We start from the raw sequence: 55843 nt of genomic DNA, 5'->3' as shown, positions 1-55843 counted from the left end.
CGGCCGTGCACTCGTACACCGAATCGCTGCGCGCGCACCTCACCGGCACTGGCATCGGCGTGACCGAGCTGATCCCACCGGCCGTCGCCAACGCCGGCCAGGAGAAGCTCAACCCGAATGCCCTGCCCATGGGCGACTTCCTCGACGAGGTCATCGGGCTGCTCACCCAGAACCCGACTCCGAAGGAGATCGTTGTCGAGCGTGCCAAGCCCCTTCGCTGGGCTGAGCACGACGATACCTACCAGGAACTCCTCGCCGCTCGATCCCAGGCGCTCAGTAACCTCCCCGGACGCTGAGCTGGAGCAGCAGCGTCCCGGATCATCCGGGGCCGTCGCTTGTGGCGGCAAGGAGCGCAGTGATGGCGTCGCTGATCGGTGTGGGGATGTCGTGTCTGCGCGCGAGACGCGAGATGACGCCGTTGCGGATATCCCATTCAAGTGGTCTGCCCGCTTCCCGGTCGGTGAGGATCGAGGTGCTCATATCGGCGGGGAATGCTTGGAAGCGGGCCAGGATCGCGGCGGGCGTATCCTCACCGAGGACTGCTCCTTCGGCACGCGAGACGGCCAGGCACTCTGCCAGGTAGGCAAGCGTCAAGTACGCGAAGTCAGGGCGGTTGAACACGCCGGCGCGCCGGCCGGTGAGTGCCATGAGCCCGGCGGCGGCGTTCTGGAGGAGTTTGCGCCAGGCGAGGGTGGTGAAGTCGCCCGCGAGTTCGACCTGGCAGCGCGTGTCGCGCAGGACGTCCGCGATGCGCTCCGCTTCCGGTGATGCGGGAAGCGTCAGCCGGGGCTCGCCCCGCAGGAGGATGGTGCCGTCTTCCTGCGACTGCGCCGGGAACCAGACGACCGCGGGGACGACCTCTACTCCCTCAGGAACGTGGGGTCGAACGGCAGCGATTTGCTCGACGCCGTTCTGCAACACGCAAACCACAGTCCCGGGGCCGCACAGGGCACGCAGCCAGGGGGCTGCCGCAGCGGTCTGGGTTGCCTTGACCGCCAGGAAGAGCACATCCGCCTTCTCGGGCTGCGCAGCGGGATCGGTGCGCACGGGGCCGGGGACGACGATCCGGCGGTCGCCGTCGATCAGGGTGAGTTCCGTTCGCGGCGTACGACCATAGAGCGCCGGCGTGCTGCCCGCCTCATGCAGAAGCGCTGACACCGTCGTACCGATAGCCCCCGGACCCACCACACCAACCCGTATGCGCTCTCCGGAGGAGCCGCGCCGTTGCTCTGTCACCATGCTGCAATGTTACGTTATTACCCGTGACAAGATCCTCAAGTAATGCAGTTTCGGCAGCAGAGGACCCACTGCGCCGCTGGCTCGGAACGGTTCAGGCGCGGAGCGCGGGCCTGGTGGCAAGCGAGGCGAAAGTTGTCGGCCTCGTACTGAAGGACCCGTTGTTCGTGGGGAGGAGCACGACGGCGCAAGTCGCCGAGCGAGCAGGAGTCTCGGCACCAAGCGTGATCCGTGCCGCCCGCGCAATCGGATTCTCGGGCTTCGCCGAACTGAAGCTGGAAATCGCCCGCGCTCGCGGAACAGCGGAGTTCTTCGCCCCGCCACACACGCTCACGAGCACCGATTCGACGCGCACGATCATCGACACGACAGCGCGCACAGGGATCGACGCGCTCACCGCCCTGGGCGGCGCGATCGACCCGGACGCTCTCGACCAAGCGGTCTCCGCGATCCGTGGCGCTGGGCAGCTCCTCGCCTATGGCGCGGGCCCTTCGGCGACGGTCGCGGCTGATGTCGTGTTCCGGCTGCGTTCGCTGGGCGTGCGGACATCGGGGGTCGCCGATCACGAGTCCGCGATGATCGCGGCACGCCTGCTCGACCCCGGCGACGTCGTCGTCGCCGTCAGCTCCACCGGCCGCACCGACATGACGGTCGCGATTGCGGACGCCGCCGCGTCCGCCGACGCGACGGTCATCGCCATCACCAACCAGTACGGCACGCCACTCACCGATGTGTCCACCGTCGCACTCGTCGTGGGCGGCGCGCCGCTCACGACGCAGATGGCCGCTGCCGGGAGCCGCCTGGCGCAGCTCGTCGTCGTCGACGCTCTCGCAGCCGCACTGGCACTGCGCGATCCCGACCGCGTCTCGCGCGCGGAACGGGCCGGGATCGACCTGCCCGACATCACCTGATGCCGCCAGCCACCGTCGCGATCGTCCTCGTCGCCGCAGTCGCCCACGCCGGCTGGAACCTCGTATCGAAGTACAAGAAGGGCGACACGCTGCTGTTCGTGGGCGCCTACACGACCGCTTCCGCACTCCTGTGCCTTCCCCTCGCGATCGGTGCCGCCATCACCGGTTCGCAGCCGATCACCTGGACCCTGGCCGCCGCCGCGGCCGTGTCCGCCGCCCTGCACCTGACGTACTCGCTCACCCTGCAGGCAGGCTACGACCGAGCCGACCTCGGAGTCGTCTACCCGATCGCCCGCGGCGTGGGGCCGCTGCTCACCATCGTGATCGCTATCCTCCTGCTCGGAGAACGCCCCACGGCACTGGCGATCATCGGAGCGCTCGCCATCCTCGCAGGCATCGTCGTCGTCACCGGCAACCCCTTTCAGAGAACGGGCACCCGCCCCCTCCGCGGCATCGCATGGGGCACTGCCACCGGGGCAACGATCGCCGCCTACACGCTGTGGGACTCGTTCGCGATCGGCTCCATCGGACTCGCCCCAGTCAGCTACTACACCGGCACGCTCGTCGTCCAGGTCGTGTTCATGGCTCCGGCCATCATCAGACGCCGCACAGCGTTCGCGAACACCCTCCGCGTCAATCGCGCGTCTATCGCCGCGGTCGCAGTGCTGTCCCCGCTCGCGTACATCCTGGTGCTGACAGCAATGCAAACCTCGCCCGTGGCGCTCGTCGCGCCACTGCGGGAGGCATCCATCATGATCGGCGCACTTCTGGCCTGGCGTCTCTTCGGCGAAGGGCACCTTGTCCGCCGGCTGATCGGCGCCGTGATCGTACTTGCCGGCATTGCCGCTATCAGCCTGTAGTACGCACTGCCAGGCTAGGTACGACTCAGCGACTTTCTCCGCGTTTGATCGCCTTTTCGCCGCTCTCAGCGCCCGGCGCTGTGGCCTGAGTTCCAACGTGGCGCTTCCAGCCTATGAGCGTGATGCGCGCGCGCTGCCGGATATCGCCGCTCTGGTTCAGAGTTTGGTAGCCCACGGTGATCGATCCACGATCGGGGCGGCTCTTCGACGGCGTGATCGTGTCGATTTGGGCAACGACCCTGAGTTCGTCATTCGGTCGTGTCGGGCTCGGCCATTCGATCTCCACGCCTTTGCCGATGATTCCTGTAGCCAAGGGCAAAGCCTGCGCGAGCAGCTTCATCGACAACGCAGCAGTATGCCATCCGCTCGCAGCGAGTCCTTCGAAGAAGCTGTCTCGGGCCGCCGTGGCAGAGAGATGGAATGCCTGCGGGTCAAACTGTTCGGCGAAGGCAATGATGTCCTCCTCGCGCAGGAGTACAACGGGCGAATGGAACTGCATTCCGACGGCGAGGTCGTCAAGCCAGAGGCCGTCTGGATTCGCAACATGCGAGCCGGGTGACGTCATCTTCCCGGTTCCTTGATCGAGCGATCTTCCGTCACGTCAACGTTGGTGGTGCGCTCTCGCGGTTGGCGTGAACGTGCGCGGTGCGCGGCGGCTTTCGCGCGGTTACCGCACTGACTCATCGAGCACCAGCGACGCTCTCGCGAACCAGACGGGAGCAGGTAGATCATGCGGCACTCCTCGCTCGCGCACTCCCGGAGTCGATGACGCACGTCAGGGCTTGCGAGGATCTCCAGCAGATCCCGAGCCGCGCGGGCGCACACCGCGCTGTGGCTGAGTGCCACCATCTGAGCTTGCGGTCCATGCGAAGTGTTCGCCAAGCGGGGCGGGGGAACATCGGCGCTGGCCCACCGCTCTATCCGCTGCACGGTGAACGATGACACGGGTCGCTCGTGTACGACCCCAGACAGCACTTCCCAGGCATGCTCGCGAAGCTCACGCAACTCCGTCAGCAGCGCTCCCCGATCCACGCTCGCGTCGACCTCGATACCTACGCCGACGAGCCACTGTTCCAGGGCCTCCTCGCCGTCGAGGCGCTCGACGCGATGCTCTTCGCCAGCGCCCCGCCGCCCGACGGTTGCGGTGAGGTTGAGAACGAGGGAGCCACCGTCGAAACGAAGCTTCCGCAGTGCCGTGCTGGTTCGAAGGTCGGTAGCCATGCAACTATAGTAACCGATAGAACGGTTACTTAGGAGAGTGCATGGGAACTCGATTGCCTGGTTGGGCACGCGTCGCGACCGCTATCACCGTCGTGGGGTGGGGAGCGAACCAGTTCGCTGCTCTGCTACCGGTGTATCGGGAGACCGCCGGCCTGCCGGACTCGTTCATCGCCCTCGCGTTCGCTACCTACATCGTGGGTCTCATCCCGGTGCTCTTTGTCGCCGCCGAGGTCGCAGACCGAGTTGACCGACGTTGGCCGGTCCGAGTTGCGGTCATCCTTTCCGCTGTCGCCTCTGTCGTGCTGTGCCTCGGCTCGCAGGAGGCCTGGCTTCTCCTTCTGGGCAGGTTCTTCTCCGGTGCAGCGGCTGGTGCAGTTCTCGGTCCAGGCACGGCATGGGTGACGGACTTGTCTGCGGATGACCGCTCCGCTGCTCCGAAGCGAGTGGCGGTCGCGCTCTCCGTCGGGTTTGGTGGCGGCCCGCTCGCAGCAGGGCTCGTCGCGCAATGGGCACCACTGCCGGAAGTCCTGCCCTACGCCCTCCACCTGCTCATCTCGGCCATCGCGGCTGCGCTGCTATGGCGGGCCCCAGATACCTCCCTCGACCACGAAGAGCTCGTCGAGCAGGCTGAAGTCTCCGCCACAGAACCCGTATCGAGCCGCCGAGCGAGTTTCTGGAGCGCGATCATGACACGGCCATTCCTCTGGGCCATTCCGCTCACGGCTCCGTGGGTCTTTGGCGCTGCGACGATGAGCTTCGCCGTGATCCCTTCGGTCATCCAGGTCCGAGGATTCGAGGCCGCCACGGCGGGGATCATCACGGGACTCACCATGGGCACCGGGGCACTCATCCAGCCTTTGGCGCAACGCATCGAGCGCGGCAGGGCCGGACGAGCCTTCCCTCTAGGAATGGGAATCGCCGCGCTAGGGATGCTCCTGGCCGCGGGAACCTTCGCGGCGCGGCTCACCATCCTGATGCTCCCCAGCGCTATCGCCCTCGGCGCCGCGTACGGCTTGGTGCTCGTCGCAGGTCTTCGTCGCATGGAGGAGATTGGTCATCCGAAAGATCGCGCACGGCTCAACGCCGCGTTCTACTCGCTCTCCTATATCGGCTTCGCCCAGCCACTCGTCTTTGCACTCGTCGCAGTGACGCCGAACGCCCAAACTCTCTATGCGGTACTCGCCGCCATCGTGGCCACTGTGACCATGGTCGGCATCGCGATCAGATCCAGAGAGTCCCATGCATAGTGGCGACAACACCATATCTGTTCGACGTCGAGTAGGCCGGTATCACCTTTGCTCGCGCATCGACCTGCTCTTTGAACCGGCAGCCTCTCGGTCGTCGAATCATGGACATACGCGCAGTCTCCTTCTTGCTGTTACAACGAGTCCGGCCAGCCCACGCCACCAATTGGGCTGAGGAAGCGGATGGGACGTGTCCGCCGAACCGGCCGGCGAGAGCAGACTTCGTGAGGCGGGCGACCGTGCGATAGACGCGTCGCCCGGAGAACAGTTCGGGCTCATGTCAGCGATCGAGATACTGCGCTGCGTCCCGACGCAGGAGTTGACGTTTCCGGTCGTCACGCTCATCCACGTACTGTCCGGAAACATCGATCTTTGTACGGATATGGCGATACAGCGCTTGGCACCCGGGTCAGCGGTAGCGCTCGGCTCACACAGGCGGCACCAACTGTTGCCGCTATCGCCATCACGGCTGTGGGTGATCTATGCGGACGAACCCTTCATTAGGGCGCAGATGCGCTGGCTCTTGCGGCCGCGGCAGCACGTTCGTCGAGGCGTGCATCCTGATGACTGGGACGGTAACTCCCTGGTGCTTACCCCAGGAATCGAGTCCTTTCGGCGGCTGGAACCGATCTGGCGACAGCTAAGTGTGCTTCCAGATACGTGTTCATCGCCCGAAGAGATATCGATTCGCACAGTCGAGCTTCTCGCGAGGTGGGTTGGCACAGTCGCACCGGTCTTCCTTACTGAAGACAGTCGCTCTCTCCACGTGCCCACCCGGAATCAAGTGCCGTCTTCGGGGCGGCAGACAGATCCGGCAATGATTGGGCACGTCGGGCGGGCTGCGCGGCTGCTGCGGGAGCGCATGGGCGAGCCGTGGACTGTTGCTTCGCTGGCCCAAGAACTCGCGCTGTCTCGCACGCACTTAACACGGCTGTTCTCGACGCACATGGGGGCCAGCCCAATGCGATTTCTTACCGAAGTTCGCTTGACCGAGTTCAGCCGCCTAATTGATGAGACTGATCTATCAGTCCATCAAGCGGCACAAGCGGTCGGCTGGGCCGATCCGCGCGTCGCCTCAGCATGGTTCTCACGACGATTCGGCGTAACGCCGACCCGCTACCGGCATTGCCTACCCACGACCGGCAGCGAAACTGCGTAGCGACGAGTTCCCGCGCGCTCGTCGGCGGGTGGCGCCCTCTCGAACTCGTCGTATGAATCGCGTTACTCGTCAAGCGACCCGGACAGCCCTCAAAGGCTCGACATCGCTGCGAGCCAGGAGATAGACCGGATCGGACTCGTCGGGTCTGGGCAGATCCCTGGCGGTCTCGTACTCACTCGTTCCTCTCGGGCCTCCTGAACACCCCGGCGCGTACCTCATGGTCGCAAGGGCTCGCGGCTGTCATGTCGTGGGCCTCGCCGGGAGGAGGTCCGATGATGGCGACGAAAGAGGAAGCCCGAGCCGCGCGGGATGCGAAGCTCGACGAACTTCACGAGCGCTTGACCGGCGCGGTCGAGACGCTGGTTTCTGGTGACGACTGGGCGCGGGCGTTGTCGTTCGCGGCGCGGTTCCGGTCGCGTTCGTTCAACAACACGTTGCTGATCTGGGTACAGCACGAGGCCAACTACTCGGCGGGCCGAGTGTCTGAGCCGTTCCCATCGTTCGTGGCGGGGTATCGGGAGTGGCAGCAACTCGGCCGACAGGTCCAGAAGGGTCAGCCGGGGCTGCAGATCTTCGCCCCCGTCACCGGACGCTTCGCCTCCTCGAACCCGACCGATAGCGATTCGTGGCGGCGGCTGGAACGCGGCGAAAAGCCAAGGCCCGGTGAGGTGCTGCGGTCGCGGATGATCGCCGCCCGCCCCGCCTATGTGTGGGATGCCTCGCAGACCGACGGTGACCCGATCCCCGAACCACCCTCCCCGAAGCTCCTCGAAGGCGAAGCCCCCGCCGGGCTGTGGGACGGACTCACCGCACAGGTCGGGGCTGCGGGATTCACGGTTCTCCGTGTGCCGCATGAGGGCATGATCCACGGCGCCAATGGGATGACGGATTGGTCGGCGCGGACGGTGGCGGTGCGGGAGAACATGGACCACGCAGCCCAGGTCAAGACCCTCGCGCACGAGCTCGGTCATGTGCTGCTGCATGACCCGGACAACGAGGATGCGCAGCATCATCGCGGGATCGGCGAGGTCGAGGCCGAATCCGTCGCTCTCATGGTCGGTGCCGCCCATGGGATGGACACCTCCGATTACACGATCCCGTACGTCTCAACGTGGGCTGCGCGCGTGGATGGGAAGGAGCCGGTCGAGGCCGTCAAGGCGACCGGTGAGCGAGTGCGGAAAGCGGCGCTGGGGATTCTCGAACAGCTCGACACCGTAATGGTCGCCGACGGCACCCCACCGGGTCTGGAGCGTGAGGCCCCGAAGCAAGAGCAACCGCAGCGCACGGTCGCATCGTCGCCGGTTCCTACGACGGCATCGGCGTCTCGGCCTTCTGGGGTCGTGAGGGGGCTGTGAGATGCCGTCGATCAGCGATCTCCTCGCCCACACCAGCCGCCTCACCCTGCCGGATGCCGCCGTCGCATTCGTCACGGCTGGGGTGCCGATCTTCCCGTGCGTGCCGGGTGAGAAACGGCCACTGACCGCGCATGGCTTCCGCGATGCTTCGACCGACCCCGATCAGATCAGCGCCTGGTGGGGGCGGTGGCCTGCAGCGAACATTGGCATCCCGACAGGTCCGGCCTCGGGGGTTGATGTCGTTGATGTGGATATCCACGGCGAGGAGTCGGGGTTCCCGGCATTGCAGCGTGCTCGTCGTGCGGGGCTTATTGCCCCTGCCTGGGCGGGGCTCGTGCGGTCCCCGTCGGGTGGCTTGCACATCTACTTCCCGGCCGCCCCGGAGGATGGGCAGTCGTCGTGGCAGGTTCCGCGTGCTCATATCGACTTCCGGGGTGCTGGTGGCTACATCATCGCTTCACCCTCGCGCATCACACGGCCGGATGGCAGTACCGGGGTCTACGAACTGCGCGCTACTGGTGTTGTCGATGCGCGGCCGGTGGATGCTGCTCGGTTGCGGGAGTTCCTGGACCCGCGCCCGCCGATACCGTCTCGGCCGGTGCCGGTGCGGGGTTTGGATGCGGATCGGCTCGGCCGTTGGGTCGCAGGTCTGGGTGAGGGTGAGCGGAACCGGGGCCTGTTCTGGGCCGCCTGCCGGTTGGCGGAAGCAGGCACCGGACCCGCTGAAACCTTCGCCGCGCTCGGGCCGGCGGCCGAGCACATCGGCCTCAGTACACGGGAGGTGTCAGCAACGATCCGCTCCGCCTACCGCACCACCAACCCGGCACCTGCGAGTAGTGCACGCCCTTTCACTGACTCCCCAAGAACACGCGCCCCAGCCGCCACGGGACGGGGGCTGTGATGAACGGGCAGACGCGGAGTGTGCGGCTCGCTGTCGTCACGGCGATTGCCGGAACGGTGCTGATCGCGTTGGGTGCGTTCTGGCTCTCCTTCACGGCGCTGGCTGATCTGGCTCGGCGGTCTGGGATCAGCGCGAGGCAGGCGTGGGCGTGGCCATTGATCGTGGACGGCATCATCGTCGTCGCCACCGTCGCGGTCGTTGCTCTGGCTGGGCAGCGTGCCGCGTGGTATCCGTGGGTGCTGCTCATGAGTGGGGCTGCGGTCTCGGTGACCGCGAACGCGATCCACGCCGTCCTCACCGCCGACACCGACGTACCCGCGGTGTTGGCGGCAGCGGTTGCTGCGGTGCCGCCCGTGGTGTTGCTGGCGATTACGCATCTCACAGTGATCCTCACCCGCAGCACCACCAACACGGAGCCGCCAGTCCCGGAGAGCCCTGTGCCACTCGATCTCGTCGCACCCGTCGCCTCCACGCCCATCAAAAAGTTGCCCACTGTCGAGTCCGCTGCGCCCGATGACGGCGGCGACCGGCGGGAGCAGGCGGCTGAGCTACGCGCTGAGGGCTGGTCGAACAAGAAGATCGCCCGCGAACTCGGCGTGCATCCCTCAACGGTGGGCCGATGGCTCCCTACCCCAGAACCAAAACAAGAAACCGATGATCCGCCCGCTGAGGTGGAGGAAGAGAGAACCCCATGAACAAGCAGAACGAACTCGACAAGAAGCCTGTCGAGGACATGACGCCGGATGCGATCGAGGCCGAGAAGACCCGACAGCAGACCGCCGAACTCGCCACCGACAAGACAAGGGCGCGCGGCGTGGATTGGGTGCGCCCCACCGATCTCATGGCCCGGCACTCCGCTGTGGTGGCGGGGCGCGGGATCGACTTCCAAGCCGAACTGTCCCGCCGCACCCGCACCGGCATCGCAACGGGTGCGAAGGCGCTGGCGGACCGGGCGAAGCAGTTGCCGCCCCTGTCGGCGTTCGGTCGCCGCACTGGTTCGCGTGAGCCGGTGACTCGTGGTGCGGTCGGGAAAAGCTAGGCCGGTGAGATGTCATGAACACGCAACTCACGACGGCAGCCCTGCCGTGGGCGGGTAGTGCACCTGGTTTTGGTCGAGGAGGTGTCCGACCATGACGAACAGGACGATGACCGCAACCCCGGACGGCCCGGAGGACTACCAAAGCAGCGAAGGCCTACGCGCTCTGCTGCACCGCCTCCACGACGGCGGCCCCGGCGCCTGGAAACATGATCCGGTCGCCGCGGACCTCATGGCGTATGCCTGCGAGAAATACGCGCCCCTCGCCGTCAAGCATGGCCTCGATCCGTGGGAGGCAGCATCTGCCGCGTTCGATGTCATGCGCACCAAGTCAGCACGGTCGGCGGTTGATCCGTGGGCGGTGGTGACGCATGCGGTGCGGATTACCTGCATCTTCGAGGAACGCGCCCAAGGCCTCCTCTGCTCCGTCCACCAAGCCCGCCGCCCCCACATCTCCGCCTTCCACGACCCCGAACGCTTCAGCGACAGGGAGAACCCGCTGGCCGACTACCACCCGGCGTTCCGCATCACCGACAACCCCAACACGGAGCAGGGCGTTGCTGAGCAGGATGGTGGGCTCGGGTCTGCGCATTCGACGGTGGAGGATGCGATTGGGGTGCTCGTGTTCGCGAAGTGGCCGGCCGACGTCGCCCGCGCCGGTGTCGAACACGTCTGCGGCGCAGTCATGCGCGCAGGCACCCGCCAGTCGGCCTATGAGGGGCTGCGACGCGATAAGGTCGCCCGCTCCCTCCTCGACATCCCCGCACCCTGCTGGCACACCCTCATTCGCGCGTTGCTCGGTCACCCTGACCCGGCGCTTGCGACGACGAGTGCGGGGCGCGGGATTCTGTTGCGGTTGGCGATGGAGGAGCCCATGCGGCTCCTGCTGCGGGATGACGACCTCATGCTCGCCCTCTCCCTGGCTGCCGCCAGGATCGAGGAGGACCGATGAGCGGCGACATCGAAACCGGGGTGCAGGTCGAGTGGTCTGTGCCCGCCATCACCGTCGGCGCCCGGCACCGCAAAGAACTCGGCGACATCGACACCCTCGCCGCCTCCATCAAGAGGGTCGGTCTACTTCAGCCGATCACGATTGCCCCCGACGGCTCCCTGGTCTGCGGGGCGCGGCGGCTCGCGGCGGTGAAGTTGTTGGGAAAGAAGACGATCAACGTGTGGGTGCGGTCGGGGATCTCCGACCGACTCGGAAAGCTCCTCGCGGAGCAGGACGACAACGTGCTCCACAAGCCCCTGAACTCTGTCGAGGCCGCTGCGTTGTATCGGGAGTTGAAGGTCTTGATGGCGGAGGATGCGGCGCGTCGTGAGGCGGCGAACCAGTTCACGGCCGAGCATCAGCCCCGGTGGAACGGCTCCGCCGATTCGGCGGAGCCGTTGACCACCCCGACCGGAGATGCCCGCCGACAGGCCGCACAGATGGTCACCGGCACTGCTTCCTACTCCAAGCTCGAACAGGTCAGCTACCTCGAAAAGATCGCCGCCGATCCTGCCCGGCCCGATGATCTCCGTGCCCAGGCGCAGCAGGAACTGGATGCGGTGAAGGCTGGAGCCCCGGTCAACCCCGCCTACGCCCGCATCCGCGACCTGGCCGAAGGGCAGCCGGTGGAGGATCTGCATCAGATCGCGGCCGAGACCTTGGCGCGTGTCCACGCCGAGAACAAGGCCGCCAAGAAGAAGAACAAGCCGCGCAAGCCGTCGCCCGCGCCTGTCGGGGAGATCGTGCGGTTCCCGGTGCGGGCGTTCGTGTTGACCTGGGGCGAGTTGATCGACTGGTGGGAACGCTACGACCTCCACCAGATCGCCATCGAACTCACCGCCGAGCAGGCAGACTCTTTCTACGCGACTGTCGAGGGCACCGTCGCCTTCGCTGCCAGGCTCCGCACCGCCCGCGCCCAGAGCGACGCGAGCGCTGATGCCGATGACGTGGAAGCCCCGCTGCTTCGCGCTCTCTGACCGCTCAGCTCGTGGCTGCGGTGCCGGGCGCACCTGTGGGGCATGACTTTCTTCGATAGCAGCCGTCCAGGATTCAAGCGCCGCCTCGTCGCCACCATCGCCGCCGGAGTAGTGTTCCTGATCCTCGCCGGAGTCGGGATCTACGGCCTCATCACCGGCCCCCGCGACACCACGACCAGCGAACCATCTGCGTCGGAACCGGCAACGACATCACCGTCTACGCCGAAGCCGACAGCAATGCCACGACTCCCGGCCGTGCCTCGGTCGGCGGACCCGGAGACCTTCGCCCGCAACGTCGCCGAAGCACTGTTCACTTGGGATACCGGCAGCGGATTCATGCCGCTGGACTACACGAGCGTGATCCTCGATGTTGGCGATCCGTCTGGTGAGGAGCAGGCGGGTCTTGCGTCGGATGTGGCGGCGTATCTGCCGACGCGGGATTCGTGGATCGAGCTGCGCAAGTACGTCACCGCCCAGACCCTCACCATCGACAGCATCTACGTCCCGGAGTCGTGGGAGACGGCGGTGGCGCAGGCGCAGCCGGGGCAGCTCGCAGACGGCACCATCGCCTACACGATCGAGGGCACCCGTCACCGGTCGGGTGAATGGAACGGAGCACCGGCCACGTCGGAGCATGCGGTGGCGTTCACGGTGTTCATCGTCTGCGCACCCACCTACGACACCTGCCACCTGTTGCGGCTCTCGCAGCTCGACAACCCCCTCAAGTAAGCAGCGGGTGCGTCGTGTTCAAGAAGCTCGCTCTCGCAGGGATCGCTCTGATCTTCCTCGCCCCGGCCGTCCTGCTCGTGTCCATCGGGGCGCTCATCAACCCCGCACAGACCGCGAACGCCACCTGCCTCACCACCGGGCTGACCGTTGGTGAGATCCCGGATTCCCTGGCGGTGACGACGGCGGATGGGTACTCGTTCACGCTGAATAAGCAGCAGCTCACCCATGCCGCCACGATCATCACCACCGGCTCGAGTATCGAGGGTGTGGATCGGGATGCGGTGCAGATCGCGATCATGGCCGCCCTCACCGAATCCACCCTCCGCATGCTCTCCAACACCAGCACCTACCTCGAATCCGCTGACTACCCGAACGACGGTGATGGCGGAGACCACGACTCCCTGGGGTTGTTCCAGATGCGTCCGCAGTCCGGGTGGGGCACGGTCGCTGACCTCATGGACCCGACCTACCAGGCGCGGGCGTTCTTCGGCGGACCCACCGGACCCAACTATCCGAGCCCCAGGGGCCTGCTGGATATCCCGGGGTGGGAGTCGATGGATAAGGGCGAAGTCGCCCAAGCCGTCGAAGTGTCGGCGTACCCGGACAGGTATCAGAACTACGAACCCGTCGCCGAGGCCATCCTGCAAGCCCTCACCGTGAACAGTGGCAGTAGCGCGCAACCAGCCGACTCGGGCTCGGGTGGTGCGGTTGGTGGCCCGGTGGCTGAGTCGTCGCGGATCGTGTTCCCGCTGCCGGAGGGCACCTGGGTGATGACCAGCCCGTTCGGGATGCGCGAGCACCCGATCACGGGCGAATACAAGCTCCACACCGGCACCGACTTCGCAGGCCCCGACGGGACCCCGATCCTTGCTGCCGCCGACGGCATCGTCACCGTCGCCGAATACACCGGCGGCTACGGGGGTCTCGTCGTGATCGAGCACACCGTCGACGGGCAGACGGTGGCGACGGCGTATGCGCACTCGTGGGAGAACGGCATCCACGTCTCCGTTGGTGATCGGGTGACGGCGGGGCAGCACATCGCCGATGTCGGTTCGTCGGGGTATTCGACGGGGCCGCACCTGCATTTCGAGGTCCGTATCGGCGGCACCAACGGCGACTACATCGACCCCGCGGCCTGGCTCACCGAACACGGGGCAGCGAACCTCCCCGCCGGAGACATCACCCCAACAGGATCATGCACGAGTGGAGGGAGCGGATCGTGAACGTGTTTCCCGACTTCGAGGGCATCAGCGGCATCGGAGACCTCAAAGAAGTCATCGGAGCGCTGCTGACGTTCGTGCTCATCATCGCCGTACTCATGCTCATCGTCTGCGCCATCACCTGGGCAGTAGCCTCCGCCCACGGCAACCACGCCACCGCATCGAAAGCCCGCACGGGCCTCCTCGTCGCTGTCGGCGCGGCGGCTCTCGCCGGTGGTGGGGTGGCGTGGATGAACTGGCTCATCGCCGTCGGCGACCAGCTCTAAACCTGGTCAGGATTCGAGAAGTTCGCAGGCGCGTTCCAGCTCAACATCGAGCAGGTCATCAGCGCCCTTGATCTGCGCTGCCACTGTCACCGCCTCGGTCAGCACCTCGTGTGCTGCCGGGGCATCTTGACTGCTGAGCAGATCGCCCAGCACCACCAGCGCTCGGACCCGCAACACGCCAACCGGCTCCGTGTCAAGGAGCCCGCGGAGCGTTGCGTCGGCTGCCGCGAGATCGCCGCGATCCGCCTGCATCAGCGCTTTCCGTAACGCCAGCTCCCCGTCCATAGCTCCCAGCGTAAAGAACACGCCTGGGAAATGAGGTCGGCGCCGTGCACCTGACACGCGAACCCTTCCGCCGCCCACACCGTGTGGGCCTTGTTCGTGTCAGGAGCCTTCTCGTGTTCGATCTCATCTCTTCCGTCCTCACCACCCCGGTTCTCATTCCGATGGAGGTAAACATCGACCCCAACGACTCGGGCCTGCCGGGTATCGCGCAGCTCCGCACCATCGTCGGCGCGGTCATGACCGTCGGCCTCATCCTCAGCGTGCTCGCCCTGATTATCAGCGCGATCGTGTGGGGTTTCGGTGCGAACTCCTCGAACCCGCATCTGGCGGGGCGGGGGAAGATCGGCGTCCTCGTCTCCTGCGGTGCCGCGGTCATCTGCGGGGCCTCGGTGACGCTCATCAACTTCTTCTGGAACGTCGGCCAGCAAGTCTGACCAGCCCGATCACCGCTACCTGAAGGAGGTCTGTGATGGGGGTTTGCGATGTTCCTCTCATCTCCAACGTCTGCGATATCGCAGGCGAAGCCGCCGGCGCCCTGATCTCGGCACCGTTCGATTGGCTCGCCCAGGCAATGGGCAACGCCGCCGGATGGTTGTTCGAGGCCGTCTGGAACGTCTTCGACACCACCACCCTCGTCGACGTCACCTCGGATGGCTACATCAGTGTCTACAACCTGGTGTTCGGGATCGCAGTGTTCATCATGCTGCTGTTCTTCTGCCTCCAACTCATCACCGGCCTCATCAAACGCGACCCCACCGCCCTCAGCCGCGCCGCGTTGGGATTGGCGAAATCGGTGCTCGGCAGCTTCGTGGTCATCACGCTGACGGGGTTGGCGTTGGAGATCGTGGATCAGCTCTGCACCGGCATCATCCAAGCCGCAGGCGAAACAACCACCACGATGGGCGACAAGATCACCCTCCTCGTCGCGGGCCTCGCGGGCATCAATATCGCCGCCCCAGGGGTCGGTGCGATCATCACCATCTTCCTCGCAGGCCTCGCCATCAGTGCCGCCGCCATCGTGTGGCTCTCCCTGCTGATCCGTAAAGCCTTGCTCCTGGTAGCGATCGTGTTTGCACCGTTGGCGTTCTCCGGCTCCTCCTGGGACGCCAGCCGGGGGTGGATCAGCAAGTGGGCAATGTTCGTGATCGCCCTCATCGCCTCCAAACTGGTGCTGGTCGTCATGTTCCTCGTCGCCATCACCCAGGTGTCGGCACCGATTGACATGGATCTCGCGTCGATCAGCGACCCCATCGCGGGCGTCGTGTTGATGGCGATGGCGGCGTTCGCGCCGTATCTGACGTATAAGTTCATCGCGTTCGTGGGCTTCGATATGTACCACGCCATCGGCTCCGAACAAGACGCGAAGCAGGCACTCAACCGGCCGATGCCGGTGCCGTCCAAGCCTCAGGGCGGGGACCCGCAGAAGGTTCTCGATGGAGCAGACGGTGGCGGAGCTGGCAAGCCCGGTAGCGGTGGTGGTGGTGGTGCGAAGCCAGCACCGACGCCGAAGCCCGCTCCGGCACCTGCTGCGTCTTCGTCAGCCACTGGGGCCTCTGCCACTGGAAGCAGCGCGGGAGCTGGGGCCGGTACGGCAGGTGCAGGTGCTGCGGTCGCGGCCCCGGTAGCCGCAGCGGTGATCGCGGCGAAGGTTGCCAAGGATTCCTTCGACGCGGGCGGTAAGGCAGGCAATGCCCTCGGCGGGCAGGGCGAAGCCGCAGCGGACGGCGCGAACCAGAACGCGACTCCACCGCAGGGAGGCACACCTGCTCCTCCTTCGACGCCGGTGCCGAAGTCAGCAACTCCGCCGTCCACGCCTCCGCCGTCGAGCCCGACCCCGCCACCGAGCAAGGAGTAACCCGCCATGAGCAGCAGTAAGAGTGCCAGTGAGTTGGTGCCGGTGAAGTTCTCCCGCCTCACCCGCCGCGGCGTCCTCCTCGGACTGTCGCTTCCGCAACTGGTGACGCTCGCGGTCGGCATCCTCTCCTTCGTCGGGGCCCTCTACGCAGGCGGTGGCATCCTCCTGGCTTACACCGCACCTATCTGGGCACTGTCGGTCGCCCTCACCTGGATCCCCATCGCAGGACGGCCGCTGGTGGAATGGCTGCCGGTCGGGTGCTGGTGGATCTGGCGCACGACGATCGGGCAACTCATATACCGCCGCAAAGTTGTCGCACCCCGCCCCGTCGGGACCCTCGCACTGCCTGGGGATATGGCGAGGTTGCGGGAGTTCACCGACCCGGAGACCGAGGCGGGGATGATCCACGACCCCCACGCGGGCACCCTCACTGTGGTCTGCGAAGTGACGCATCCCGCGTTCGTGCTGCTTGATCCGGGTGAGCAGGAACGCCGCGTCACCTCCTGGGGCCGCGTCCTCGCCACCGTCTGCCGATCCGGACGGATCGCGACCTTGCAGATCCTCGAACGCACCCTGCCAGACTCCGGCACCGGGCTCGCGGAGTGGTGGGCCGCGCACGGCACCCACGACGACTCCTGGGCTTCGACCACCTATGGCGAACTCATCGACCGAGCCGGGCCTGCCGGGGAACGCCACGCCACCACCCTGTCGCTCTCACTGGACATGCGCGCGGCCGGGAGGCAGATCCGTACCGCCGGTGGTGGCATGCGGGGTGCAGCCGCGGTGCTGAGGCAGGAGATGGCGACCCTGACCGCAGCGCTCCGGTCGGCGGACCTGAACCCCTCTGGGTGGCTCACGCCAGGGCAGATCGCTGTCATTCTCCGCTCCGCGTACGACCCCGCAATCGCGGCGACATTGGAACGGCACGGGGAGGTCGGCCAGTCGCTTGCCACCGCAGGCCCCGTCGCGGTCAATGAATCGTGGGGTCGTATCCGCACCGACTCCGCCCACCACGCCACGCTGTGGATCAGTGAATGGCCCCGCTCGCTTGTGTATCCGGGGTTCCTGTCGCCGGTGCTGCTCTCGACCGGGATTCAACGCTCGTTCTCGTTGATCTGCACCCCCATGCGTTCCGACCAAGCCGCACGAGACATCAGGAAGAAGAAGGTCGAGCACATCAGCGATCAGGCGCAGCGGCAACGGATCGGGCAGATCGAAGACGCCTCCCAAACCGCCGAGTATCAAGACGTGTTGCAGCAGGAAGCCGACCTCACCGCAGGACACGGCATCCTCCGCTACACCGGCCTGGTCACCATCACAGCACCCACCGTGAACGAGCTCGACGCTGCGGTTGCTGCGATTGAGCAGGCAGCGATCCAAGCCTCGTGTGAGACCCGGCTGTTGGTTGGTCAGCAGGCGGCAGCGTTTACGGCAGCGGCGCTACCGCTGTGCCGGAAGGTCTAAGCCCGAGCGAGAGGGGGTGGTGAGTGCACCTGAGGGACAGCCCGCGCACCTGCGTGGGGCTGTCCCTCAACTGCGTTATGGAGGCCCCGTCATGCCCGCTTTCTCCGATCCCACGAAAGACGCCGCGGAAGCGTCCGAAGCGCTCCGGGGTCTTGCCCACGCGACCATCCGTGTCGAGCAGCCGCGCGAGATGTATGGGGTGCTGGGTGATCTCCTCGCGGGGGCGCGGTCGTTGCGGCAGGTTTTCGACCAGCTCGCCTCCGCCCACATCACCGGCCAACCTCGCGCGTTCAACGACGACGGCGACCCCGCAGCCGGAGCGAAAGATGCGCTGGCGGTGGCAGATGAGCTGCACCAGGCCGCCACGCTGATCGACGCCGCCCACGACCGACTCGATGCGGCGATGAGCGCGGCCGGGCGGATCGCCTGGCACGAGGAACCCGCCACCAGCCGCCGGTGGGTCAGCGTCGTGTTCCTCCAAGGCGAAGAAGCCGACCAGGTACTCGACCTCATCCACCGCGACGGCACCACCGCCGGGATCGAACACCTCAAGCAGTGGGACTACGGCGACGAAACCACCGACGCGGCCCTCTCGAACGGGTACGTCTACGACACCCCACCGGTGGGCACGTTCGACCGGACCGTCACCGAGGGCGAGTACACGCTGAGCTACGAACCGGCGCTGGGCCACGTCAGCCTCTACCGCACCTACGACGTCCTGCCCGACCCCGGCCTCACAGACCCGGCACCGGCACCCGCGCGGCCGGTAGCTGCAGGCGGTCTCGGCGGTGGCCCAGGTCGAGCCGCGCCCGCAGCGGCGACCACCATAGCGACCGCGCGGGGCGTCGAGGCTGCTCCGAAGAAGGACTGGTTCGCCAGCTCAGGCCGCCCCTCCCAGGTCACCGGGCGGGGGCTCGGCCGATGAGCGCCGAACCCGAACGTCTCCACACCTCTGTCCTTGTCGCCCCGACGGCGGAGAAGCGCCGCCTGCGCAAGCAACGCCGTCAGGCTGCGGCACGAATCACCGCCGAACAGCGGAAGGCGGAGAAGGCTGCGGCTGTCGCGAAGGCCGAGGCCGAGCGCGCCGAACGGCGAGCCACCACCTATCTACCCGCCTCCGGTGAACCGGGTGCTGCGGCGTTGCGGTCGCCGGGCCGGTTCCGGGTGCCGCGTCATCAGGACACGTCGGCGACGTTGGCTGGGGCGTATCCGTTTGTCGCAGAAGGTGGCCTCGGCTCCGATGGCGTGTTCGTGGGGCAGGACCTCTACTCTGGCGGGAGCTTCGTTTATGACCCGTGGGTGCTCTACGCGCGCGGCATCATCACCGCACCCAACGTAGTCCTCGCCGGGATCGTCGGCTCGGGGAAGTCCTCGCTGGCGAAGTCCCTCTATACACGCAGCCTGCCGTTCGGCCGCAGGGTCTATGTCCCCGGTGATCCGAAAGGCGAACACACCGCAGTCGCACAGGCCGTCGGCGGGAGGGCGATCGTCCTCGGCCACGGCCTGAACACGAGGCTGAATCCGCTCGATGAAGGCATGCGAACCTCGGGCCTCTCGGATGAGCAATGGGCCGCCACCGTCGCCTCCCGCCGCCGCGACCTCATCGGAGCCCTCGCTGAAACCGTCCTCGCGCGGGGCTTGACACCACTGGAGCACACCGCGATCGACCTCGCGCTGACGCAGACGGTGCGGGAGAACACGGTGCCGATCCTGCCGATGGTCGTCGACCGCATACTCAACCCCTCCGACGACACCGACGGCCGGCTCGCGGAAGACGGGCGGCTCGTCGGGCACGCCCTCCGCCGCCTCGTAGCGGGCGATCTTGCCGGTTTGTTCGATGGGCCGTCAACGGTGCGGTTTGATCCGTCATTGCCGATGATCTCCCTCGACCTCTCACGAGTCACCGAAAACAGCACCCTCATCAGCGTTCTCATGACGTGCTCCAGCGCGTGGATGGAATCCGCACTGCTGGACCCGAATGGTGGTCAGCGGTGGGTGATCTACGACGAAGCCTGGCGACTCATGTCCCACCCAGCGCTACTGCGGCGGATGGATGCGCACTGGCGGCTCGCGCGACACTACGGGATCGCAAACATGCTGATCTTCCACAAGCTCACCGACCTCGACAACGTCGGCGACCAAGGCTCAGCCATGCGCTCCCTCGCCAACTCCTTGCTCGCAAACGCGGAGACACGGATCGTGTACCGGCAGGAATCCGACCAGCTCGGAGCCACCGCCAGCGCCCTCGGACTCACCGGCACCGAACAGAAGCTCCTCCCCGGGTTGGGCATCGGGCAAGGACTGTGGCGGATCAAGGACAGATCCTTCGTTTGCCAGCACCAGCTCCATCCCGCTGAGTTGGAGATGTTCGACACGAGCTCCCGTCTCATCTCAGGGGTGAAGTAGATGAACTTGCACCCTCACAAAAAGCACGCAGCCAACGGGGATGAGGCCTCGGTGCAGGCGGTGCTCCCGAACGTCCGCGTGATCGTCACCAACACCGGAGCGCTCGATGTCACCGTGGACGGGGCGGTGTTCCCGCCACCTCCTCGCGGGGAATGGACGCGCGGCGGCTTCGCTGACTTGCTCGATGCCGTCACGAAGGACCGCACTGTGGCGGTGCGCATCGAGGTCCGTGAGGTAGACGGCAGTGTTTTCACCGACCTCATCCATCCCCGAAAGCGCACCCGCGCACCAGAGCCCGAACCGCCCACTATCGCTGAGCAGCCGCTGCGGAGGCGGAAGACCCCGGCACTGGTGGAGGTCACCGCCGATGGATACTTGCCTGGCGAGGATGTCGCGGTCGCCGTCATCGTCGCTCACACCGACGCCACCGGCGGTACGGCGCGAGCGCTTCTCGATCTGAGCCAGCTCCCGTCCTCTCAGGGCGGGGCGCGGGATGTGCTGTTGTTCGGCCGGATCTCCGGCACCATCCACGTCAGGCCGCTGCCATGAACGAACGACAGACCGGGAGCATGGGTGACGAACTCACCAACGCCGCCCTTATCGGACTGATCGGGGTCTTCGCCCTCGGCCTCGTCCTGCGCGGAGCCGGGTCGGTAGCCGCGTTCATCACCGGCACCGCGCAGCCCACCAGCGGACCCGCAGGCGGCATGGCCGTGCTGTTCAACCCAGGCGACCCCAGCGCCGCACTCGGAGCTGATGGGCTGAACCCGGCCGTCTACTGGATCGTCACTGCCGTGCTGCTTACTGGGGTGACGGTCGGGCTCGGCTGGTGCTGGACGAAATGGCGCAGACACTCCCGCAAGGTCGAAACAGATCCACGCCGACTCGCAGGCACCGCCACCAGCCACGAAGTCACACAGACAACCTCCGCAAAAGCGCTCCTGGGCAGGGCATCAGCATTGCGGCCGTCACTCGAAAACCCGGAGCCGCAGGATGTGGGCTACTTGCTCGGCAGTTCACGCGGCAAGCAGGTGTGGGCGTCGGTCGAGGACTCGATTCTGCTGATCGGGCCGCCCCGCTCCGGCAAGGGCCTACACGTCGTCATCAACGCGATCCTCGACGCGCCCGGCGCTGTGGTGACGACCTCCACGAGACCGGACAATCTCACCGTCACACTCCGTGCTCGTCGTCGTAATGCGGGTCCGGTCGCGGTGTTCGATCCGCAGCACCTCGCCGAAGGCGTCCCCGCAGGCCTGCGCTGGTCCCCGGTCCGGGGGTGTGAGGACCCGCTGACAGCGATGATTCGCGCCACCGGGCTCGCCTCCGCCACCGGACTCTCTGCTGGTGGTGTCGAGTCCGGTGGGTTCTGGGAAGGAAAGACCCGCACCGCACTCCAAGGCCTCCTCCACGCCGCCGCATTGGATCATCGTTCACCGGCTGAACTGTTCCGGTGGACGCTTGATCCGTCGGCTGCTGCTGAGGCAGTCGCGATTCTCACCGCGAACCCGAACGCGGCGGCGGGGTGGGCTGACTCGTTGGAGGCGATGATCGACTCCGACCCCCGCACCCGCGACTCCATCTGGCAAGGCGTCTCCCTCGCACTCGGTGCCCTCGCCGACCCGCGCGTCCTCGACGCCGTGAGTCCGAGTGAGGGTGAGAACTTCGACCCCGAAGCCTTCATCAAGAACCGCGGCACGCTGTATCTCCTCGCCACTGGTGCCGGAGCGGGCGCCTCGGCGGCGTTGGTGACGGCGTTCGTGGAAGACCTCATCGAAACCGCCCGCCGCATCGCCGCACGCTCACCCGGCGCCCGCCTCGACCCACCACTCCTGCTCGCACTCGACGAAATTGGAAACCTCGCACCACTCCCGTCACTGCCGACGCTCATGGCAGAAGGCGGCGGCACCGGAATCACCACGCTTCCCGTATTGCAGTCACTCGCCCAGGCCCGCGACAAATGGAGCGAGAACCAGGCCGGAGCGATCTGGGACGCCTCCATCGTCAAGGTGATTCTCGGCGGGGCATCGAACTCCAAAGACCTCCAAGACCTCTCCACCCTCATCGGCGAACGCGACGAGTTCACCGACTCCGTGACCCTCGGGGATCACGGAACGCGGTCGAATCAGCGTTCGGTGAGGCGGGTGCCGATCCTGCCGCCAGACCGCATCCGCACCCTGCCCTTCGGCACCGGCGTCACCCTCCTACGCGCCGCACCACCGATCGTGACCGACCTGCGCGCATGGCCCGGTCGTCCAGACACGGAGCAGTTGAAGCGTGACCGAGCCGAGATCGAAGGCCTCCTGCAGCGTCCCTCTGACACCTGACGTCGCGTGGTCGGTGTAGTGCACCTGACCTTCACGGTGGCCCCGTCCGATGGGGCCACGTAAGTGTCAGGAGACAGGCAGATGGCTATTCAGACGCAGGATTCGTTTTCGGGGTTCGTGGCTTCGGAGCCGCAGTTGACCCGCACCGAGCAGGGCGATGCGCGGCTGTTCATGAAGGTCGGCAAGGAGCACTACCGGGCCGAGGAGGACGGGTCGTTCACCCAGTTGGAGACCACGTTCCACAACCTGGTCGCGTTCAAGGCCGCTGCCGAGCAGGGCGCGGAACGCCTCGCGAAGGGCGACAAGATCGTGGCCGAAGGCTACGTCCGTGAGTACGCCTACGAGCGCGAGGGGCAGAAGGTCGAGGGCGAAGAGTTCGTCGCCCGTCGTCTCGGCCACGACATGGCCCGCACCCGCTACGACGTGGACCGCACACCCCGCAACACCGGCATCGAGCAGGACGCGCCCGCGCGAGCCGCCACGGCGTTCGATGCTCCGCAGCGCACCCAGAGCGGGCCGACCTCAGGCGGGATCGGCCTGTAATGGACATCCCAAACGTCACGCCGCCGGATGATGAGCCGGACTTCGACGAACCCGACTTCGATGAGGGTTCCACCAGGCCGGGCGGCCAGGAGATGTCGGGGCCGCCGCATCCGGTGAACTGGAACCTGCTGCTCTCGCACGATCTGGAAGTCGAGTGGCTGGAACTGAACAGGTGGGTGAACTGGCTCCGCCACACCTACGGACTCCCGGCGTCGGTGATCCCACCGTTCTGGCACCACCACCCGGAGCTGTTGTGGGAGCTGTCCGCGCTGCACCTGCACTGGCTGTGCGCCTACGACCCCGCACAAGACGGCTCCGCCCCGCTGGGCTGGCACCGCGACTTCGCCGACGCCCGCCAGCGCCTCCGCGACTGGGTAGCCGCCTCGGGCACCAGGTTGGATCGTGACCGCCCGACCCGGCAGACGATCTGGCCCGGCCAGAAGCCTGGCCCGCCTGTTGAGGATTTCGTGATCGCGCATCGGGAGAAGGAGTTCATAAAGTTCGTCCTCGCCGAGGTCGCCGCACGTCGGGCATCGGAGGATGCGTTCTTCGCGCGCATCGACGAAGAAACCGGAGAAGTTCGATGAGCACCCACACCCCCGATAGCCGGTTACCTGCGCGGATGCGTGACCACGAGCTGGAAGCAGAACTACGGGAGTCACCGGACCTGCACAAGCTCGCCCAGGTGTTCATCGGCATGGCCCTGGACCGCGCCAAGAGCGACAAGACCACCGCCACCTCCACTGCTGCTTGTCGGGGTGGCGAGGTAGAATCAGATACGCAACACGCCAACGGCTGAGCCCGCGGGTTCGGTCGGGGTGCGCAGTCATGTTTGGCCTTCGTGGCTTACCCGGTATCTGTTGCCGGGTCGTGTTTCCCCTTTACGAGTCGCACCGCACCAGCGGATACCTGTCTGCTCGTGCTGGCCCCGAACATCCGGGGAAGGAAACACGACCCATGAGCACCACCCTGACCGACCAATCACCGACCGATACCGATTGGGAGCGCATCGGCGAGACCACGACCCTCGCCGTGTCCTACCTGCGCGTCTCCACCAAGGAACAAGCCGAACGCGGCGGCCGCGACGAGGGCTTCTCGATCCCCGCACAGCGCGAAGCGAACCTCCGCAAAGCCCGCGACCTGCGGGCCGTGGTCGTGGAAGAGTTCGTCGACGCCGGAGCCTCTGCGAAGTCCGCTGACCGGCCCGAACTGATGCGGATGATCGAGTACGTCAAGACCAACCACGTCGCCTACTGCATCGTCCACAAAGTCGACCGCCTCGCCCGTAACCGTGCCGACGATGTCGCCATCCATCTCGCATTGAAGGACGCCGGCGTCATCCTCGTCTCCGCAACGGAGAACATCGATGAGACCCCGTCGGGGATGCTGCTGCACGGCATCATGTCCACGATTGCCGAGTTCTATAGTCGCAACCTTGCCAACGAGGTCACCAAGGGCATGACGGAGAAGGCGATCACGGGCGGCACCAACGGGAAAGCCCCCATCGGCTACCTCAACATCACCAAGAGGGATGAACTCGGTCGTGAGATCCGCACCGTCGAGATCGACCCGGCCCGTGCACCGTTGGTGCGGTGGGCGTTCGAGGCGTACGCCACCGGGAATTACTCGACCATCACCCTGCACGAAGCGCTCATCGACCGGGGGTTGATGAGCGTTCCGACACCGAAGCGGCCATCGAAGCCGCCCGTGTTGTCGTCGATTCAGAAGATGCTCTCCAACCCCTACTACAAGGGCACCGTCTCGTTTCGGGGTGCGAGCTACGACGGCATGCACGAACCCCTCGTACCCACCGAAGTCTGGTACCGCGTGCAGGCAGTGTTGAACGCGAAGCAGAACTCCGGGGAGAAGACCCAAGCCCACGACCACTACCTCAAAGGCACCCTCTACTGCGGCGTCTGCGACTCACGCCTCATCCTCACTCACGCGAAGAGCCGCCGCGGGATCATCTACCCATACTTCATCTGTGCAGGAAGGCACTCCAAGCGCACCGGCTGTGAGCGGAAGTCGATGTTCGTGCCCGACATCGAGGCTGCAGTCGAGGACTACTACCGGCGCATCCAGATCCCCGAACACATCGTCAACGCGCTGCGGACTCTCATCACCGACGAGTTCGACAGGCTCTACGCCTCAGCGGCCCAGGAACGCCACGCCCACACCATCGAACGCGACGCGCTGCGCAACGAACGCGGGAAACTCCTGCAAGCCCACTACGCCGGAGCCGTCCCCGTCGATCTTCTCAAAACCGAACAAGACCGGATCGGCCGCCGCCTGGCCTGGCTCGACGTGCAGATCGAAGCCTCATCCACCGAGTACGAGCAAGCCAAAGCCCACCTCGAAGACTGCCTCGCCCTGGCCGGTGACTGCCACAAGCTCTACATGAGCATCGACGACTCACTCCGACGCATCTGCAACCAAGCGTTCTTCGAGAAGATCTGGGTCAAGAAGGACTCCGACACCGTCGAGGGCGAGCCAGGAACACCCTTCAACGTGCTGTTCAACCCCGAGATCCACACGCTCGCCCTGGACCACGAGGCCCAAGGGAGCGATAGGAGGATTCAAACCGAAAACGTCGGCGGTTTGAACAACGAAATTTTGGTGGGCCCTGTGGGGTTCGAACCCACGACCCACGGATTAAAAGTCCGATGCTCTACCAACTGAGCTAAAGGCCCCTGCCGTTTGAATGCCGTTTCCGGCGCCCTACGGCCCAGTCCATTTCTGGACGTTAATACTGTACCCCAACAATCGCCTCACCTCCGCCTCGAGCCCAGCTGCCGGAAAAATACCGGGCCAATACACCAAACCAGTACAGTGCCGAAACACTACAAAATCAGCGCAGCCAACAGTTCCCCAGAGGTCCGCTCCGGCACGATACAAAGCAGCGCAGAACTGCAGACTGTACCGCTCAACGTCTCAGGAGTAGCGTGATTGTATGAACCAACAAAGCGGTCCCGGCAACAGCGGCTCTATCCCCCGGCCCCACAAGCCCAAACCCTTTGCCCCCATGGATTTTGAGCCCTTTGCTGGCGGCGCCGATCCAGCCCGCGTTTCTGAGGCAGCCCACTTAGCCGCGCACGCTTTGGTTCACCGCGGCCGCAAAAGCGATGACCCTAAAGTCACCAAACGGCTGGTAAAGCTGGCTGATGAGCAGGGTTTGGAGTCCATCGCCGAAATGTGGGCCGAAGCCCCCGCTCGTTCCCTCCCTGGAGCACTGTGGCGGCTCTACGCACTGCGCGCCGCAACACTCGCTGACCCCGAGCGAATCTCGGTCTACTTCAACGCAGGTAAGCACACCGCGCAGGTTGCTCACGCCGTGGCCGGTGCGGCGGAACCTCCGGGAGCTGAAGAGCTAAAAGTTATGGCTGACGCCATTTTGTCCGGAGCGTTCGACGGCGAATTCGACGTTGCACTGGAACGTTCGGCAGCGTTTTGCCGCGTTATAGCCCTAGGCCAGGCCAATCTTGCGGACAGTGCTGAGCCGGGCAATGAGGGTCACGCGAGCAAACTCACCAGAAATTCGCACCAGCTAGTCAAAACCGCAGAGGATCTTGAGCACGCGGCCAACGCGTGGCGTCTCGGTGAGTTGGACTAGAAGTTGGACTAGCACCACGGACTAGCAACAGCCCAGCGCGCTCTCCGCCAAAATGTCAATGTTGACTTCAGTGCGCGGGAGTAGAAAACTGAACTTGGTGCCGAACCGCGAAACCCCCGGGCTTCAACATTTAGCCGCCTAGAGCGGCCTACCGCCGAGAGGCGTATCCGGTTCGGCACCATTTTTGTATCCATTTTCGGGTGGACGCACAGACCCAAATGGATGGGCCGGTAAAGTAAGTACCGGTAGTCCAACCGATGACTTTGGCCGGGCTCCGCACCCTATTTCTTCTCATCTGAAGTCCGGTACATTTTGAAACTGCGCCTCTTCCCTCAAGAGACAGCTGGCCTCACGCTACTGTCCCAGATGGCACGCCAAATTGTTGTTGGCGCCGGAACACTCTCAGAAGTTTTGGGCGCCCCCCTGAGCGAATACGACCGCCTGGTGGAAGAAATGCACCAGCACGAGGGCAAATCAACAGAATTGCACTACGCACTTCTAACCCACATGCGCACGAGTTTTGTGAATCCGCTCCCACGCGAGGACATGTACACCCTCTCGCGCTTCCTCAGCGAAGCGATGGAAAAGCTCGACGGCGCCGCCGAACTTATTGCCTTGTACAAGTTGGACCGCTTGCCCAAACGCGCCGCTGACCAACTGGAAGTCATTGTCCGCCAGGCCGAACTTACTGCTGACGCCATGCGGCGCTTAGACAACCTTGACGATCTTGAGGACTACTGGATTGAAATCCTGCGCCTCGCTCGGCGCGCAGAGCGGACGCACCGGGTTTGGGTTGCTGATTTGATCAAGGACATGAAGTCCGCCCAGTACGCTCGCAATCGGGACGTGGCCAATCAACTCGTGGAAATCACCAAGGACATGAGGCGAGTGGCCACCCAGGTGGGTGCCATCATCGTCAAGGAATCCTAAATGGTTTTGGCTTTCCTGATCCTCGCGATCGTTTTGGTAGCCGTTTTTACGTTCCTGAACGGTTTCCGCGATGTCTCTGCCGCCGTCGCACTTGCGGTCCGCACCAACGCACTGACTCCCTCCATCGCCGTGCTTTTGGCGGCGATGTTTAACGCTCTTGGTGTGCTCATTAGCGTCCCCTTCGCGCTTGCCATCAGCCAATCGTGGGTTGTGCTGCCGCCTGGTCTCAACGGCGTTACAGTGGCTGTTTCAACTTTGGCCAGCGCCATCTTGTGGAACGTTTTTACTTGGTGGCGAGGCATCCCTTCCTCATCAACTCACGCGATTGTTGGTGGCCTCACCGGTGCAGCCTTGGCCAGTACGCTCCTCGGTGGCGGGGTGGTTGCTGACGTTGGCCAGTCCTTGTGGGTACTGGTGTTGGCCCCGCTCTTACTCTCGCCGATTGTGGCCTTCGCTGGCGCGTATCTTTTGGTAGTCCCGGTGACCTGGGTGGTGCGGCACATGCAACCGAGCGTGGTGAACCGGCGGTTGCGGCATGCCCAAGCGGTCAGCGCTGCGGCTGTGGCCTTTGGCCACGGACTGCAAGACGGACAGCGCGGAATCGCCCTGTCCGTGCTGACCCTGATTGCTGCCGATGCTCTCCCCGCTAACGGTTCAAGCCCGGTTTGGGTGATTGTCCTTGTGCTGGTCTGTATGGCCTTGGGGACGCTGGGTGGCGGCTGGCGGATCTCGCACACATTAGGCCACAGGTTGGTGCGGATCGACCCCTTGCGCGGCTTTGTGGCACACCTGCTCAGTGCGGTCATGCTGTTTGTTGGCGCGATTGGACTCCACCTACCGTTTTCCACCACACACACCGTCACAGCTGCCACTCTGGGCGCTGGAACCAACCAGTCCTTCAGCACCACCAACCGTTCCTTGGTGATTAGAGTTTTGGGTTATTGGCTGCTGACCCCGGTGATGTGCGCTCTGCTGGCCTTTGTGCTGCAGCTGGCCCAGTCGCCGCTGTATCGCTAAGGATCAGCTGCGGCTGTAACGGCGCTCCGGCCGCCCCACAGCCCCATACCGTAAATGAACGACGGCGCGCCCCTCCTCTACGAGGTACTCCAAGTAACGCCGAGCGCTCACTCGCGAGGTGCCAAGTACGTCTGCTGCTTCGGTAGCGGACTGGTCATTCTGGGCATCACGCAAGAACTCCTTAACCATCCGCAAGGTCTCAGCACTGAATCCTTTGGGTAATGGCCGCACCACACCGCCAAGCCCAAAAACCTTGTCCACTTCAGCCTGGTCAGCCGCGCGCCCGGCAGATCCTGCGGAGAGCGCCCGGTAGCTTTCCCGGTAGTGCTGCAGCCGTTCGCGCAGGTCCTCTGCTGAAAACGGCTTCATCAAATAGTGCACAATCCCACCACGCAAGGCTTTGCGAACCGTCTCAGCCTCGCGGGCAGCACTGATCACCAGAACATCCAACTCTGGAAGAACCTCACGGAGTTGGTGGAGGAGGTCAAGGCCGTTGATGTCCGGCAAATAGATGTCCAAAAGCACCAGGTCCGGGCGCAAACGCTTGGCTTCAGCTACTGCTTGCTCGCCCGTATGAGCAGCACCCACCACTTCAAAACCATCGTTCTGCCGAACAAACCCAGCGTGCACCTTGGCCACCATAAAGTCGTCATCGACTACTAGAACCCTGATCACTCTTCCCCCGAACCTTCCCACTCGGCGCCGCTAACGGTCATGCTTTTACGCAGCGTTGCGGTGAACACGGCACCATGATCGTTGACCACCTCAACACTCCCGCCTCGCCGGCGGCACACCAACCGGGTTAGCGCCAGGCCAAAACCACGCCCACCCTCGCCGGCGCCTTCTCCAGCAACTGTTTTGGTGCTGTAACCACGGCGGAAAATGTCTTCAATTCGTTCAGTTTCCACGCCCATCCCCGAGTCCCGAACTTTCACAGTCACCCATTCTTTGTCCTCCACGATGGTCACAACCACAGTGGCACCCCGTGTACTGGCTACCGCATCTACCGCGTTATCCACCAGATTCCCTGCAACGGTGGTCAGGTCCAAAGACAGCCCCTCGTCCACACGGCCCAACGCCGAAGATGGCTCTAATCGAAGTTCAACATTCCGCTCCCCAGCAAGACTGTTTTTGGCAATCAGGAGGGCTGCGAGCGCCGGGTCCTTGATCCGTAAGGTGATCTGATCCGAGATCCCGTTCCGGCTCACACCGTCCACAAAATGCACCACTTCATCAAATTCACCCAACTGGATGAGCCCGGAAATCGTGTGCAGCTGATTGGCGAATTCGTGGGTTTGGGCGCGGAGTGTGTCGGTGGCGCTGCGGTTGCGGCCCAGCTCGCGTTCAAGCGTGGAAAGTTCTGTTCGGTCGCGCAGTGTGGTGACCGAACCGATCACTTTGCCCCTACTGCTCACTGGTTTGCGGTTCAACACCAATAGCCGCTCGCCCGCCAAAACCAGCCGGTCGGCGTCGGGCTGTTCGGTGGTGAGGTCCGCGCGCAAGTGCTGATCCACGCCCAGCTCATCCAAAGTGTGGCCCACGCACTCTTGTGGTAGACCCAAAAATTCTCTGGCGCTCTCGTTAGCTACTGTGACGCGCTCTTGCTGGTCCAGGGCGATTACGCCCTCCTTCACCCCGTGCAGAATAGCTTCGCGATGCTCCACCAGCCCGGCGATTTCTTCCGGTTCCAAGCCCAGAGTTTGGCGCTTCACCCGGCGTGACAGCAGCAATGAACCCGCCGCGCCAAGCGCGAGCGAGACACCTAAATACACCAACAGGTCCGGGACCGTGTCACCTAAACGTTGCCACAGGGAAGGATATTCACGTCCGACGGCGACAATCCCCACCGTCTTTCCGTCGTCGTCGAGTACTGGTACGTGAGCCACCAAGACCGTGTCCCCGTCCATCTCCACGGTTCCCGTCCAGGACCGGCCCTGCAGTACATCGCTTCTACCCAACGGCAGTGGCAAGTCAATATCCAGCGGGTTTTGCGAGGTCAAAACTATTCCCCTGGCGGTTGCTAGCTCCACAATGCTTGAGCCGGAAACTGTCCTGGCGGACTCCGCGAGTGACGGCAGTGCGGCACCGTGGCGGGGCTGGGCCGTGGGGATAAGCGCGCGCACCGTAGGGTTAGCGGCGAGGTTCTCGGCGGCGGAAAGTGCGCGGCGCCCCTCAACACGTTCAAAGGTGGCAGCTGATTGCAGCAAGGAAATGGCAATAACGCCCACAAGCACGGCAAGAACAATCAGCAACTGCAAGGCCAGGTACTGCCCAGCAAGGGATAAGCGGCGGCGCTTTGGCAACAGTGGATTGCGGCTCGGCACAACGGTGGGCACGGGACGTCCTTCTTTTGGTCTCATTCATTATGAGCCAGTTGTGTACCCTCCTAGGGCGTTCCAGGCGTGACCACAATGAACAAAACAATCTTTGAGAACACAAAGGTGAGCCATGTCACTTTCCCCCTTACGGTTATTCCACTCCCACCAAAGATGAGAAGAGGAACAAATGCGTCGATCGAAAGCACTGCGCGCCATTGCCGTCGCTGCAGGCCTAATGATTGCAGCCACCGGATGTGGCGCTACCAGCGGAACCGGAGCTAAAACCGAAAACTCCGCAGGATCCAGCTCCGGCCCCTTGACCGGACTGCGGATTATGGTTCCCAACACGGCAGGTGGCGGATATGACACCACCGCACGCACCGCAGCCAAGGTTATGAATGACACCAAAACCGCCACCAACACCGAGGTATTCAACCTTGCCGGCGCTGGCGGAACAGTGGGCTTGGCCCGTTTGGTGAATGAAAAGGGCAACAAAGACCTCACCATGCTGATGGGCTTGGGCGTGGTTGGCGCCAGCTACACCAACAAGTCCGAGGCCAAACTGACTGACACCACCCCCTTGGCCCGCCTCATCCAAGAGCCTGGCGCCATCATGGTTTCCAAGGACTCGCCTTACAAAACCATCGATGACCTGGTCACCGCGTGGAAAGCCGATCCCAAAAAGATCTCAGTTGGCGGCGGATCCAGCGCTGGCGGTCCTGACCACTTGCTCCCCATGCAGCTTGCACAGGCAGTGGGTATTGAGCCCAAGAATGTTAACTTCGTTTCCTTCGACGGCGGTGGAGACCTGCTGCCGGCCATTCTGGGCAACAAGCTGGGCTTCGCAGCATCCGGTGCTGGCGAATACATCCAGCAGATCAAGACCGGTCAGATCCGCGTTCTGGCAACCAGTGGTGCCGAGCGGCTCGAGGGCGTTGACGCTCCCACGCTGAAAGAATCCAAGATTGATCTGGAATTTAGCAACTGGCGCGGCATTGTGGCCCCTCCAGGTGTTTCCGAAGCTGACCAAGCCAACATTGTTGCTGCACTGACCAAGATGCACGGCAGCGAAGAATGGAAGAAGGCTCTTAAGGACCACGGCTGGACCGATGCTTTTATCACCGGCGACGAGTTCAAGACCTTCCTCACGGACCAAGACAAGCGCGTAGCTGACGTGCTGTCGCAGTTGGGTCTCGCGTGACCGAGCAAGCCCAGACCGGGACTTCCCGGGTCAAAAACCGCGCCGAGCTGGGCATTGCCGCCCTGCTCGGCGCGGTTGGCGCCGTAGTCCTAGTAGACGCCTCCCGCATTGTTGTCCCCTACTCACAATCGGACCCCGTAGGTCCGCGCACCATGCCGTTGATCATCGGCGCGCTCCTGCTAATTACCGCGGTAGCCCTGACAGTGAACGTACTTCGCGGCGGCGCAGGTCAGGCAGAAGAGGGCGAGGACGTTGCCCTCAGCCACCCCACAGACTGGAAAACAGTACTTCCGCTGGTGGGTGCCTTCGTTCTGAACATTCTGCTGATTGACGTTGCCGGTTGGGTTATTTCCGGAACCCTGCTTTTCTACTGCAGCGTTTGGGCACTCGGCAGCCGGCACTACCTCCGCGACGCGATCGTCTCGGTAGTTTTGGCGCTTGGAACTTACTACGGTTTCTACTTCGGCCTAGGCATCAAACTGCCTGCCGGTATTTTGGCGGGAATTCTCTAACATGGACACTTTTAACCTCCTGATGCAGGGCTTCGCAACGGCTCTGACCCCCATGAACCTTATGTACGCCTGCATTGGCGTGCTGTTGGGTACAGCAGTTGGTGTTCTGCCCGGCATTGGTCCGGCCATGGCCGTGGCACTACTGCTGCCCGTGACGTACACCTTGGGGCCCACTAGCGCACTGATTATGTTTGCTGGCATCTACTACGGCGGTATGTACGGTGGCTCCACCACGTCCATCCTGCTGAACACCCCCGGCGAATCATCCACCGTGATCACAGCGATCGAGGGCCACAAAATGGCCAAGGCGGGCCGTGCCGCTCAGGCGCTTGCAACAGCCGCGATCGGTTCATTTGTTGCAGGCACCATCGGCACGGCACTGCTGGCCGTGTGTGCACCCTTTGTGGTGAAGTTCGCCGTCAGCTTGGGCCCCTCCAGCTACCTCGCCATCATGATTCTGGGCCTGCTCACCGTGACAGCCGTGCTGGGTTCGTCAAAGATCCGCGGATTCGCCTCGCTCGGCCTTGGCCTGGCAATCGGTCTGATTGGCATGGACCCGGTGACCGGGCAGCAGCGCTTGGTATTTGGCATCCCCCTACTGAGCGACGGGATCGACATTGTGGTGGTGGCCGTTGCCATCTTCGCCGTGGGGGAAGCGCTGTGGATTGCCGCGCACTTGCGCCGCAAACAAACCACCACCATCCCTGTGGGCCAACCCTGGATGGGCAAAGAGGACTGGAAACGTTCCTGGAAGCCGTGGCTACGCGGAACCGCGCTGGGCTTCCCGTTCGGCGCCATGCCGGCTGGCGGCGCGGAGGTTCCCACCTTCCTCTCCTACGTGGTGGAGAAAAAACTCAGCAAACACAAGGAAGAATTCGGCCACGGCGCTATTGAAGGTGTGGCCGGCCCGGAAGCAGCAAATAACGCTTCAGCCGCTGGCACCTTGACACCTCTCTTGGCGCTTGGCCTACCCACCAACGCCACAGCGGCAGTGATGCTCGCAGCCCTGGTGCAATTTGGCATCCAGCCCGGCCCGCTCCTTTTTGAAAACGAACCGGTGTTGGTCTGGGGCCTGATCGCGAGCCTCTTTATTGGCAACACCTTGCTGCTGCTGATCAATTTGCCCATGGCACCGTTGTGGGCAAAGTTGCTCCAAATCCCGCGCCCGTACCTCTATGCAGGGATCTTGTTCTTCGCCACCCTAGGCGCCTACGCCGTGAACCTCCAGGCCTTTGACCTGATGATCTTGCTGGTATTGGGTGCTCTCGGTTTCGCCATGCGACGCTTTGGGCTCCCCGTGCTGCCCCTGATTATCGGCCTCATCTTGGGCCCACGGATCGAAAGTCAATTACGTAAGGCGTTGCAGTTGAGCGCGGGCGATCCGGCCGGGCTCTTCAACGAGCCCGTGGCAGTGGTGGTTTACGCTCTTGTGGCACTGCTCTTGGCGGCGCCGTTTGTAGTCCGTCTGATCCAGCGCAAACGGCTCGCAACCGGCTCGCAATCGCCTAGCGGAACCACTATCGGCTGAAACCTTAAACACGTACGACGTCGGCCCGCACCTATGAGGTGCGGGCCGACGTCGTACTCGGGCTGAGTTACAGCTGGGGTTGCTTTGGCGCTGGGCGGTTTATCCGAAGCGGCCAGAAACGTAATCTTCGGTGGCCTTCTGGGAAGGGTTATTGAAGATAGTGGACGTCTCAGCGAACTCAATCAGCTTGCCGGGCTTACCGGTGCCAGCGATGTTGAAGAACGCGGTCTTGTCAGAAACACGAGCTGCCTGCTGCATGTTGTGAGTCACGATCACCACTGTGTACTGATCCTTGAGCTCGTTGATGAGGTCCTCAACGGCCAATGTGGAGATCGGGTCAAGCGCCGAGCAAGGCTCATCCATCAGGATGACCTGAGGTTCCACGGCGATGGCGCGGGCAATGCACAGTCGCTGCTGCTGACCACCTGAGAGGCCAGAACCGGGCTTCTCCAAACGGTCCTTGACTTCATTCCAGAGGTTAGCCCCGCGCAATGACTTCTCCACCAACGCGTCAGCAGCACCCTTGGAAATGCGCTGGTTGTTCAGCTTCACACCGGCCAGCACGTTGTCACGGATGGACATGGTGGGGAACGGGTTAGGACGCTGGAAGACCATACCAATCTGCGTGCGGACCGTTACCGGGTCAACACCAGGGCCGTAGAGGTTGTCCCCGTCAAGGAGGACCTCACCCTCAACACGCGCGCCCGGGATCACCTCGTGCATACGGTTCAAGGTGCGCAAAAAGGTGGACTTACCGCAGCCCGAAGGGCCAATAAAAGCCGTAACGGACTTAGCCTCAATGTTGATGTTGACGTCTTCAACGGCCAAGAATTTGCCGTAGTAGACGTTCAAGTCCTTGACGTCGATGCGCTTAGACATGGAGTTCCTTCACTAACTGGAGGTCTGCAAAAAGATGTTGGGAAACCAGCTCAGCGGCCGGTCTTAGGAGCAAACATTCGGGCAATCAACCGTGCGGCAAGGTTCAAGATCATTACCAACAGGATAAGCACCAAGGCCGCACCCCAAGCGCGCTGATCCGAAGGCCCCGGGTTAGACGGTGACGTGGGGTTCAAGATTTGGGTGTAGATGAAGGTAGGCAGCGAAGCCATCCAACCACCAAAAACGTTGTTGTTGATGCTCGTTGCAAATCCCGCGGTGACCAGAATCGGGGCGGTCTCACCAATAACGCGAGCAATCGCCAAGGTGACGCCAGATGCGATACCTGAGATCGCCGTCGGAATAACCACCTTGAGAATGGTGCGCCATTTACGAACACCGAGCGCGTACGCCGCCTCGCGGAGCTCGTTGGGGACGATCTTGAGCATTTCCTCACTGGAGCGCACCACTACTGGGATCATCAACACCGAAAGTGCGACGGCGGCAACGGCGCCGGTTTTGGTGCCCGGCCCCACTACGGCGAAGAAGAAGGCTGCGGCGAACAAACCGGCCACGATCGAGGGGATACCGGTCATCACATCAACAAAGAAGGTGATGGTGCGGGCCAAGACTTTATCGTTGCCGTATTCCACCAGGTAGATCGCGGTGAGCAAGCCAACCGGCACGGAAATGATGGTGGCCAGAAGAGTGATCTGCACGGTACCCAAAAGCGCGTGGTAAACACCGCCCAGAACCTTAGTTCCGTTCTCAACAGCCTTGTTGTCCGACGCTCCGGTCACACCGTTCATGGAGGTGCCCAAAAAGCCCGGTGTAAGAAGCCCCGGAATACCATTGACCAAAACGGTCCAGATAACCGAAACCAGCGGCAAGAGGGCAATCAAGAATGAGCCGTAAACCAAGCAGGTGGCCAAACGGTCTTTCGCTTTACGTGAGCCCTCAACTGCTGCACTCCAAGACACCAAACCAATGGTGAACAAGATGGCGGCAACAACACCCCACCCGAAAGCGTTGAAACCAATCAGTGCCAAGATCGCAGCCGAAACAATCACTGCCGCTGCCAAGACAATCCAAGGAGCGTACTTGGGCAACTGGCCCTTGGTCAGGGCCGATCGTTTCCGCCCAGTGGTGAGTGTGGTGCTCATTTAGTTAGCTCCCGAGAATTCTTTGTGCCGGGTGATAATCCAGCGAGCGATCATGTTCACGCCGAGAGTGATCACAAAGAGGACCAGGCCCGCAGCGATCAGTGTGTTGACCTTGATACCGCCCGCTTCCGGGAAGTTCAAGGCAATTTCAGCGGCAATCGTTTGGTTACCGGATTGGATCAGGCTCGCGGTAAGTGCACCGGAGGAGAGCACCAATGCAACGGCCATGGTCTCACCAAGGGCACGGCCCAGGCCCAGCATGACTGCGCTGATGATTCCGGGGCGGCCAAAGGGCAGCACCGCCATTTTGATCATTTCCCAGCGCGTAGCACCTAAAGCGAGGGCTGCTTCTTCATGCAGCTTGGGCGTCTGGAGGAAAATTTCTCGAGTCATCGAGGTAATGATGGGCAGAACCATCACGGCGAGGACGATGCCCGCGGTCAGAATGGTTTTACCAGTGGCCGAGGCGGGTCCTTGGAAGATCGGCAGCCAGCCCATGTTTTCTGCCAGCCATCCATAGGCCGGGGAAATTTCCCTAGACAGAAACGCTGCACCCCAGGCGCCGTAAACCACCGAGGGAATAGCCGCGAGCAAGTCGATAACGTATCCCAGTCCGGAGGCGAGCCGGCGGGGAGCAAAGTGAGAAATAAAGAGCGCGACGCCGATGGCAATCGGGGTTGCGATGACCAGCGCGATGATGGCGGCGATCAAGGTACCGATAACAATCGGCCAAATGTAAGCCCAGAAGCCTTGGCCACCCTGAATGTCTGCAGGATTGGCGAACAAGGCCGGAACGGCTTGGACTACCAGAAACAGTGCCACCCCGAACAGGACTGCAAGAATCAAAATACCCGCGGCCAAGGTGGCCCCGGAGAAGACCTTGTCCCCGGCACGCCCTGCGGCCGTGGAGTTGGTCAGTGTGGTGGTGGTCACTTCACGACCCTTCCCGTTCGAGGAGAATAACCGGCGATTGCCGGGATGTCCTTTTCAAGCATGGTCCCACATGGGGAGGTTCCCCGCCCCTGCCACAGGCGACTAATTGCCGGGTAGCAGGAGACGGGGAACCGGTTACTCAAGTGTTGATTATGCCTTGGCCTTGACGGTAGCGATTGCTGCCTTGGCCTTTTCCTGCAGCGACTTGGACAACGGTGCAGACTTTGCAGCATCTGCAGCAGCGTTCTGGCCCTCATCGGAAACTACGTAGTTCTCGAAAGCCTTGACCAGGTCAGCGGTTTCCTTGGAATCGTAGGTGGTGCAGAGTACGTGGTAGGACACCAGAACGATCGGGTAGGTGTCAGCCTCGGTGGTCTTGCGATCCAGCTTGATAGCAAGGTCATTCGCGGCGCGGCCGTCAGCCTGCTTGCTGACCTCAACTGCCTTTGCAGCAGCCTCGGCAGAGATGGTTACGAAGCTCTCGCCAACCTTGATCTGAGCAACACCGAGCTTGCCGGAGACTGCAGAGTCATCAGCGTAGGTCACTGCACCGGGGGTGTCAGTAACAGTCTTTACAACACCGGAGGTGCCCTTTGCGTTCTCGCCCTTGAGAGAGTCAGGCCATACACCGTCGGCCTTGTCCGTCCACACAGTCGAGGCTACAGCGGAAAGGTATTCGGTGAAGTTCTTGGTGGTACCAGAGTCATCCGAGCGGTTGACCGGGGTTACCTTGAGGTCCGGGAGGGTCACGCCCGGGTTCAGTGCTGCGATAGCCGGGTCGTTCCACTTGGCAATTTTGCCGCGGAAGATCTTTGCGGTGGTGTCAGCATCGAGCTTCAGTTCCTTGACATCAGGCAAGTTGAAAGCAATAGCAATCGGGGAAATGTAAACCGGGACGTCAATTGCGCCTTCCGGACCACACTTAGCCTTGGCGTCTGCCAGCTCGGTGTCCTTGAGGTAAGCATCAGAACCAGCGAACTGAGCAGAACCGTCAATGATTGCCTTACGGCCTGCGCCGGAACCATCCGGGGAGTACTGCACGGTTGCGCCCGGGTTGGCAGCTGCAAACGCGGTCTTCCAAGCGTCCATGGCTGCACCCTGTGCAGAGGAGCCGATACCGGTCAGGGTGCCCTTTACACCTGCACCTGAAGCAGATGAGCCGTTGCTGGGGGTGGTGCCGGTTGCGTTGTCCGAACCGCAAGCGGTGAGCGCGAGTGCGCCGGCTGCAATTACAGCGAGAGCCGCGTGGCGGCCGAAGCGAAATGTCTTCACTAGATGAACCCCTTCCAGGGTGTTTTCGATGCGAGCCGAACCGGCGTGAACCGGGTGCCTCCTGAGAACAGGAGCAGTTTTTCGGTAGTGCGTACTTTTGTACCTTCAACGAAGTTATGGGGCATAGGTAACGGAATTCACGGCCCAAGGTGAACGGAGGGTTAACTCGACGTGTTACCTTGCTTACACATTTAGCGCCACGATAGCAATACCCTTGCCGTCAAACTTATTGACAGTATGTGAACTGCCCCGCGTACGATCGTCAACAAATAGACTTAGCCCATGGCCCCAGCGACCGGACTACCCGCCCTCCGCAAACACTTGAGTAAACGGTTTCACACCGGTGCCGTGCGCAGCCGGAATTCCGTTGTTCCAGCGCTACAAATGACCATTTGCGCAGTCGCCGCCTACGCCTTCGCAGAATACGTGTTGGGGCATACCGGCCCACTCTTCGCCGCAACCTCATCCCTCATTGCCTTGGGATTTTCTCGTGAACCGCGGCTGCGCCGCGTTATTGAAGTAGGACTCGGCTGCACACTGGGCATCGTTGTAGGCGATTTACTACTCCACTGGCTGGGCGGCGGGATCTTGGTTGCCGCCGTCGTACTGTTCTTTTCCATCCTTCTTGCACGGTTCCTGGACAGCGGCAGCATCTTCACCACTCAATTGGGCTTGCAGTCACTCTTGGTAGTTTTGCTGCCGGCACCCGCCGGCGGGCCGTTTACCCGCAGTCTGGATGCCGTCGTCGGTGGCGTGTTTGCACTACTGGTCACCATGCTGGCCGCTAAAGACCCCCGGCGGGAGCCACGCCAGGACATGACCAAAATCCTCCGTGAATTTGGCCTAGTGCTGCGCGAATGCGCCACCTCGCTTCAGTCCAACGATTCAACTGCCGCGTGGCATGCCCTAGTTCGAGCCCGCAGTTGCCAGCCGCTTGTTGATTCGATGCGGCAAACACTGCGCGCCTCCGGAGAAGTCACCTCCATTGCCCCGGCGTATAGACGGCACAAGGACGAGATCAATCGGCTCGAACACTCCTTGGAATTCGTTGACCTTGCACTACGTAATTCGCGTGTTTTTGCGCGCCGCCTCACTAGCGCCATCAACCACGCGGCACTTTCCGACGCCGCCACCGAGAACATTGCTGAGGTTCTTGAGGAAACTGCCGACGCCATCGATGTGCTCGCTGCAGGCTTGTCCGCCACTGACGCCCGCGCCCGGGAAGCACATGTCCGCAACGCCCGCCAAGACCTAGCCGCCGTGTCCTTGCGCCTACACCCACGCATGCTTGGTGTGGAACGGCTTGAGGGCGAAACCGTGGTGATGCTGTTCCGGCCACTGATGGTGGACCTCATGGAAGCATCCGGGATTGAAGCCGACGAGGCGCGAGGATATCTCCCCGAGCTGTAGACGCCATTGCCTTGTTTGTCAGCGGCCCCGGCTAGGCTGAATTTATGGCTAGTAAAACGACTCGCGGCAACAAAGCGCCTGCATATAAATGCTCCGAATGCGGCTGGACAACCGTCAAATGGGTGGGGCGTTGCGGCGAGTGCCAAGCGTGGGGAACCGTCGAGGAGGCCGGCGCCACAGTAGCCAGAACGACGGCGGCAACCACTGTTTTGCAGCCAGCGGTACCTATTGGTGAGGTGGACGCCACCACAGCGGCTTTTCTTCCCACCGGCGTTGATGAACTCGACCGCGTGTTGGGTGGCGGTTTGGTCCCCGGTGCGGTCATTTTGCTTGCCGGAGAGCCCGGGGTAGGCAAGTCAACGCTCCTACTAGATGTTGCTGCCAAGTTCGCACGTGGTGGGCGGGAAGTTTTGTACATCACGGGTGAGGAATCTGCCGCCCAAGTGAAACTGCGCGCAGAGCGGATCAACGCCGTCGCGGATTCACTGTATTTGTCAGCGGAAACTGACCTGGGCCAAGCCTTGGGACAGGTTGAACGGGTAGAGCCGCGCTTGTTGATTGTGGACTCCGTGCAAACGCTCAGCAGTGCTGACGTGGATGGCAGCGCCGGCGGTGTGTCCCAAGTACGCGAGGTTGCTGCGTCCCTGATTGCCTCCGCCAAACGCCGGAACATCACCACACTTTTGGTAGGGCATGTGACCAAGGACGGGTCCATTGCCGGGCCGCGCTTGTTGGAGCACCTGGTTGATGTGGTGTGCCAATTTGAAGGCGAGAGGCACTCCCGGCTGCGCCTGCTGCGCGCCGTGAAGAACCGCTACGGGCCCACGGATGAAGTGGGCTGTTTTGATCTGAACGAGGATGGAATTGAAGGCCTGGCTGATCCCAGCGGGCTTTTTGTTTCGCGAACAAAAGAACCAGTTTCCGGAACCTGCATTACGGTGACGCTCGAGGGGCGTCGACCGCTCCTCGCTGAGGTTCAGGCCTTGTTAGCCGAGTCCCCAAACTCCCAACCGCGCCGGGCAACAAGTGGGTTGGATAGTTCGCGAGTGGCCATGCTGCTGGCGGTTTTGCAGCAGCGCGCGGGATGCCTATTGCACAAGGACGATTCCTATGTGGCCACGGTGGGCGGGGTGAAACTGAGCGAACCGGCCACTGATCTTGCCGTGGCTCTTGCCGTGGCCAGCGCCAAGGCCAAGAAGGCGCTGCCACAAAAGCTTATTGCTTTCGGCGAGGTGGGTTTGGCGGGTGAAGTGCGGCCTGTTCCCGGGATCAACCAGCGCATTCAAGAAGCTCACCGGCTCGGATTCACGCATGCTGTTGTGCCATCAAGCCCCAACGGACCCGGCCCAGTTCCGGCAGGTTTCTCGGTGCGCGAAGTGGGCCACCTCGCCGAAGCCCTGGACCTTCTCATCGGCAACTAATTTCCGCCGAGGTCGGTGCATAGCGGCGTTTTCCCGGTTAATTTGCGGGGAGCTCGCGGCGTTGCACCGACCTCGCGCGCGGCTGGGATACTTTTCGCATGAGCACCCCAGCAAAAGCAGCCTCCACGCAGGACGTTTTCACCCAACCGCTGCGCGAGCAGTTCGAGGCGTTTATCGACGATCACCGAAATGCTTTAGCCGCGAGTCTAGATTCGCTCACCGAAGAACAAGTACGACGACGGCTGGTGCCTTCGAGGACAACCCTCCTAGGACTGGTGAAACACGCCAGCTTTGTGGAACAGGTGTGGTTCAACGAGGCAATTACTGGCCGGAGCAGAGCCGAGATTGGCATCCCGGCTACTCCCGACGAGTCATTTGTTTTGACCTCTGAAGACACCATTGATTCGGTCCTGGCGGCCTACCAAAGTGCCTGCGACGCATCACGTGCTGCAACAGCGGAGCTCAGTTTGGACGATCTAGTCATCCACAACCGCCGAGGACCCTTGCCACTGCGCTGGATCTACCTGCATGTGCTGCGCGAGCTAGCCCAACATTGTGGGCACGCCGACATCCTCAGGGAGCAAATCATCGCCGTCGATTCACCCCTGCCAGCCCGCGAAGTCGGTGCATAGCGCCGAAATCCCCTGACATTTGCGGGGAGCTCGCAGCGTTGCACCGACCTCGGCGAAGAGTCCAGCGCAGGGTTCGGCGGAAGGAATGGACGTGGCGTGGGTGGTAGGTGCTGCTAGAACTGCGGGCGTTCGCTACCGATAGTCTCGAGGACCAAATCCGGGTAGTTCTTCTGGATCCGGCGAAGCGCCCAAATATCGTTAAACAGGGCCAAGTACTCCCCGTCGGAACGCAAAAGCACCTCGGCGCCAACCACATTCGCCAGTACAGGCATGGTGTCCAGCGTGGTGAGCCGAGCCATGGAGTACGGCAAACGTTCTAGGCGCATCGGAGCGTTAAAGTCGTGCTCCATCCGGTCCTGCACCACCTCAAACTGCATGGGACCAACGGCCGCAAGAACCGGTGCTTGGTCGCCACGAATGTCTGAGCGCAGAACCTGGATAACACCTTCGTGTTCCAGCTGCTCAATTCCCCGGCGGAACTGCTTGAACTTGCTGGGGTCCTTGGACCGGGCAACCTGGAAGTGTTCAGGAGCGAAGAGCGGGATGGCCGGAAATTCCACCGGCTGCTCAATAAACAGGCTGTCCCCCACGCGCAAGGATGAGGCGTTGACCAAACCCACAACGTCGCCGGGGAAGGCCTCATCAATAACTTCACGTTCGCGGCCAAAAACTTGTTGAGCGTACTTAGTGGCGAAAGATTTGTTGGTGCGCCCTTGAGTGACCACCATGCCGCGCTCAAACTTGCCCGAGCACACACGAATAAAGGCAACGTGGTCACGGTGGGCCTTGTTCATACCGGCCTGCACCTTAAAGACAAAGCCAGAGAACGGTGCGTCAACTGGCCGAGTTTCTCCCGTAACGTCGGGGCGGGGTGAGGCCTGGGGAGCAAAATCCACCAGAGCATCGAGGATTTCCTTAACACCAAAGTTCAGTGCTGCGGAGCTGAAGAGGACAGGAGTTGCCTTACCTGCATGGAATTCATCAACGTTGAAGGCCAGGTTGGAATCGATGACCAATTCCGCCTCATCCACCGCGTTCTCCCAGTCCGCACCTTGATTTTCAAGGGCCTGTTCTGGGGTGAAGTATTCGGTAATGGCAATGTTTGCACCAGCGTTGTTGCGCTTGAACTGGGCAAAGCGATCGTTGCGCAAATCCCAAACACCACGGAAATCCCCCGAGATACCAACGGCCCAGGTCAAAGGCATTGGCAACAAACCGGTTCGTTCAGTGATCTCGTCCATCAATGCCAAAGCGTCCAAACCCGGCCGGTCCCACTTGTTGATCACCGTAATGATGGGCAGATTGCGCTGCTTACACACTTCAAAGAGCTTCATGGTCTGCGTTTCGAGGCCTTTAGCTGCATCCACAAGCATCACTGCACAGTCCACGGCAGCGAGTACACGGTAGGTATCTTCAGAGAAGTCGGCGTGACCTGGCGTATCCAAGAGGTTGATCACAGTGTCCCGGTAATCAAACTGCAGCGCAGCGGAGCTGATGGAAATACCGCGGTCCTGCTCCATCTGCATCCAGTCGGAGACTGTCTCTTTACGGTTGGCTTTACCCGAGGACGCACCGGCGGTGCCGATGACCTTCGCGTGAAGTGCCAGCGCTTCGGTGAGAGTCGACTTTCCGGCGTCAGGGTGGGAGATAACCGCGAAGGTACGACGACGGGCCGCTTGCTTTTCGATTTCGTTGCCACGGACTGGGCGGAGGATGTCTTGAGACACGGTGCTGCTTTCGCTACGGGAGTGCTGTGAACTGGGCGCCGGCCATGGGCCGAAATCGCGTGGCGGCGGGAATCTCAAGTTTAGCGCAGGCACCCAAATGGGCCTCCCGACGTCGTACATTGCAGTGCACTAAAGGGGTGCAGCTGCAAAAGTCTTTTGGGGCACTTTGCCTAGCACTGGTGCGGTTTTGGGGTGGGTCAGGCCGTATGATTGTTCAAGGCGAGTCCAAGGCACTTTTGGATTCCACAAAGTCGCGGCCTATCTGGCCGCCTGAGCCGGCCGATCCGGCAACGGTGGAGGAACACAAATATGGCGCGCACGCCTGAAGAATCGCTCAAAGCAACGTTGGCACGCGTTGCCCCAGGCACCCCGTTGCGTGACGGTCTTGAACGAATCCTGCGCGGCCGCACCGGTGCGCTGATTGTGCTCGGCTCGGACCGAACAATTGACTCAATTTGTTCCGGTGGATTCGACATTGGAATCGATTTTTCGCCAACCCGACTGCGTGAACTTGCCAAAATGGACGGCGCCATTGTGTGCGACCGGGATGCAAGCAACATTCTGCGCGCCGCTGTCCAGTTGGTCCCGGATTCCAGCATCGAAACGCAAGAATCTGGTACGCGCCACCGCACAGCTGAGCGAGTTGCCATCCAGACCGGTGTCCCTGTGGTTTCGGTTAGCCAATCTATGCAGATCATCGCGCTGTACGTCAACGGTTTGCGCCACGTGTTGGAGGGCTCTGAGAAGGTTTTGGCGCGCGCCAACCAAGCCCTAGCAACTTTGGAGCGTTACCGTTCGCGCTTGGATCAGGTCACAAGTTCACTTTCTGCCCTCGAAATCGAAGCAATGGTGACTGTCCGCGACGTGGCAATCACGCTGCAACGCCAAGAGATGGTGCGGCGCATTTCCGAGGAGATCTCGCAATACGTTCTGGAACTTGGTGTTGACGGGCGTCTTTTGTCCTTGCAATTGGATGAGCTGACGGTGGGCCGCGGCCCGGGTTCGGACGTCATCATCCGCGATTACGCCGGCGCTGAGGCTTCAGCTGAAGACGTAGAAGCGGCGGTTCAGAAACTCTTGGATCTTGGCGCCTCGGAACTGATTGATCTGGGCAAAATTGCCGGAATCATCGGTTTTGCTGGCGGTGTGGACACGCTCGACGCCATTGTGCAGCCGCGTGGTTACCGTTTGTTGTCCGGCCTTAAGGCTGTTCCGAAGGCCGTTGCCGACCGTCTGGTGGATCATTTCGGCGGGCTGCAATACCTCATGGCCGCAACCATCGAAGACTTGATGACCGTGGACGGCATTGGCGAGCAGCGTGCCCGCACTGTCCGCGAGGGGCTCAGCCGTATGGCCGAGGCGAGCCTGCTAGACCGGTTCCTCTAAACCCGGCTCTAATAACGCCGCCTTACTTCAGCTGAAAAGGTGCCTTGGGGCTGGTTCGTGTACCCAAGGTGGCCTGAAAAATATAGGTGGCCCCACCAGCTCCGGGCGTTGCGTTGACAGCTACACACCCTTCAGCGGATCGGTTTCGTTCCCACACAAAGGTGGCAGTTTCTGATGCGCCGGGAGCGAGTGTTTTGCTCAGATTGGTGGGGTTCGCGAGGCAGTCCCGCGAGCTAAAGATCCGGTCTTGGCCGCTGGAGATCAGGAATTCCATTTGCGAGGTTCCAAGGTTTAGCGGGCAGGCAACCTTTCCCTCGTTGGAGACTTTGAGCGTCAACTTGGGTTTCTCGTTGGCTGCATAGCTTTCTTTGTCCGTGCTCGCCGTGACCTTGACTAGGCCTTCGTCGCATACCGGCGTTTTGGGTGCTGTTGCAGTAGGGCTGGGGCTTTGGGCCGTATTCGAGCTGGCTGGGTTGGCGTTTTCCTCGCCATTGCTGCGGGTCATGGCGGAGATTGCGACGACGGCACCCACCACGAGCGCCACAATCACCAGCAGGATCAAAACCAGAAAAAGCCGACGGCGACGGTAGACTGCTGCGCTCGGCTTGCGCTTGGATGATGTGCCGCGGGATGAATTGCCGCGGGGTGCGCGCGCCGGTGTTTTTGAGTTGTCCTGCCTAGCCATGGTTACAAGGTTAAGTAGCGTATGGCACTAAATCCGCCAACCACGCCGCCGCGAGAGGCAAATCACCGCCAGAACAGGCGAGGACTATACGAGTGTCACCTTTATGCTGGCAATCACGGTGCGCAACTCATTGAGGAGGGAGTCATCAGCGCCCAGGGGGCAGCTGCCGTTGAGTTGGATGAGGTCAATTGCCCCTCCGTTTTCCACACCAGCAACGGCTACCAGCTGCACGAGTGTTCCCGCTTGTGGGTGCTGGTAACCAACCTCGTGCACAAACCAACGCAGCCCGTTCAGTTCAACATAGGCGGAGTCAATAGGCTCTGCGCCATCGAGGTCCTTGAGGGTTGCTTCAATAACCGGGGCTAGTTCCTCGAGTTTGAAGTCTGGTCCGCGGCGGGTTACGGACAATACAATGTTCGGTGCGTAGCGGCCTTCCGTAACTGTCTTAACAAGTGCTCCGAGCGCGTCCGGCATGGCACGTTTGGTCCAGTCGCTGGGCAGCTCCGCAGCAATGTGCGGGTAGGCCGGTAGTTCTGTTGACGGGAAGATTGTTTCAGTCATGTGGTGTTTCCTCACTTCTGCTCAGGACGTATTCGGTGCTACCCAAGGACTTGTTTCTTCACAAAGCTGCCAAAACCAGTTACTGATTCGAGGGCGCGCGGTGCGCTGATGTCCACTGACACACCGCCACCAAGGCCAACAACGTCTGTTAGCTTGGCGCCAATGGCAATCTTAACCCCGCCCGCTTGGGGTGAAATGTCAAAGGTCTCTCCTTCGCCGGCCCCAGCTGCGACCGACCCCTTAACACCTACACGTTGACCCAGGATTTCGGTGTACTGGGTTCGTTCGGCTTCTGCCCCAGCCCCAGCATCGGTTCCCGAAGCGCTCCACTTACCGCCTCCATCACCTGATTCCCAGCCCGCGCCGGGGGTTCCTGCACTGGCCCAAGCGCCAGCTTTGGCGTCTGTTTCTCCGCCAACTTTGAACAGGCCGCCTAAGAACGACGCTTCTTTGGTGTCAGTGGAGCGCACACCTGCGAATGCTTCAACATTGCCGGTGGCTTGCATACCGCCGGGCCCCATCCGAACGTCTCCGTCACCCTTGACTTCAGCGCCGTACATCACCCTGTTGGTGTCCGTCACAACCAGCCAATTGTCGGCCAAGCTGGTGGTTTTAGTTGATTTCACTTCGGCCCCAACAAAGGCTTCACCGTGGACTTCGCCGTTGATTCCGTCCAAGCCTAGGTGCAATTTGCCGTCCGTGGAGGCCCGTGCTCCAACAAACCCTTCGGTGGTGTCATTAAATTTGACCGGCCCGTTTTGATATGTGGTGTCTGCTTTAGCGCCGTACCCGGCGCGCGCGTCGGCTTTGCCGTCAAGGTTTAGGTTTGTGCCGTCTCGCTTGATGTGCCCATCCGCGGAGGCGTCCGTCCCGGAGGTATTGGTGACAGTGGTTTGCCCGTTGCCGCCGAGCAAGGACCACTTTTTGTCCACCAAAATGGGGTTGCCGTCTTTGTCCTTCACTACAACTTTGGTGGAGTCGCCGGGGCCGGCGCCGGGGCCACTGACAGGGCCTCCGCCCGAACCGGAGCTACTGCCGCCAGTTCCGCCGCTAGCAGCATTTGAGCTTTGAGCCTGTTCCTCAGCGTTTTTCTTGAGCGCTTTGGCCTCTTTTTGCAACGCGAGGGCAGAGTTGTTGAGCTGTTGACGCAGATTGCTGCGCCATTGTGCCCGGAAGCGTTCGGCGTCGTTGCCTTTCCACATGTCCGACTTTTCAACCATTTGGTTCAGCTGTTGCGCGAGTGTGCGGAAGGTGCTGGCTGACTTGTCAAAATCGCCTGCGAGCGCCTTGAGCTGTTCAACGTCCGCGCCGTAGAAGCCTGCCATCGATTTCCCCCATCCATTCCTGCTCCACGCTCGCGACTTTCGCTCTTCAAATAGAGTGGATACATCGAAACTATTACACCCTCACTCACCCCGTCGATGGGTACCACTTCCCATCTCAGCAGCGTCCCGGAGCCGGCCACGCTGAGTTTGCTGCACAACAAACTCGCTGACTGGTTCCATAACAACGGCCGCGACCTACCCTGGCGGACATTGTTGAGGAACAGCCCTGAGTGTACTGCTTGGGGAATTTTGGTGAGCGAAATTATGCTCCAGCAAACCCCGGTGGTGAGGGTTTTGCCTGTGTGGGAACAGTGGATGCAACGCTGGCCAACACCCGATGCGCTGGCTGCCGAGCCCAGCGGTGAGGCAGTACGCGCATGGGGCCGGCTGGGCTACCCGCGCCGGGCCTTACGCTTACATGCCGCCGCAATAGCTATTACGGAAGCGTACGACGGCGTGGTCCCGGCCGCGTACCAAGACCTCCTTTCGCTCCCAGGCGTGGGTAGTTACACCGCTGCTGCTGTGTCAGCGTTCGCCTACGGGCGCCGCACTACCGTGGTGGATACGAATATTCGCCGGGTGCATGCCCGCTTAGTCTCAGGTACGGCGTTGCCGGCGCAATCTTTGACGGCGGCCGAAACTCAATTGGCGAATGAACTTCTGCCCGAAGATCCGGCCGCATCGGTGATGTGGAATGCGGCAGTCATGGAGCTTGGAGCCTTGATCTGTACCGCCCGATCACCCAAGTGTGCGCAGTGTCCGGTAGCTGCACAGTGTCAGTGGCGCGCCCAAGGCCAGCCGCCGCCGTCGTACATTCCTAAAGGTCAGCCGTGGCACGGGACTGACCGGCAATTGCGTGGCGCAGTGATGGCTGTGTTGCGTGAAGCTGAGCAGCCGGTGGCCGAGGGTGCGTTTTTTGTGGCTCCGGTGGATCTGCATTTGGATTCGGAGTGCATCTCGGTGCCTCTGGCGGCGTTGCATGGGCTTAATCCTGAGCCCGAACGGCTGGAACGTATCCTTGCTGGGCTGGTGAACGACGGTCTGGCCAAACGCTCCCCTGCCGGAATCCAACTCCCGAGCTAATTTCCCTCCGTCACCCCCGCCGAGTGTGCATTTAATGCCAATGTTCTGCGAAAACATCAGCATTAAATGCCAACTCGGCGGGGGGTGAAGACGGCTCAGGTGAGAAGGGCGAGTTGGCGGGGGGCTTAGAGTTCGCCGAAGCCCTCTTGGACTTTTTGGCCCACAAAGTCCACTGCTTTCTGCGCATCGGGCCCGGTGGCACGAACCGAAAGTGTGCTGCCCTGTTTCGCGGCCAAGCTCATCAACATCATGATCGATTGCGCGTCCACCCCGTTGATTTCAATCTCAACGTCGAGGGCTGAGAGCGCTCCGGCCAACACCGCGGCGGGCCGGGCGTGCAAGCCGAGCTGGTTGGGTAGAACGAACTCGCCGGTCACAGCCGGAGCAGTCTCGGCGAGCCCTGCACCAGTTGCACCGGAAGTGGCAGTGGCAGCAGCACCAAATCCCGCGGGCAGTAAAGCATGCTCAGCTGCGGACTTGACCTGCTCCAGCGTTCCGCCACCCTGGGCAGCCACAGCAGCAGCCACCAAACCTTCCACCAGGGGCGCGTCGGCCAGCAGGATATCCGGCGGAGAGCCAATGAACTCGAGCGCCGATTCGGCTGTCATCACAGCCGATCCCAAGTCAGTCAGGACCACCACACCACCACCTGATTCGGCGGAGCCCATGGCATCCATGACCAACTCCAGGCTGGTCCCAATTCGGCCATCATCCGTGCCACCGGCGGCCACAATTTTGACGTCCGGAGCCATTTGGGCGGCGAGTTCCACGGCACCTTCAGCGATTTTTGAACTGTGCGAGACGACTACCAAGCCCACCGTCATGCCGGAGCCCCAGCGTCAGCTGAATCTGCAGAGCCAGCTGCATCAACGGCTGCTCGCAACAACAAGGCAGTGGAGGCCGCACCTGGATCTCGATGCCCGGCGCTTCGCTCCCCCAAATAGCTAGCCCGCCCCTTGCGCGCCACCAGTGGGTCAGTCGCCACGGCACCAGCTTCGGCGGCAAGCGCTGCGGCTTCAAGGACAGCTACGACGCCGGATGGATCCTGCGCTGCGGCCTTTTGTGCCGCTTCGACCGCCGGAGTCCACGCGTCAATCATGGTTTTGTCACCCACTTCGGCCTTGCCGCGGGCAACAATGCCGTCGCGAGCTGCGGTAAGAGCGGTGGACAGCAACGTGCCGTCGAGCTCTGGCACCTCGCCCACCGCTGTAGCTGCACGCAAGAATGCTGTCCCGTAGAGGGGACCGGCGGCCCCGCCCACCTTGGACATCAGCGTCATGGCGGTGAGTTTAAACGCGGCGCCGGGACTCTCAGGAGGCGTTTCGGAGAGCTTCTGGATAACTGCTTGGAAGCCGCGGTCCATGTTTTCGCCGTGATCAGCGTCGCCAATGGCCCTGTCCAAGTTCATCAGTTCCTCGCGGTGTGCGGCGATCACTTCGGCACAGCCCTGAAGCCAGCGAATAGCCCATCCTGTATCAAGCGTTTCTGTCATTTCACTTCCCCCAGCGCAGTGCTGCGGTGTGCACTGGCGCGTCCCAGAGTTGGGTCATTTCCTCGTCGAGTCGCAGCACAGAGATGGAGCAGCCCTGCATTTCGAGTGCGGTGATGTAGTTGCCCACCAGCGAGCGTTCCACGGTGACTCCGGCGTCGGCGAGCAGCGCATGTGCCTTGCGGTAGACGATGTATAGCTCGCTCAGTGGTGTCCCGCCCATTCCGTTGACAAAGAGCAGCACGTTCTCCCCGGACTTAAGCCCTAGATCAGAGGTGACTGGTTCTAGGAGGCGGGCGGTGATTCCGTCAGCGTTTTCCATTGCGATCTTGTGCCGGCCAGGTTCGCCATGAATGCCGATTCCAATCTCAATCTCGTTCTCTTCGAGGTCAAAGCTGGGCACACCTGCGTGTGGAACGGTGCATGCGGAGAGCGCCACACCCATAGTACGAACGTTCTCGTTGACTCTGTTTCCGATGGCCGCAACGGCGTCCAGGTCATCGCCGCGTTCGGCCGCGGCGCCGGCAATTTTCTCAACCAAAACAGTGCCGCCCACCCCGCGCCGCCCGGCGGTGTAGAGCGAATCTTCTACCGCGACGTCGTCGTTCACTAAAACGGTGCGCACCTGTACGCCTTCCGCCTCCGCCATCTCCGCCGCGGTCTCAAAGTTGAGCACGTCACCGGTGTAGTTCTTCACAATATGTACGACGCCGGCACCTGAGTTAACGGCCAGAGTGGCCGGAATAATCTGGTCAGGTGTTGGGGAGGTGAAAACGGCGCCGGGCACTGCGGCGTCGAGCATTCCGAAGCCTACGTAACCGGCGTGAAGTGGTTCGTGGCCGCTACCGCCGCCGGAAACCAAACCGACTTTGCCGGCCACCGGCGCATCTTTGCGCGTGATGTACATCGGCTCGGTGTTAACTGTCACGAGGTCGGCGTGGGCTAGACCAAATCCCTCTACGGATTCGTCCACTACTGCACGCGGATCGTTGATAAGTTTTTTCATGGCGAAACTCCCTGTTTGCTGGCTGCTTTGAGAATTGAAACCTAAAGCAGACCATACTCGCGTGGCGCCGTGCAGGGTAGAGGAATTTGCCTACTGGAATGTTTAGAGAGCGCGAATCATCCGGGTGTTGCCAAGGGTGTTCGGTTTAACGCGGGCCAAGTCCAAAAATTCGGCCACACCTTCGTCGTGGGAACGCAGAAGCTCGGAGTACACGGCAGGGTCAACACCGCTTTGTACCGCCATCACTTCGAAGCCGTGCTTTTGAAAGAAGTCCACTTCAAAAGTCAGGCAAAAAAGCCGGCTAACGCCAATTTCCACGGCGTCTTTGAGCAACCGGGTGACCAACTGGTGCCCCACACCCCGGCCACGCCAAGCGCTGTCAGTGGCAAGAGTGCGGATTTCTCCGAGGTCCTCCCACATAATGTGCAAGGCTCCGCACCCAATCACTGTTCCGTCTTCGGTGACTGCCACGCGGAACTCTTGAAGGGCCTCGTAGTACGCCACGGATTCCTTGGCGATCAAAATTCGCTCTTCGGCCAGCGGCGCCACCAATGCTTTGATGGCGGGGACGTCGGAAGTGCGGGCGGGCCGAATCTGGAACGTGGAACTCACGTTCCCCATAGTACGGCCCACCCACACTGTGCCCAACGCTGGTTACTGCAACAGTGACCAAGCGGATAGTTTGAGCTTTCCTAGAACCCGGGTTTACAAACCTAGAGTTTCTGGCAGGCCAAGGTCTTTGTCCAAAACATGCTTGGCCAAGAACTGCTCAACCACGCCGTACCAAACCTTCGAGTGCTGCGGCTGTAGGACCCAGTGGTTTTCATCTGGGAAGTACAAAAAGCGGTGCGGAGTTTTACCGTCGTCGTCAGCGGCGAGCTTGGACTTGGAAAGCAGCTCATACCAAAGACGCAAACCTTCGCCGATCGGCACACGGTAGTCCTTGTCTCCGTGTACCACCAGCATGGGTGTACTGATGTTCTCCACGTGGTGGTGAGGCGAGTTGGCCTCAATCATTTCTGGGGTCATCTCTTTGAGCCAATACATTGCCGCATCCGTGGTGGCGCCAAACTGATCCAGTGCCCACAGGCTGGCGTGGGTGACGATTGCCTTAAACCGGTCAGTGTTTCCGGCAACCCAGTTGGCCATGTACCCGCCGAAGGAACCACCCATTGCGGCGGTGCGTGTGTGATCGATGTCTGTACGTTTTTCCACAGCATCGGTCAGCGCCATCAAGTCGGTGTACGGGTTTTTACCCCAGTCGCCCCAACCGCGTTGAATGTAGTCCTGACCGTAACCGGTTGACAGTGCCGGATCTGGCAAGAGCACTGCATATCCCTTGGCAGTGAGCAGCCACGGGTTCCAACGCCAGGTCCACGCATTCCACGAACCCAAAGGCCCGCCATGAATCCAGAGCAGTAGCGGAGCCGGGTTTGCTTCCGAAGCACCCTCCGGCAAGGCCAAGTAGCCGGGGACCCGGACACCATCCGCTGCGGCGGTCTCAACACGCTCCAGTTTTCCCGGGAAGGAGGGCCGTTCGGCGGGAGCTTGCAGGCGTGTCACTTCACCACTTGCAAGATCAATGCGCACCACCTCGGAGGGAAACTCGTAGGAGCTGCGCAGCGCGTAGGCCGTTTTGCCGTCCGGCGCAACCAGAACATTCGTGTACGCCGAGGCATCCTTCGTCACCCGGGTGACGGCCCCGTCAGCCACCGAGACGGCGAACAGCGGCGAGGCGCCGTCGTCGTCAGCTGTAACCAATACTGAGCTGCCGTCTGGAAGCCACGCCACTGGGTGCCCCCACCTGTCCCAATCGGGGGCGAGCTCACGGGACTGGCCCGTGGCAACATCCAGAAGGTTCATCCGGACGCGCGGCGCTTCCTGCGGGGTGGTATGCGACTCCGCGACAAACGCCAGCGTCCCATTGTCCGGGCTCACCGGCCCAGCGTAAAAGTCCAATCCTTCGGTATCCAAAAGTGTCCGCATGGTTCCGGACTCGGTGTCCACGGAAACAAGATCGCCGCGCATGTCGCCGCGTGCCACACCTCGGTTCAGGGTGGTGTAGATGGTTTTGCCGTCCGGGCTCACGGAGCTGTGACTCTCGCGCAGCTGTCCACGCACGTGTGGGGTGAGGTTGCGGAGCTTTAGTGGTGGCAGCGCGTCCACGGTGGTGGGTACTGCCGCTGCGTCAGCACGCTTCTCTGTATCAGCTTGTGTATCGGGTTCGATGGCGAACAGGCGCGGCTCCGCGGGCCCAAGGTCAGCGTCCCAATAACGCACCGGGTATCCACTGTGGAGGATAGCTGCGACTGACTTGTCCTTGCGGGACTTGCGGCGCTCCTCGTCTTCGCTTTCGTCAGCGGCGCCGGGCAAAACCGAGGCCGAAACAAAAGTCGCCTCGGCTGCGGAAGCAGTAAGAACCTCAGAGATTCCGCCAGCACGGGATAAGACCACACGAGCCTCGCCACCAGCAGCCGGCAAGAGCCACAGTGCGTTGACCGGGTCATCTTCCGAGGTTTCAGGATCGGGCCGGGCGGAGGTGAAATACAGGTCGCCGCTGGCTGTAAACACAGCACCGGCCTCGCCTTTGGCGCTTCGAGTAATACGACGCGCGGGCCGGGCACCTTCCGGGTCCAACTCCCACAACGCCGACTTGTACTCGGTGGCCTTGTTGTTGAGCGTTGCCACGGTAGTGACGAGTCGCTTCCCGTCCGGGCTGAGGGCCAGGCCGCTAACTCGGGGGATGGCCAAATAGTGATCCATGTTGTGGAACGGTGTGGAAGAAGTCATAGCTCCATCCAAGCCGGATTGTGAGCTAAATTACAGGGCTTTCACTCAGAGTGAAACGTTTACTTCAGGCCTAACCCACCTGAGACAACATTGTGGCTGTTCCCTTCGAAGGGAACAGCCACAATGACTATCTAGTTGACTTGGGGGATGGCGCTAGTTGTTGCCAAACTTTTCTTGCGCACCATCGATCATTTCGTTGGCCTTGTCGCCGAAGCCACCGAGCTTGTCACTGTGCTGCTCTTGCAAGCCGTCTACAGCCTCGTTGGCCTTGCCGGACAAATCGCCGAGGCCGCCGAAGCCGCCCTCTTGCTGCTGTCCATTCGGGTCATTACCCTCGGTGGGCTGACGCTCACCATCCGGATTGTTCAGGCCGCCCTCATTGTTGAAGATGCCTTCAGTGGTGTTCTCTACATTTTCCGGATTGAATTCGGTGCTCATTTGCCTACCTCTTTCCGTTGCTGGAGAAATGCTTTTCAGGCCGAGCTAGCTTGGCCTTTTCGGTACTTGCCGGGGTAACCCGACGCACCCACTGTAAGCGGCTCTTCACGGTTCGTGGTGAATGTTCTGCCGTGGTGAATGTTCATGCCGCTGTTCTGGCGGCACTGCGCAACAGAATACGCGTTTTGTAGTTGCGTGCGTTGGTGAATCCGCGGCCTGTCCTTTTTATGTGCTTGATCGCGGTGTTGTTAGCTTCCACTTTCGCCGTTGTCGCGCCGGTGACAATGAGGACTTCAATCTCTTGCCACCACCGGCAGACCGTGCGCCAGAGCCGGTTCGTTTCCGGCTGAGCGGCGCGTTCGACCAGGGCCTGCAGGCGCTCTTTCGCGGCGGCCGCGTCGGCAAGGGATCCGGTGGCGAGCAGCGTCCGGAGCTGCTCTTTGACCAGCCATGCGGCCTGCAATTTTCCGGTGGCGTCGTCGGTTGCGAACACGGTGCTGAGCCTGTTCCGGGCCCGGTCAGAGAGTGATTCCCCGGCGCGCAGGAGCAGGCGCCGGTTGGCCCAGACCGGGTCGATGGAACGTCCCCGCCGGCCATGGACCTGCTGGGTGAGACGTTGCCGGACCTCGGTGAGCATGTCGTTGCCGAGCTTGACGAGGTGGAACGCATCGACCGAGACCGCGGTGCGAGGGAGCCACATCCGCAGGGCCTTGCGGAACGCGGCGGAAGGGTCGATCGCGACGACCTGCACGCCCAGACGCCACTGAAGCGGGCGGGCGAACAGCCATTCTCCGACGCCCTCACTGTCGCGGCCGTCCACGATCCCGAGCACCTGGCCGGTGTCCAGATCAACAATGGTCGTCATCCAGGGTTCGTAGCGTTTCCAGGCCTTGGTGGAAGGGTCGCGGAAGAACCGCACGGAACGGTAGCGGTGTTCATCGATGCCGAGCATCCGGGGTGCCAGGGCATCAACATCAGGCAGGGTCAGCGCCGCGGAATCCAGAGCCCGCTGGACCAGCCACCATGAGACACCGAACGAGGAGGCCGCTTCCGCGGCGGCCCTTCCGGATCCAATGACGGCGGCCACGAGGGCATCGCGGAGCCGGCGGGTGGACCGAGCGCGGCGCGGGACCTGGGCGGTCTCCTCGGCGAATGTCCGCCGCGGGCAAAGGTACTCATCGCAGAAGAATCTCCGCTTGGCCCAGATCACTTCGACTGGGCCGGCGACAGGGATGTCGCGCAGACGTTGTGGGCGGCGGGAATGCACGCGGGTGCTGATCACACCACAGGATGGGCAGCCGGACTCGGCAGTGGCTTCAACGCTGACCCGTCGCTGCCCGAAAGTGAGGATCTCAGTGTCTGTGACGCGGTAGTCGGGCAGGTTGAAAATGGCGGTGGCAGCATCGGGGCGCGGGGAAGTAGGCTCGATCAAGGCTCGTAGCTCCTGACTCTTGATGAATGCGTAGAGAACATCCATCACAGCAGGGCTACGAGCCCTTCAGCTTTCAAGACACGGAACCCGTTTCACCACGAACCACGGAGAGCCC

56 protein-coding genes, 1 tRNA gene and 2 pseudogenes (1 of these 59 cut by a window edge) are annotated in these 55843 nt (G+C 62.4%); 36 read left to right on the top strand and 23 right to left on the bottom strand.

Annotation, left to right across the window (positions count from 1 at the left end; all coding sequences use genetic code 11):
- Positions 1-296: the final stretch of an SDR family oxidoreductase gene (locus tag ACQR35_RS12150; RefSeq protein ID WP_430270184.1), read on the top strand. 445 nt of this gene lie to the left of the window's left edge; the window shows 296 of its 741 coding nt (coding positions 446-741); its start codon lies off the left edge, out of view; it ends in the stop codon at positions 294-296.
- 22 nt (positions 297-318) lie between these two features.
- Here the strand turns inward: ACQR35_RS12150 and ACQR35_RS12145 are convergent, their stop codons facing one another.
- On the bottom strand, positions 319-1239 hold the full coding sequence (locus ACQR35_RS12145) for an oxidoreductase (protein WP_430270183.1): 921 nt from the start codon (positions 1237-1239) through the stop codon (positions 319-321).
- A gap of 23 nt (positions 1240-1262) precedes the next feature.
- Between ACQR35_RS12145 and ACQR35_RS12140 the strand changes: the two genes are divergently transcribed.
- Both ACQR35_RS12140 and ACQR35_RS12135 read left to right on the top strand, forming a co-directional pair.
- Positions 1263-2147: a MurR/RpiR family transcriptional regulator gene (locus tag ACQR35_RS12140; RefSeq protein WP_430270182.1), complete on the top strand. Its 885-nt coding sequence runs from the start codon at positions 1263-1265 to the stop codon at positions 2145-2147.
- A complete protein-coding gene (locus ACQR35_RS12135; protein ID WP_430270181.1) occupies positions 2147-3007 on the top strand; it encodes an EamA family transporter in 861 nt (286 codons plus the stop codon). The genes ACQR35_RS12140 and ACQR35_RS12135 overlap by 1 nt, the downstream gene beginning before the upstream one ends.
- Positions 3008-3032: 25 nt before the next feature.
- On the opposite strand, the gene ACQR35_RS12130 is transcribed toward ACQR35_RS12135, so the two are convergent.
- Positions 3033-3572: a MaoC/PaaZ C-terminal domain-containing protein gene (locus tag ACQR35_RS12130; RefSeq protein ID WP_430270180.1), complete on the bottom strand. Its 540-nt coding sequence runs from the start codon at positions 3570-3572 to the stop codon at positions 3033-3035.
- Complete coding sequence (locus ACQR35_RS12125; RefSeq protein WP_427817018.1) at positions 3569-4228, bottom strand: CGNR zinc finger domain-containing protein; 660 nt, start codon at positions 4226-4228, stop codon at positions 3569-3571. Before ACQR35_RS12125 ends, ACQR35_RS12130 begins: the two co-directional genes overlap by 4 nt.
- A gap of 41 nt (positions 4229-4269) precedes the next feature.
- Here ACQR35_RS12125 and ACQR35_RS12120 point away from each other — a divergent pair, with 41 nt between their 5' ends.
- The 11 genes and pseudogenes from ACQR35_RS12120 (at position 4270) to ACQR35_RS12070 (ending at position 14106) form a co-directional block, all read left to right on the top strand.
- Positions 4270-5475: an MFS transporter gene (locus ACQR35_RS12120; RefSeq protein WP_430270179.1), complete on the top strand. Its 1206-nt coding sequence runs from the start codon at positions 4270-4272 to the stop codon at positions 5473-5475.
- A 274-nt stretch (positions 5476-5749) separates the two neighbouring features.
- Entirely contained in the window at positions 5750-6631 is an 882-nt protein-coding gene (locus ACQR35_RS12115; protein WP_430270214.1) for a helix-turn-helix transcriptional regulator, read from the top strand.
- Positions 6632-6903: 272 nt separating this feature from the next.
- On the top strand, positions 6904-7986 hold the full coding sequence (locus ACQR35_RS12110) for an ArdC-like ssDNA-binding domain-containing protein (protein ID WP_430270178.1): 1083 nt from the start codon (positions 6904-6906) through the stop codon (positions 7984-7986).
- A gap of 1 nt (position 7987) precedes the next feature.
- Complete coding sequence (locus tag ACQR35_RS12105; RefSeq protein ID WP_430270177.1) at positions 7988-8887, top strand: bifunctional DNA primase/polymerase; 900 nt, start codon at positions 7988-7990, stop codon at positions 8885-8887.
- Positions 8887-9582, top strand: a complete 696-nt coding sequence (locus tag ACQR35_RS12100) for a DUF2637 domain-containing protein (protein WP_430270176.1) — start codon at positions 8887-8889, stop codon at positions 9580-9582. The genes ACQR35_RS12105 and ACQR35_RS12100 overlap by 1 nt, the downstream gene beginning before the upstream one ends.
- A complete protein-coding gene (locus ACQR35_RS12095) occupies positions 9579-9926 on the top strand; it encodes a hypothetical protein (protein WP_430270175.1) in 348 nt (115 codons plus the stop codon). Before ACQR35_RS12100 ends, ACQR35_RS12095 begins: the two co-directional genes overlap by 4 nt.
- A gap of 91 nt (positions 9927-10017) precedes the next feature.
- Positions 10018-10875 (top strand): hypothetical protein, encoded by an 858-nt coding sequence (locus ACQR35_RS12090; protein WP_430270174.1) that lies wholly within the window; start codon positions 10018-10020, stop codon positions 10873-10875.
- Positions 10872-11891, top strand: coding sequence for a ParB N-terminal domain-containing protein (locus tag ACQR35_RS12085; RefSeq protein ID WP_430270173.1), 1020 nt, complete (start codon positions 10872-10874; stop codon positions 11889-11891). Before ACQR35_RS12090 ends, ACQR35_RS12085 begins: the two co-directional genes overlap by 4 nt.
- Positions 11892-11933: 42 nt before the next feature.
- The gene (locus ACQR35_RS12080) at positions 11934-12620 is read left to right on the top strand and encodes a hypothetical protein (protein WP_430270172.1); all 687 of its coding nucleotides are present in this window, start codon (positions 11934-11936) and stop codon (positions 12618-12620) included.
- Between the two features lie 14 nt (positions 12621-12634).
- Positions 12635-13828: pseudogene (locus tag ACQR35_RS12075) on the top strand (M23 family metallopeptidase); the annotation flags it as partial.
- Between the two features lie 11 nt (positions 13829-13839).
- On the top strand, positions 13840-14106 hold the full coding sequence (locus tag ACQR35_RS12070; RefSeq protein WP_430270171.1) for a DUF6112 family protein: 267 nt from the start codon (positions 13840-13842) through the stop codon (positions 14104-14106).
- Between the two features lie 6 nt (positions 14107-14112).
- Here the strand turns inward: ACQR35_RS12070 and ACQR35_RS12065 are convergent, their stop codons facing one another.
- The gene (locus ACQR35_RS12065; RefSeq protein ID WP_430270170.1) at positions 14113-14391 is read right to left on the bottom strand and encodes a hypothetical protein; all 279 of its coding nucleotides are present in this window, start codon (positions 14389-14391) and stop codon (positions 14113-14115) included.
- Positions 14392-14552: 161 nt separating this feature from the next.
- On the opposite strand from ACQR35_RS12065, the gene ACQR35_RS12060 reads away from it, so the two are divergent.
- From ACQR35_RS12060 to ACQR35_RS12010, 11 genes and pseudogenes are all read left to right on the top strand, one after another.
- Positions 14553-14825, top strand: a complete 273-nt coding sequence (locus ACQR35_RS12060) for a DUF6112 family protein (protein ID WP_430270213.1) — start codon at positions 14553-14555, stop codon at positions 14823-14825.
- A 35-nt stretch (positions 14826-14860) separates the two neighbouring features.
- The gene (locus tag ACQR35_RS12055) at positions 14861-16246 is read left to right on the top strand and encodes a conjugal transfer protein TrbL (protein ID WP_430270169.1); all 1386 of its coding nucleotides are present in this window, start codon (positions 14861-14863) and stop codon (positions 16244-16246) included.
- A 6-nt stretch (positions 16247-16252) separates the two neighbouring features.
- Positions 16253-17710: an SCO6880 family protein gene (locus ACQR35_RS12050; RefSeq protein ID WP_430270168.1), complete on the top strand. Its 1458-nt coding sequence runs from the start codon at positions 16253-16255 to the stop codon at positions 17708-17710.
- A gap of 91 nt (positions 17711-17801) precedes the next feature.
- Positions 17802-18635: a hypothetical protein gene (locus ACQR35_RS12045; protein ID WP_430270167.1), complete on the top strand. Its 834-nt coding sequence runs from the start codon at positions 17802-17804 to the stop codon at positions 18633-18635.
- Positions 18632-20116: an ATP-binding protein gene (locus ACQR35_RS12040; RefSeq protein ID WP_430270166.1), complete on the top strand. Its 1485-nt coding sequence runs from the start codon at positions 18632-18634 to the stop codon at positions 20114-20116. Before ACQR35_RS12045 ends, ACQR35_RS12040 begins: the two co-directional genes overlap by 4 nt.
- A complete protein-coding gene (locus tag ACQR35_RS12035; protein WP_430270165.1) occupies positions 20117-20665 on the top strand; it encodes a hypothetical protein in 549 nt (182 codons plus the stop codon).
- Complete coding sequence (locus tag ACQR35_RS12030) at positions 20662-22440, top strand: type IV secretory system conjugative DNA transfer family protein (protein ID WP_430270164.1); 1779 nt, start codon at positions 20662-20664, stop codon at positions 22438-22440. The genes ACQR35_RS12035 and ACQR35_RS12030 overlap by 4 nt, the downstream gene beginning before the upstream one ends.
- Positions 22441-22521: 81 nt before the next feature.
- Complete coding sequence (locus ACQR35_RS12025; RefSeq protein ID WP_430270163.1) at positions 22522-22983, top strand: single-stranded DNA-binding protein; 462 nt, start codon at positions 22522-22524, stop codon at positions 22981-22983.
- Positions 22983-23570, top strand: a complete 588-nt coding sequence (locus ACQR35_RS12020; RefSeq protein ID WP_430270162.1) for a hypothetical protein — start codon at positions 22983-22985, stop codon at positions 23568-23570. The genes ACQR35_RS12025 and ACQR35_RS12020 overlap by 1 nt, the downstream gene beginning before the upstream one ends.
- A complete protein-coding gene (locus tag ACQR35_RS12015; protein WP_430270161.1) occupies positions 23567-23782 on the top strand; it encodes a hypothetical protein in 216 nt (71 codons plus the stop codon). The genes ACQR35_RS12020 and ACQR35_RS12015 overlap by 4 nt, the downstream gene beginning before the upstream one ends.
- A gap of 29 nt (positions 23783-23811) precedes the next feature.
- Positions 23812-25044 (top strand): annotated as a pseudogene (locus ACQR35_RS12010) (recombinase family protein); the annotation flags it as partial.
- Positions 25045-25395: 351 nt separating this feature from the next.
- Here ACQR35_RS12010 and ACQR35_RS12005 read toward each other — a convergent pair.
- On the bottom strand, positions 25396-25563 hold the full coding sequence (locus ACQR35_RS12005; RefSeq protein ID WP_430270160.1) for a hypothetical protein: 168 nt from the start codon (positions 25561-25563) through the stop codon (positions 25396-25398).
- 34 nt (positions 25564-25597) lie between these two features.
- Positions 25598-25673, bottom strand: a tRNA-Lys gene (locus ACQR35_RS12000).
- A gap of 260 nt (positions 25674-25933) precedes the next feature.
- On the opposite strand from ACQR35_RS12000, the gene ACQR35_RS11995 reads away from it, so the two are divergent.
- From ACQR35_RS11995 to ACQR35_RS11985, 3 genes are all read left to right on the top strand, one after another.
- Entirely contained in the window at positions 25934-26593 is a 660-nt protein-coding gene (locus tag ACQR35_RS11995; RefSeq protein ID WP_430267727.1) for a hypothetical protein, read from the top strand.
- Between the two features lie 312 nt (positions 26594-26905).
- Entirely contained in the window at positions 26906-27523 is a 618-nt protein-coding gene (locus ACQR35_RS11990; RefSeq protein WP_430267726.1) for a DUF47 domain-containing protein, read from the top strand.
- Positions 27524-28540 (top strand): inorganic phosphate transporter, encoded by a 1017-nt coding sequence (locus ACQR35_RS11985; protein ID WP_430270159.1) that lies wholly within the window; start codon positions 27524-27526, stop codon positions 28538-28540. It begins immediately after the preceding gene.
- 3 nt (positions 28541-28543) lie between these two features.
- Here the strand turns inward: ACQR35_RS11985 and ACQR35_RS11980 are convergent, their stop codons facing one another.
- Both ACQR35_RS11980 and ACQR35_RS11975 read right to left on the bottom strand, forming a co-directional pair.
- Positions 28544-29215, bottom strand: a complete 672-nt coding sequence (locus tag ACQR35_RS11980; protein ID WP_430270158.1) for a response regulator — start codon at positions 29213-29215, stop codon at positions 28544-28546.
- On the bottom strand, positions 29212-30876 hold the full coding sequence (locus ACQR35_RS11975; RefSeq protein WP_430270157.1) for a sensor histidine kinase: 1665 nt from the start codon (positions 30874-30876) through the stop codon (positions 29212-29214). The genes ACQR35_RS11980 and ACQR35_RS11975 overlap by 4 nt, the downstream gene beginning before the upstream one ends.
- A gap of 169 nt (positions 30877-31045) precedes the next feature.
- Here ACQR35_RS11975 and ACQR35_RS11970 point away from each other — a divergent pair, with 169 nt between their 5' ends.
- The 3 genes from ACQR35_RS11970 to ACQR35_RS11960 are packed head-to-tail and all read left to right on the top strand — an operon-like array spanning position 31046 to position 34099.
- Entirely contained in the window at positions 31046-32059 is a 1014-nt protein-coding gene (locus ACQR35_RS11970) for a Bug family tripartite tricarboxylate transporter substrate binding protein (protein WP_430270156.1), read from the top strand.
- A complete protein-coding gene (locus tag ACQR35_RS11965) occupies positions 32056-32571 on the top strand; it encodes a tripartite tricarboxylate transporter TctB family protein (protein WP_430270155.1) in 516 nt (171 codons plus the stop codon). Before ACQR35_RS11970 ends, ACQR35_RS11965 begins: the two co-directional genes overlap by 4 nt.
- Before the next feature lies 1 nt (position 32572).
- Positions 32573-34099 carry a tripartite tricarboxylate transporter permease gene (locus ACQR35_RS11960; RefSeq protein ID WP_430270154.1) on the top strand — a complete coding sequence of 509 codons (1527 nt, stop codon included), beginning with the start codon at positions 32573-32575 and terminating at the stop codon, positions 34097-34099.
- Between the two features lie 99 nt (positions 34100-34198).
- On the opposite strand, the gene pstB is transcribed toward ACQR35_RS11960, so the two are convergent.
- From pstB to pstS, 4 genes are all read right to left on the bottom strand, one after another.
- A complete protein-coding gene (pstB, locus tag ACQR35_RS11955) occupies positions 34199-34978 on the bottom strand; it encodes a phosphate ABC transporter ATP-binding protein PstB (protein ID WP_430270153.1) in 780 nt (259 codons plus the stop codon).
- A 50-nt stretch (positions 34979-35028) separates the two neighbouring features.
- A complete protein-coding gene (gene pstA, locus ACQR35_RS11950; protein ID WP_430267718.1) occupies positions 35029-36138 on the bottom strand; it encodes a phosphate ABC transporter permease PstA in 1110 nt (369 codons plus the stop codon).
- Positions 36139-37071, bottom strand: a complete 933-nt coding sequence (gene pstC, locus ACQR35_RS11945; protein ID WP_430270152.1) for a phosphate ABC transporter permease subunit PstC — start codon at positions 37069-37071, stop codon at positions 36139-36141.
- A 150-nt stretch (positions 37072-37221) separates the two neighbouring features.
- Positions 37222-38343 carry a phosphate ABC transporter substrate-binding protein PstS gene (pstS, locus tag ACQR35_RS11940; RefSeq protein ID WP_430270151.1) on the bottom strand — a complete coding sequence of 374 codons (1122 nt, stop codon included), beginning with the start codon at positions 38341-38343 and terminating at the stop codon, positions 37222-37224.
- A gap of 282 nt (positions 38344-38625) precedes the next feature.
- On the opposite strand from pstS, the gene ACQR35_RS11935 reads away from it, so the two are divergent.
- From ACQR35_RS11935 to ACQR35_RS11925, 3 genes are all read left to right on the top strand, one after another.
- Positions 38626-39753 carry an FUSC family protein gene (locus ACQR35_RS11935; protein WP_430270150.1) on the top strand — a complete coding sequence of 376 codons (1128 nt, stop codon included), beginning with the start codon at positions 38626-38628 and terminating at the stop codon, positions 39751-39753.
- Between the two features lie 44 nt (positions 39754-39797).
- Entirely contained in the window at positions 39798-41174 is a 1377-nt protein-coding gene (radA, locus tag ACQR35_RS11930) for a DNA repair protein RadA (RefSeq protein WP_430267714.1), read from the top strand.
- Positions 41175-41272: 98 nt separating this feature from the next.
- Positions 41273-41806, top strand: a complete 534-nt coding sequence (locus tag ACQR35_RS11925; RefSeq protein ID WP_430267713.1) for a DinB family protein — start codon at positions 41273-41275, stop codon at positions 41804-41806.
- A gap of 113 nt (positions 41807-41919) precedes the next feature.
- Here the strand turns inward: ACQR35_RS11925 and ACQR35_RS11920 are convergent, their stop codons facing one another.
- Entirely contained in the window at positions 41920-43533 is a 1614-nt protein-coding gene (locus ACQR35_RS11920; protein ID WP_430270149.1) for a peptide chain release factor 3, read from the bottom strand.
- 309 nt (positions 43534-43842) lie between these two features.
- On the opposite strand from ACQR35_RS11920, the gene disA reads away from it, so the two are divergent.
- On the top strand, positions 43843-44919 hold the full coding sequence (gene disA, locus ACQR35_RS11915; RefSeq protein WP_430267711.1) for a DNA integrity scanning diadenylate cyclase DisA: 1077 nt from the start codon (positions 43843-43845) through the stop codon (positions 44917-44919).
- A gap of 22 nt (positions 44920-44941) precedes the next feature.
- Here the strand turns inward: disA and ACQR35_RS11910 are convergent, their stop codons facing one another.
- The 3 genes from ACQR35_RS11910 to ACQR35_RS11900 form a co-directional block, all read right to left on the bottom strand.
- A complete protein-coding gene (locus ACQR35_RS11910) occupies positions 44942-45604 on the bottom strand; it encodes a hypothetical protein (RefSeq protein ID WP_430270148.1) in 663 nt (220 codons plus the stop codon).
- A gap of 84 nt (positions 45605-45688) precedes the next feature.
- Positions 45689-46165, bottom strand: coding sequence for a hypothetical protein (locus tag ACQR35_RS11905; RefSeq protein WP_430270147.1), 477 nt, complete (start codon positions 46163-46165; stop codon positions 45689-45691).
- Between the two features lie 38 nt (positions 46166-46203).
- On the bottom strand, positions 46204-47490 hold the full coding sequence (locus ACQR35_RS11900) for a WXG100 family type VII secretion target (protein WP_430270146.1): 1287 nt from the start codon (positions 47488-47490) through the stop codon (positions 46204-46206).
- A 96-nt stretch (positions 47491-47586) separates the two neighbouring features.
- Between ACQR35_RS11900 and ACQR35_RS11895 the strand changes: the two genes are divergently transcribed.
- Positions 47587-48573, top strand: coding sequence for an A/G-specific adenine glycosylase (locus tag ACQR35_RS11895; RefSeq protein ID WP_430270145.1), 987 nt, complete (start codon positions 47587-47589; stop codon positions 48571-48573).
- A gap of 125 nt (positions 48574-48698) precedes the next feature.
- Here ACQR35_RS11895 and dhaM read toward each other — a convergent pair whose 3' ends face one another.
- The 7 genes from dhaM to ACQR35_RS11860 form a co-directional block, all read right to left on the bottom strand.
- Positions 48699-49397, bottom strand: a complete 699-nt coding sequence (gene dhaM / locus ACQR35_RS11890) for a dihydroxyacetone kinase phosphoryl donor subunit DhaM (RefSeq protein ID WP_430267706.1) — start codon at positions 49395-49397, stop codon at positions 48699-48701.
- Positions 49394-50065, bottom strand: a complete 672-nt coding sequence (gene dhaL, locus ACQR35_RS11885; protein WP_430270144.1) for a dihydroxyacetone kinase subunit DhaL — start codon at positions 50063-50065, stop codon at positions 49394-49396. The genes dhaM and dhaL overlap by 4 nt, the downstream gene beginning before the upstream one ends.
- Before the next feature lies 1 nt (position 50066).
- A complete protein-coding gene (gene dhaK, locus ACQR35_RS11880; RefSeq protein ID WP_430270143.1) occupies positions 50067-51068 on the bottom strand; it encodes a dihydroxyacetone kinase subunit DhaK in 1002 nt (333 codons plus the stop codon).
- A 102-nt stretch (positions 51069-51170) separates the two neighbouring features.
- A complete protein-coding gene (locus ACQR35_RS11875) occupies positions 51171-51689 on the bottom strand; it encodes an amino-acid N-acetyltransferase (RefSeq protein WP_430267703.1) in 519 nt (172 codons plus the stop codon).
- Between the two features lie 84 nt (positions 51690-51773).
- Positions 51774-53858 carry an alpha/beta fold hydrolase gene (locus tag ACQR35_RS11870; protein WP_430270142.1) on the bottom strand — a complete coding sequence of 695 codons (2085 nt, stop codon included), beginning with the start codon at positions 53856-53858 and terminating at the stop codon, positions 51774-51776.
- Positions 53859-54011: 153 nt separating this feature from the next.
- Entirely contained in the window at positions 54012-54296 is a 285-nt protein-coding gene (locus tag ACQR35_RS11865) for a hypothetical protein (RefSeq protein WP_430270141.1), read from the bottom strand.
- Between the two features lie 142 nt (positions 54297-54438).
- Positions 54439-55728: an ISL3 family transposase gene (locus ACQR35_RS11860; RefSeq protein ID WP_430268232.1), complete on the bottom strand. Its 1290-nt coding sequence runs from the start codon at positions 55726-55728 to the stop codon at positions 54439-54441.
- Positions 55729-55843 lie beyond the last annotated feature (115 nt).

The organism is Pseudarthrobacter sp. J1738 (assembly GCF_050490315.1).
In the GTDB taxonomy this organism is placed as follows: Bacteria; Actinomycetota; Actinomycetes; order Actinomycetales; family Micrococcaceae; genus JBNPEO01.
The sequence above is the reverse complement of the archived record's forward strand: the minus strand, read 5'-3'. Positions and strand labels throughout refer to the sequence as shown.

Excerpts from the sequence above, each read along its gene's own strand:
- ACQR35_RS12145 (WP_430270183.1), bottom strand. The coding sequence starts at position 1,239 with ATGGTGACAGAGCAACGGCGCGGCTCCTCCGGAGAGCGCATACGGGTT.
- ACQR35_RS12135 (WP_430270181.1), top strand. The coding sequence starts at position 2,147 with ATGCCGCCAGCCACCGTCGCGATCGTCCTCGTCGCCGCAGTCGCCCAC.
- ACQR35_RS12130 (WP_430270180.1), bottom strand. The coding sequence starts at position 3,572 with ATGACGTCACCCGGCTCGCATGTTGCGAATCCAGACGGCCTCTGGCTT.
- ACQR35_RS12125 (WP_427817018.1), bottom strand. The coding sequence starts at position 4,228 with ATGGCTACCGACCTTCGAACCAGCACGGCACTGCGGAAGCTTCGTTTC.
- ACQR35_RS12120 (WP_430270179.1), top strand. The coding sequence starts at position 4,270 with ATGGGAACTCGATTGCCTGGTTGGGCACGCGTCGCGACCGCTATCACC.
- ACQR35_RS12115 (WP_430270214.1), top strand. The coding sequence starts at position 5,750 with ATGTCAGCGATCGAGATACTGCGCTGCGTCCCGACGCAGGAGTTGACG.
- ACQR35_RS12110 (WP_430270178.1), top strand. The coding sequence starts at position 6,904 with ATGATGGCGACGAAAGAGGAAGCCCGAGCCGCGCGGGATGCGAAGCTC.
- ACQR35_RS12105 (WP_430270177.1), top strand. The coding sequence starts at position 7,988 with ATGCCGTCGATCAGCGATCTCCTCGCCCACACCAGCCGCCTCACCCTG.
- ACQR35_RS12100 (WP_430270176.1), top strand. The coding sequence starts at position 8,887 with ATGAACGGGCAGACGCGGAGTGTGCGGCTCGCTGTCGTCACGGCGATT.
- ACQR35_RS12095 (WP_430270175.1), top strand. The coding sequence starts at position 9,579 with ATGAACAAGCAGAACGAACTCGACAAGAAGCCTGTCGAGGACATGACG.
- ACQR35_RS12090 (WP_430270174.1), top strand. The coding sequence starts at position 10,018 with ATGACGAACAGGACGATGACCGCAACCCCGGACGGCCCGGAGGACTAC.
- ACQR35_RS12085 (WP_430270173.1), top strand. The coding sequence starts at position 10,872 with ATGAGCGGCGACATCGAAACCGGGGTGCAGGTCGAGTGGTCTGTGCCC.
- ACQR35_RS12080 (WP_430270172.1), top strand. The coding sequence starts at position 11,934 with ATGACTTTCTTCGATAGCAGCCGTCCAGGATTCAAGCGCCGCCTCGTC.
- ACQR35_RS12065 (WP_430270170.1), bottom strand. The coding sequence starts at position 14,391 with ATGGACGGGGAGCTGGCGTTACGGAAAGCGCTGATGCAGGCGGATCGC.
- ACQR35_RS12060 (WP_430270213.1), top strand. The coding sequence starts at position 14,553 with ATGGAGGTAAACATCGACCCCAACGACTCGGGCCTGCCGGGTATCGCG.
- ACQR35_RS12055 (WP_430270169.1), top strand. The coding sequence starts at position 14,861 with ATGGGGGTTTGCGATGTTCCTCTCATCTCCAACGTCTGCGATATCGCA.
- ACQR35_RS12050 (WP_430270168.1), top strand. The coding sequence starts at position 16,253 with ATGAGCAGCAGTAAGAGTGCCAGTGAGTTGGTGCCGGTGAAGTTCTCC.
- ACQR35_RS12045 (WP_430270167.1), top strand. The coding sequence starts at position 17,802 with ATGCCCGCTTTCTCCGATCCCACGAAAGACGCCGCGGAAGCGTCCGAA.
- ACQR35_RS12040 (WP_430270166.1), top strand. The coding sequence starts at position 18,632 with ATGAGCGCCGAACCCGAACGTCTCCACACCTCTGTCCTTGTCGCCCCG.
- ACQR35_RS12035 (WP_430270165.1), top strand. The coding sequence starts at position 20,117 with ATGAACTTGCACCCTCACAAAAAGCACGCAGCCAACGGGGATGAGGCC.
- ACQR35_RS12030 (WP_430270164.1), top strand. The coding sequence starts at position 20,662 with ATGAACGAACGACAGACCGGGAGCATGGGTGACGAACTCACCAACGCC.
- ACQR35_RS12025 (WP_430270163.1), top strand. The coding sequence starts at position 22,522 with ATGGCTATTCAGACGCAGGATTCGTTTTCGGGGTTCGTGGCTTCGGAG.
- ACQR35_RS12020 (WP_430270162.1), top strand. The coding sequence starts at position 22,983 with ATGGACATCCCAAACGTCACGCCGCCGGATGATGAGCCGGACTTCGAC.
- ACQR35_RS12015 (WP_430270161.1), top strand. The coding sequence starts at position 23,567 with ATGAGCACCCACACCCCCGATAGCCGGTTACCTGCGCGGATGCGTGAC.
- ACQR35_RS11995 (WP_430267727.1), top strand. The coding sequence starts at position 25,934 with ATGAACCAACAAAGCGGTCCCGGCAACAGCGGCTCTATCCCCCGGCCC.
- ACQR35_RS11985 (WP_430270159.1), top strand. The coding sequence starts at position 27,524 with ATGGTTTTGGCTTTCCTGATCCTCGCGATCGTTTTGGTAGCCGTTTTT.
- ACQR35_RS11970 (WP_430270156.1), top strand. The coding sequence starts at position 31,046 with ATGCGTCGATCGAAAGCACTGCGCGCCATTGCCGTCGCTGCAGGCCTA.
- ACQR35_RS11960 (WP_430270154.1), top strand. The coding sequence starts at position 32,573 with ATGGACACTTTTAACCTCCTGATGCAGGGCTTCGCAACGGCTCTGACC.
- pstB (WP_430270153.1), bottom strand. The coding sequence starts at position 34,978 with ATGTCTAAGCGCATCGACGTCAAGGACTTGAACGTCTACTACGGCAAA.
- pstA (WP_430267718.1), bottom strand. The coding sequence starts at position 36,138 with ATGAGCACCACACTCACCACTGGGCGGAAACGATCGGCCCTGACCAAG.
- ACQR35_RS11935 (WP_430270150.1), top strand. The coding sequence starts at position 38,626 with ATGGCCCCAGCGACCGGACTACCCGCCCTCCGCAAACACTTGAGTAAA.
- radA (WP_430267714.1), top strand. The coding sequence starts at position 39,798 with ATGGCTAGTAAAACGACTCGCGGCAACAAAGCGCCTGCATATAAATGC.
- ACQR35_RS11925 (WP_430267713.1), top strand. The coding sequence starts at position 41,273 with ATGAGCACCCCAGCAAAAGCAGCCTCCACGCAGGACGTTTTCACCCAA.
- disA (WP_430267711.1), top strand. The coding sequence starts at position 43,843 with ATGGCGCGCACGCCTGAAGAATCGCTCAAAGCAACGTTGGCACGCGTT.
- ACQR35_RS11910 (WP_430270148.1), bottom strand. The coding sequence starts at position 45,604 with ATGGCTAGGCAGGACAACTCAAAAACACCGGCGCGCGCACCCCGCGGC.
- ACQR35_RS11905 (WP_430270147.1), bottom strand. The coding sequence starts at position 46,165 with ATGACTGAAACAATCTTCCCGTCAACAGAACTACCGGCCTACCCGCAC.
- ACQR35_RS11900 (WP_430270146.1), bottom strand. The coding sequence starts at position 47,490 with ATGGCAGGCTTCTACGGCGCGGACGTTGAACAGCTCAAGGCGCTCGCA.
- ACQR35_RS11895 (WP_430270145.1), top strand. The coding sequence starts at position 47,587 with ATGGGTACCACTTCCCATCTCAGCAGCGTCCCGGAGCCGGCCACGCTG.
- dhaM (WP_430267706.1), bottom strand. The coding sequence starts at position 49,397 with ATGACGGTGGGCTTGGTAGTCGTCTCGCACAGTTCAAAAATCGCTGAA.
- dhaL (WP_430270144.1), bottom strand. The coding sequence starts at position 50,065 with ATGACAGAAACGCTTGATACAGGATGGGCTATTCGCTGGCTTCAGGGC.
- dhaK (WP_430270143.1), bottom strand. The coding sequence starts at position 51,068 with ATGAAAAAACTTATCAACGATCCGCGTGCAGTAGTGGACGAATCCGTA.
- ACQR35_RS11875 (WP_430267703.1), bottom strand. The coding sequence starts at position 51,689 with ATGGGGAACGTGAGTTCCACGTTCCAGATTCGGCCCGCCCGCACTTCC.
- ACQR35_RS11870 (WP_430270142.1), bottom strand. The coding sequence starts at position 53,858 with ATGACTTCTTCCACACCGTTCCACAACATGGATCACTATTTGGCCATC.
- ACQR35_RS11865 (WP_430270141.1), bottom strand. The coding sequence starts at position 54,296 with ATGAGCACCGAATTCAATCCGGAAAATGTAGAGAACACCACTGAAGGC.